The following is a 50180-nucleotide window of genomic DNA, read 5'->3' on the forward strand; positions in this document are numbered from 1 at the left end:
CGAGCGCCGTGCCCGGCACCGCGACGGCGCCGATGACGGTCGCGAACACGCCTCGCTTGCCGGGGAAGTCGAACTTGGCGAGCGCGTACCCGCCCATCACGGCGAGGAACGTGGCCCCGCCGGCGCCCACGACCACGTAGAGCAGGGTGTTGGCGAGCCAGCGGACGAAGATGCCGTCGTCGTAGGTGAGCGTCTGGACGACGTTGTCGACCAGCGCGAACTCGCTGCCGAACCACAGCCCGAAGCTGTCGAAGAGGTCGGGCTGGGTCTTCGTCGCGTTGACGACGAGCCAGACGAGCGGGACGAGCGAGTACACGAGCACGACGCCGGTCAGGACGGTGAGCAGCACGCTGCGGCGGGGCTTGTCGGCGGAGTACGCGGCACGCCGGGGCGTGCGGAGGCGGACGGGCTTCGGTCCGGGGCGGGACGCGGCGGAGGCCGTGGGGGTCGCGGTGGTCATGGTCTCAGGCCTCCTTGCGCATGCCGCGGAGCTGGACCACGTAGGCGACGATCATCGTGACGACGCCCATGATGATCGCGACCGTGGCCGAGTAGTTGTACTGCTGCCCGGAGAAGGACAGCGAGTACGCGTACAGGTTCGGGGTGAAGTACGTCGTGATCGCGTTCGGGGCGAGCGCCTGCAGGATGCTCGGCTCGTTGAAGAGCTGGAAGGAGCCGATGATCGAGAAGATCGTCGCGATGACCAGCGCGCCGCGGATCGCGGGCAGCTTGATCGCCGAGATGATGCGCCACTGGCTGGCCCCGTCGAGCTCCGCGGCCTCGTACAGCGACGTGGGGATCACCCGCAGCGCCGAGTAGAAGATGAGCATGTTGTAGCCCACGAACTCCCAGGTCACGATGTTGCCGATCGAGGCGAGCACGAGGTCGGGGGAGAGCGGGTTGGGCAGCGAGACGCCGAGCGCGTCGTTGATGTTGCCGACGAGCCCGAACCGCGTGCCGTACATGAAGCCCCACATGAGCGTCGCGACGACGGCCGGGACGGCGTACGGCAGGAAGATCGAGATGCGGAAGAACGACCTGCCGTAGAGCCGGCCGCTGTCGATCGCGAGGGCGACGAGCAGCGCGAGGCCGAGCATGATCGGCACCTGGACCACGAGGAAGAGGCTGACGCGCCCGAGCGCCTCCCAGAACTGCGGGTCCGAGAACGCCCGGGCGTAGTTGTCGAGGCCCACGAAGTGCGTGCCGCCGACCATCTGCGTGCGGAACAGGCTCAGGTACAGGGAGTACGCGATGGGTGCGAGGAACACCAGGGCGAACACGGCCATGAACGGACCCACGAAGCCCCAGCCGACCCACGAGCGCCGGTGGCGTCGGGTGCGGGGGGACGAAGGTGCGTCGACCGATGGCAGGGACGCTCCTGCCACGGGTGGGGACGTCGTCGTCATGCTGTGTCCTCGTCGTCGGGGGAAGGGGGACGCCGGTCGTCGCCCTTGTTTACGCAAACATCAGCATGCACGACATTCGATGTTTGCGCAAACATCGCTTAGGGTGGTCGACGTCGGCGCGACGGCGCCGAACCAGCGCTGGAGCTGTGCCGCCACTGACCGCGAGGACGACGGATGACCAACCGGCTCGACGACGACGCCCCCGTCACGACGACGGCGCCGCAGCGGCGGACCGCTCCGGTCGCCGAGACGGTCCCCGCCGTCGAGCCGGCCCGGGCCCGCCGGCCGCACGACGTCCGCCGCGTGTCGATGGCCGACGTCGCCCGGATGGCCGGGGTGTCCGCGCAGACCGTGTCGCGCGTCGCCAACGGGCACCCCGGGGTCGTGGAGGAGACGCGGACCCGCGTGCTCGCCGCGATGGCCGAGCTCGACTACCGGCCGAACAGCGCGGCCCGCGCGCTCAAGAGCGGCACGTTCCGGACCATCGGCGTGATCCTCTTCTCGCTCGCGACCACGGGCAACGTCCGCACGCTCGAGGCCATCGCGACGTCCGCGGCCGCCCAGGGCTACGCGATCACCGTCATCCCCGTCGCCGCGCCGACCCAGGGTGGCGTGCACGGCGCGTTCACGCGCCTCGGCGAGCTGGCCGTCGACGCGATCATCCTCCTCATGGAGGTGCACCTGCTCGACGTGGCGCGAGTCAACCTCCCGCCCGGGGTGAAGGTCGTGGTCGCCGACTCCGACGCCGGCGACGCGTACGCCGTCGTCGACACGGACCAGGCGGACGGCACCCGCCAGGCGGTGCAGCACCTGCTCGACCTCGGCCACCGCACCGTCCACCACCTCGCCGGCCCGGAGAGCTCCTTCGCGGCCGAGCGCCGGGCCGTCGCGTGGCGCGAGACGCTGGAGCGCGCCGGCCGTCCGGTGCCCGAGCCGGAGCGGGGCGACTGGTCGCCCGCGTCGGGCTACGAGGCCGGGCGGCGGCTCGCCGAGGACGACGACGTGACCGCGGTGTTCGTCGCGAACGACCAGATGGCGCTCGGGCTCGTGCGCGCCCTGCACGACGCGGGCCGGCGCGTGCCGCAGGACGTGAGCGTCGTCGGGTTTGACGACCTGCCCGAGTCGAGCGAGTTCCTGCCGCCCCTGACGACCGTCCACCAGGACTTCGCCGAGGTGGGGCGTCGGTGCGTCGAGCAGGTCCTGCGCCAGGTGCACGACGGCGTCGCCGAGACCGGGACGCGGCTCGTGCCCACCCGTCTCGTCGAGCGCGCGAGCACCGCACCCCCGCCCGCCGCGGCCACACGTCGCTGAGCGTCGCCCGCGCACCGCAGAGCCCCGCCGTCGACCCGTCGGCACCGATCCACGAGACGAGGACCATGACCCACGCACGCATCCAGATCGATCCGGACGACGCCGTGGGCGCCGTCTCTCCGCGGCTGTTCGGCGCGTTCGTCGAGCACATGGGGCGCTGCGTGTACGGGGGGATCCACGACCCCGGGCACCCCTCGGCCGACGCCGACGGCTTCCGCGGCGACGTGCTCGAGCTCGTGCGCGAGCTGGGTGCGACGGTCGTGCGCTACCCCGGCGGGAACTTCGTCTCCGGTTTCCGGTGGGAGGACTCCGTCGGCCCGCGCGAGCAGCGCCCGGTCCGGCTGGACGCCGCCTGGCACAGCATCGAGACCAACCAGGTCGGGCTGCACGAGTTCGCCGGGTGGGCCGAGCGCGCGGGGCTCGAGGTCATGATGGCGGTCAACCTCGGCACGCGCGGCGCGGCCGAGGCGGCGCAGCTCCTCGAGTACTGCAACCACCCGGGCGGTACCGCGCTGTCCGACGAGCGTCGGGCGAACGGCGCGCCGGACCCGTTCGGCTTCCGCCTGTGGTGCCTCGGCAACGAGATGGACGGCGACTGGCAGATCGGCCACAAGACGGCCCACGAGTACGGCCGGCTCGCGGCCGAGACCGCGCGGCTGATGCGCTTCGTCGACCCGACGGTCGAGCTCGTCGCGGCGGGGTCGTCGTCGGCCGACCAGCCGACGTTCGGGGACTGGGAGCGCGAGGTGGTCCGCCAGACCGCCGGGCTCGTCGACCACGTGTCGCTGCACGCCTACTACGAGGAGACCCCGGGCGACCTGCCCTCCTTCCTCGCGTCCGGCGTCGGGCTCGACCGCTACATCGCGACCGTCGCGGGGATCCTCGACGAGGAGGAGGCGGCGCTCGGCGACCGGATGCAGGGTCGGCGGCTCGGCATCAGCGTCGACGAGTGGAACGTGTGGTACCTCGACCGCTTCAACGAGCGGGACAAGGAGCCGCTGCTGACGGGCGCGTGGAACGTCGCGCCGCGGATCATCGAGGACGAGTACGCGGTGGCGGACGCCGTCGTCGTCGGGAGCCTGCTCAACTCGCTCGTCCGGCACGCGGACCGGGTCTCGATGGCGAACCAGGCGCAGCTCGTCAACGTCATCGCGCCGATCCGCACCGAGCCCGACGCCGACGCGTGGCGGCAGACCATCTTCTGGCCCTTCGCGATCACGGCCGCCCGTGCGCGGGGCGCCGCGCTGCGCGTCGCCGCGGACTGCCCGACCGTCCCGACCGCCGCGTACGGCGACGTGCCCGTCGTCGACGTCTCCGCGACGACGACCGCCGACGGTCGTGTCGAGGTGTTCTGCGTGAACCGTGACCCGGAGCACCCTGTCGAGGTCACGCTCGCCGCGGGCGGGGTGCGGGCGGTGCGCGACGCCGTCGTGCTGACGGTCCCCGAGGGGCACGACCGGTTCGTGACCAACACGCGGGACGCGCAGCCCGTCCGCCCCGTGCCGCTCGGCGCGCGCGTCGAGGACGGCGAGGTGCGGCTGACGCTCCCGGCGCTCTCGTGGGCGGCGGTCGGGCTCGACCTGGCCTGACGCGGGGCCCCTGGGCGCGCACCACCGGCGCGCGCCCGGGATCAGTCCTCGGCGACCCAGGCGCTCGGGTCCTCGACGACGCGGCGCAGCACCTCGCGCGCGCCGCCCGTGAGCGCGGCGTGGTCGCCGACCGGCGCGGGCAGCAGCACGACGTCGGTCCAGGGGGCGGCGAGGACGCGCGCCCGGAGCTCGGCCTCGGCGGCGGCGCGCAGGTAGGGCAGGAGCGCGGGGTAGATGCCGCCCAGCAGGACGGTGTCGATGTCGACGAGGTTGACGTAGTCGGCGAGGGCGCTGCCGAGCGCGGTCCCGGCGCGCTCGACCGCGGCGAGCGCGTCCGGCTCGCCGGCGTCGAGGGCGGCGACGAGCGCCCCGGTGGGCGCGTCGACGGGGAGGCCCGCGCCGCGCAGGAGCGCGTCCTTGCCCGCGTACTGCTCCAGGCAGCCCGTCGCGCCGCAGCGGCACCGGGGGCCGTGCGGGTCGACGACGACGTGCCCGACCTCGCCCGTCCAGCCGTGGCGGCCGTGGAACAGGCGGCGGTCGACGACGATCGCGGACCCGATGCCCACGTCGCCCGACACGTAGAGGTACGTCGAGGGCGCGGGCCCGGTCGCGTCGTCGGGCACGACGCCGTGGCTCGCCTGGGCGAGCGCGGCGAGCTTGGCCTCGTTCCCGATCTCGACGGCGACGTCGGGGCCGAGCCCGAGGAGGCGGACGGGGTCGAGGTGGGACCAGCCGAGGTTCGGTGCGACCTCGAGCCGGCCGGCGCGCGGGTCGACGAGGCCGGGCAGGGCGAGGCGCGCGCCCGCGACGGTCATGCCGTCGGCGCGGACCTGGGCGAGGAGGTCGTGCGCGATGCGGCCGAGGCGGAGCAGCACCTCGGTGGGGTCGCTGTCGTGGAGGTCGTCGGGGTCGACCTGCTCGGCGACGACGGCGCCGGTGAGGTCGAGCACGCGGCCGCCGAGGTAGTCGACGTTGACCTCGAGCCCGAGGCCCACGAGGGTGCGCGGCGCGGGGGCCAGCGGCACGGCGGGTCGCCCGGCGCGCTGCGGGGTGGCGGGCGGCAGCTCGGCCACGATGCCGGCGGCGACGAGGCGGTCGACGAGCGTCGAGACGGTGGCGCGCGTGAGCCCGCTCGCGCCGGCGATGTCGGCGCGCGAGCAGGGGTGCGACGCCTCGAACACGGCCCGCGCGACCAGGGCGAGGTTGTGCTCGCGCAGCGTGGCCTGGCGGGCTGCTGGGGGACCCGTCCGGGTCGCGACGCTGCGGTTCACGGTCTTGACCTTACCGACCCGGACGGATAAGTTCAGCCGTACGACATAAATAGGCCGGGGTCGACCGACGTCGCTCCGGCCCTCTCGACGAGGAGACCACCGTGGCCGACGAGACCACCCGACACGACGCAGACATCAACTTCTCCTTCGGTCTGTGGACCGTGGGCTGGACCGCGCAGGACCAGTTCGGCAGCGCGAGCCGCCCGGCGCTCGACCCGGCCGAGTCGGTGCGTCGTCTGGCCGACCTCGGCGCGTGGGGCTTCACCTTCCACGACGACGACGTCGTCCCCTTCGGCGCGGACGACGCCGAGCGCACCAAGCGCCTCGACGCGGTGCGCCAGGCCGCCGAGGACACGGGCCTCGTCATCGAGATGGTGACGACCAACCTGTTCAGCCACCCCGTCTTCAAGGACGGTGGCCTCACGTCGAACGACCGCGGCGTGCGCCGCTACGCGCTGCGCAAGGTGCTGCGCAACGTCGACCTCACCGCCGAGCTCGGCGCCAAGACGTTCGTCATGTGGGGCGGCCGCGAGGGCACCGAGTACGACGGCGCCAAGGACCTGCACTCCGCGCACGAGCGCTACGCCGAGGGCCTCGACCTCACTGCGGCGTACATCAAGGAGAAGGGCTACGACCTCAAGATCGCGCTCGAGCCCAAGCCGAACGAGCCCCGCGGCGACATCTTCCTGCCGACCATCGGCCACGCGCTCGGCCTCATCGCGAAGCTCGACAACGGCGACATCGTGGGCCTCAACCCGGAGACGGGCCACGAGCAGATGGCGGGCCTCAACTACACGCACGGCCTCGCGCAGGCGCTGTGGGCGGGCAAGCTCTTCCACATCGACCTCAACGGCCAGCGCTCGATCAAGTTCGACCAGGACCTCGTGTTCGGCCACGGCGACCTGCTCTCCGCGTTCTTCACGGTCGACCTGCTCGAGAACGGCTTCCCGAACGGCGGCCCCACGTACACGGGCCCGCGCCACTTCGACTACAAGCCGTCGCGCACCGAGAACGAGGTCGGCGTGTGGGACTCCGCGCGCGCCAACATGGAGACCTACCGCCTGCTCGCGCGCAAGGCCGTGGCGTACCGCGCCGACAGCCGCGTCCAGGAGGCGTTCGCGCACTCGGGCGTGTTCGAGCTGGGACAGTCCACGCTGGGCGAGGGCGAGTCCGTCGCCGACCTGCTCGCGGACCGCAGCGCGTACGAGGAGTTCGACGTCGACGCCGCGGCGAACCGCGACTTCGGCTTCGTGCGCCTCAACCAGCTCGCGCTCGAGCACCTCATCGGCTGAGGTGGCCACCGACGCCAGGACGTCCGACGCCGGCGGCGAGCGCGTGCTCGTCGCCGGCGTCGACACGTCCACGCAGTCCTGCAAGGTCGTCGTGCGCGACGCCGGGACGGGCGCCCTCGTGCGCACCGGCTCGGCCAAGCACCCCGACGGCACCGAGGTCCACCCCGACGCGTGGTGGGACGCGTTCCGCGAGGCCGCGTCCGCGGCGGGCGGCCTGGACGACGTCGCGGCGCTCGCCGTCGGCGGCCAGCAGCACGGTCTCGTCGCGCTCGACGCGGACGGCAACGTCGTGCGCGACGCGCTCCTGTGGAACGACACGCGCTCGGCGCCCGCGGCCCGCGACCTGATCCGGGAGCTCGGCGAGGCGCGCCTCGCCGAGGGCGTCCCCGACGCCCACGACCGGGTCGAGTCCGCGACCGAGGCGGGCGCCCAGGCGTGGGCCGACGCGATCGGGTCCGTGCCGGTCGCGTCGCTCACGGTGACGAAGCTGCGCTGGCTGCGCGACGCCGAGCCGGAGAACGCGGCGCGCGTCGCCGCCGTCGCGCTGCCGCACGACTGGCTCACGTGGCGCATCGCGGGGTACGGCCCCGCGGGCGACGAGTCCGCGCCGCTCGGGCCGGACCTCGACGCGCTCGTCACCGACGCGTCCGACGCGTCGGGCACGGGCTACTACGACGCGACGAGGGACGACGGCCCCGACGGCCGGGGCGCGTACCGCCTCGACCTGCTGGAGCTCGCGCTCGGACGGACCGACGTCGTGCTGCCGCGCGTCGTCGGGCCGTCGGCGACGGCGGGCCTCGCGCACCCCTCGGTCGCCGGGAGCGCGGTCGAGGGCGGCACGCTGCTCGGCCCCGGTGCGGGCGACAACGCCGGTGCGGCGCTCGGCCTCGGCATGGTCGCGGGCGACGTCGCGGTGTCGATCGGGACGTCGGGCGTCGTGTCCGCCGTGACCGACGACCGCACGGCGGACGGCTCCGGCCTCGTCAACGGGTTCTCCGACGCGACGGGCCGGTACCTGCTGCTCGCGGTGACGCTCAACGCGAGCCGGGTGCTCGACGCCGCACGCGCGGTCCTCGGCGTCGACCACGCGGGGCTGTCGCGGCTCGCGCTCCAGGCGGCCCCCGGCGCGGACGGGCTCGTGCTCGTGCCGTACCTGGAGGGCGAGCGCATGCCCAACCGCCCCGACGCGTCGGGCACGCTGCACGGGATCCGGCTCGGCACGTCGACGCCGGAGCACCTCGCGCGCGCGTACGTCGAGGGCATGCTGTGCGGCCTCGCGGACGGGCTCGACGCGCTGCGCGCGCTCGGCGTCCGGGTCGAGCGCGTGCAGCTCATCGGCGGCGGCGCGCAGTCCGAGGCGGTCCGGCGCATCGCGCCGCAGGTCCTCGGCCTGCCCGTCACGGTCCCCGAGCCCGGCGAGTACGTGGCCGACGGCGCCGCGCGCCAGGCGGCGTGGGTCCTCGCCGCGCACGAGGCGGGCGGCACCGGGGCCGACGTCGCCCCGCCCACCTGGGCGGCGTCGTCGGCCACGGTGGTCGAGGCCGACCCGGTCCCGGCGATCCGCGAGCAGTACGCGGCGGTCCGCGACCTGGTCTGACCGTCCCTGCTGAGTGAGACAGTCGCGTCCGAGGCTCTCGGGCGCGACTGTCTCACGTACTCACGGGTCGGCGGGGGCGGTGGGCCGGGTCGGCGCCGCGGTCACGCGCCTCCGGCGAAGCCCGTCTGGCGCCACGCCTCGTAGACGGCGATCGACGCCGCGTTGGTGAGGTTGAGCGAGCGGCGACCGGGCAGCATGGGGATCTTCAGCTGGTCCGTGATCCGGTCGTGGGCCAGCGCGGCGTCGGGCAGTCCCGTCGGCTCGGGGCCGAACAGCAGGACGTCGTCGGGCCGGTACGTCACGTCGGTGAACGACGTCGTCGCGCGGGTCGTGAACGCGAACACCCGGCCCGGGAGGGTCGCCAGCGCGGCGTCGAGGTCCGGGTGCACCTCGACGCTCGCGAGGTCGTGGTAGTCGAGCCCCGCGCGGCGCAGCTTGGGCTCGTCCAGGTCGAAGCCCAGCGGCTCGACCAGGTGCAGACGCGCCCCGGTCACCGCGGCGAGGCGGATCGCATTGCCCGTGTTCCCCGGGATGCGCGGCTCGAAGAACACCACGTGGGGCAGGGTCGACGGCGGTCGTGCAGCCGGGTCGGCGACGTGCGGCCGCCAGTCGGTGCGGGGGTCGGGGGTCTCGCTCACGCCCCCGATTCTCGCAGCGCCGCGAGGGAGGTGCGCCCCCGCGAGGTAGAGCCCTAGTTCCCCGGGGAGTGGGCTGGTCCTGCGAGGTAGAGCCCCGGTGGCGCGAGGTAGAGGTGTGGTGGCCCGCCGCGGGCGACCACGCCTCTACCTCGGCGGACCAGGGCTCTACCTCGGCGGCCGGGAGGTGTCGGGCCTCAGCGCGCGACCGGTTCAGGGGCGCCCGCGCGCGCCACCGCGCGCAGCTCGTCGAGCACCGCCCGGGCGGGCGGCGTCGAGGCGGCGGCGTCGCGCACGACGGCGTAGACCGACCGGACGGGCGTGGGCCGGACCACCGGGACCGCGACGAGGCCGGGCGGCAGGTGCGCCGCGCCGAGCCGCGGCAGCACCGTGATGCCGATGCCCGCGCCCACGAACGCGACCGCCGTGGGGTAGTCGTGGGCCTCGACGTGGAACGGCGGGCTGAACCCCGCCGCGGTGCACGCCTCGACGAGGTTGCGGCGGCACCACCCGCGCGCGAAGTCGTTGTCGACCCAGCGCTCCGTCGCGAGCGCGGCGATCTCCACCTCGGGCTGCCCGGCGAGCGGGTGGTCGGTGGGGAGGACGGCGACGTACGGGTCGTCGAGCAGGTGGTGCGCCCGGAACCCGGTGCCGGGGACGAAGGCGGGCGACGCGACGGCGACCTGCACGTCGGCGCGGGCGTCGGGGTCGTCGGGGATCGCCTCGCCGAGGGCGAGGTCGAGCCGGACCCCGGGGAACTCGGTCGTGAGCCGTCGGACGACGCGCGGCAGCCACGCGGAGCCGGCGGAGGCGAAGTACATGAGCGACAGGGTCCCGGTCCGCCCGGCGCGCAGGTCCGCGACGACGGCCTCGACCTCGCCGAGCCGGGCGAGCACGCGGTCGGCCTGCGCGGCGAGCTCGAGCCCGGCGGCCGTCGGCCGCACGCCTCGCCCGGCGCGCTCGAGGAGCGCGAGCCCGGTCTCGCGCTGGAGCGCGGCCACGTGCTGGCTCACCGCCGACGGCGTGTACCCGAGGTTGGCGGCGGCGGCCTGGACCGAGCCGCTCGCGACGACGGAGCGGAAGATCCGGAGACGATGCACGTCCAGCATCCCCTCACGCTACAGCCGTACTGCATCGAACGGTAGGAACACGTGCTGGTGCTGAACGGTGCGGCGGGGCGACGATCGACCCGTGACCGCACCCGAGACCTCGACGACGACACCCGTCGGCTCCGCCCGGCCGGGCCTGCCCTCCGCCCGCGGACCGGCCCGTCGCGCCGGGCTGCCCGTCGTCCTCGCGGTGGCCGTGACCGTCGTGCTGTGGGCGTCGGCGTTCATCGGCGTGCGCGCCGCCGGGCACGACTACGCGCCCGGGTCGCTCGCCCTGGGCCGCCAGCTCGCGGGCAGCCTCGGGCTCACCGCCGTCGTCGCCGTGCGGTGGCTGCGCAGCGGGCACCGGCCCGTGCTGCCCCGCGGCCGCGTGCTCGCGGGCGTCCTCGCGTGGGGCGTGGGCTGGTTCAGCCTCTACAACCTTGCGCTCAACGCGGCCGAGCAGCACCTCGACGCCGGCACGACGGCGCTCCTCGTCAACGTCGCGCCCGTCCTCGTCGCGGTGCTCGCCGGCGTCCTGCTCGGCGAGGGCTTCCCGCGGCGCCTGCTGGTCGGCATGGCCTCGGCGTTCGCCGGGGTCGCGATCATCGCGGCCGCGACGTCCTCGGGCGAGCGCGACGTCGTCGGCGTGGCGCTCGGGCTCACCGCCGCCGTCCTCTACGCCGCGGGTGCGACGTCGCAGAAGCGCCTCCTCGCGCACGTCGACGCCCTGACGATGACGTGGGTCGGGTGCCTCGCGGGCACGGTCGCGCTCCTGCCGTTCGCCCCGGCGCTCGCGGCCGACGCCGCCGCGGCGCCGCCGTCGTCGACGTGGGCGGTCGTGCTGCTCGGGCTCGGCCCGACGGCCGTCGCGTTCACGACGTGGGGCTACGCGCTCTCGCGGCTCAGCGCGGGCCGGGCCGCGGCGACGACGTATCTCGTCCCGCCGCTCGTGGTGGTGCTCTCCTGGCTCGTGCTCGCGGAGGTCCCGGCGCCGGTCACCTTCGCGGGCGGCGCGCTGTGCCTCGCCGGGGTCGCGGTCGCGACCCTCCCAGGGCGGCGGGTCGCCCCGGTGCCCGCGGTGCCGGCCGCGCGAGCCTGACCCGCTCCGGCCGGTACGACCCGGCCCGACGTACCCTGCCCGCCCGGTGCGACACGCTCCGACCCGGCCCCGCCGCGGGCTCAGCCCATGCGGTCGAGGTCGGCCTCACGCACCTCGTGGACGAGCGGCTCGCCCGCGCGGAAGCGCTCCAGCTCGTCGACGACGATCGCGCCCTGCGCGAGCCGGCCCTGCACCGTCGCGGCGGCGTGGTGCGGCGTGAGGAGCACGTTCCGCAGGCGGCGCAGCGGGTGGTCCTCGGGCAGCGGCTCGGCGTCGTAGACGTCGAGCGCGGCGCTGATCCGCCCGCTCGCGAGCTCCTGGACGAGCGCGTCCTCGTCCGTGAGCCACGACCGCGCGGTGTTGACGAGCCCGGCGTGGTCGGGCAGGAGCGCGAGCTCGCGCGCGCCGAGCAGGTGGTGGGTCTCGGGCAGCACGGGTGCGTGCAGCATCGTCACGCGGCTCGTCGCGAGCAGCTCGTCGAGCCCGACGAGGGTCGCGCCGAGCGCGGCGCCGTCGGCGGGGGAGAGGGTCGGGTCGGCGACCACGACCTCCGCGCCGAGCGCGCGCAGCATCGCGATCGCCGCGCGCCCGGTGCGCGACGCCCCGACGACGCCGACGCGCGTGCCCGCGATCTCGTACCGCGGGGGTGCGGCCTCCGCGTCGGCCCACGGGACGCCGTCGTGCAGGGCGTTGTGGAACGCGGGGACCTGGTGGAGCAGCGCGAGCGCGAACGTCACCGAGACCTCGGCCACCGGTCGCGCCATCGCCTGGCCCGCCTGCGTCACGCGGACCCCGCGCTCCCACAGCGCGGGCGTGACGAACGGCTTGACGGAGGCGCCCGTGTGCGCGACGAGCCGCAGGCCGGGGAGCCGGTCCAGGAGGTCCGCGTCCAGGGGCGGCGTGCCCCAGGAGACGACGAGCGCGTCGACGCGCTCGCGCGTCGCGGGGCTCAGCCGGTCGAGCGCGGCGCCGAGCGCGCGCGGGTCGTCGACGACGTCGAACGGTCCCGCGCCCGCCAGGCGCTCCCACACGTCGGGGGCGAACAGCTCGGTGCGCAGCCACGGCGCGACCGCGACGACCGCGCGGGCCGCCCCGGTACCCGGGCCGGGCCCCGCGACGGTCTCCGTGCCGGGCGCGCCGGTCACCGCAGCCAGTCCTCGAGGTGCTCCGCGACGAGCGCGTCGTCCGCGGCCGCGAGCCACGGGTACGACGCCGTGACGCGCGTCAGCTCGTCGGCCTGCCCGGGGGAGAGGGTCTCCTCCGGGTCGAGGCACCAGATGCCGTCGAGCAGGCCCTGGCGGCGCAGCACCTCGTGCACGCCCGCGATGACGCCCGCGAAGTCGTGCGCCGCGTCGAAGACGGCCGCGTTCGCGTCGGTGAGCCCGGCCGCGCGCGCGGTGAGGGTCGCGAGGGCGGCGGCGTCGGGCACGGTGGCCCCGCCGTCGGGACCGACGCCGTGCGCGGCGTGCGCGAGGGCCAGCGTCTCGACCGCGCCCCGGGTCCAGACCGCCCACTGCCCGAGCAGGCCGCCCACGAACCGCGCCGTGAAGGTCGAGGTGCGGCCCTCGGCGTCGGTCACCGGGACGTCGAGGCGCTGCGTGAGGTCGGCGACGATCGCGTCGTCGTTGCCCGTGTACAGCGCGATCTCGTCGCCGCGACCCGAGGCGGCGACGCCGCGCAGCACGTCGAGCGTCCGGTAGCGGTGGAACGGCGCGGCCTTGATCGCGACGACCGCCTCGATCGACGCGTACTCGCGCCAGAAGCCGACGGACAGGCGCGGGCCGCCGATCGCCTCCTGGAGGTAGAACCCGATGACGGGCAGCACCTCGCCGACGGCGCGGGCGCGGTCGAGCAGCACGCGCTCGACCTCCTCGCCCGAGCCGGCGAGACCGGGCACGCGCGGCGCGAGCAGCACCGCGTCGTAGCCGAGCGACGCCGCGAGCTCCGCCTCCGCGACGGCCTGCCGCACGTCGCCGGCCGCGCCCGCGACCTGGACGAGCGGGCGGGGCCCGGTGTGCAGCGAGCCCGCGGGCGCGTCGCCCGCGACCGTCGCGCGCGACACCTCGGCCGCGAGCTCGAGCACGGGCCGCAGGAGCCCGTGCTCGCGGATCTCGAACTGCGTCGTGTGGACGCCGACGGCCACGCCGCCCGCGCCCGCCGCGTGGTAGTACCGCGTGAGCGCGCGCTGGCGGCGCTCGTCCAGGCGGCGGTCCGCGTCGAGCGCGAGGGGCTGGGCCGGGATGACCGTTCCCGCGCGCAGGAGCGCGGCGACGTCGTCGGCGAGGCGCGGGGTGGCCGGCGCCGCGGCGGGGGTGGTGGGGGCCGTCATCAGAACGCCCCGTCGCGCACGGCGAACTTCGTCGGCTTGCCGCTCGTCGGCAGGCCGGCCGCGAGCCACTGCGCCTGCCAGTCCACGAGCGTGCGCAGCGGCACCTGCGGGTAGCCGAACAGCTCGTGGCAGCGCGTCGCGTCGTTGAGCAGCGCCGTCGGGGCGGGCTCGCCCGTGAACGACACCTCGCGGTCGAGGCCGCGGCCGAGGAGCTCCGCGAGGCGCCGCACCGACGCCGTCTCCGGTCCGGTGAGGTTGATCGCCGTCGCGGGCGACGACGCGAGCGCGAGCGAGCGCAGCGCGACCTCGTTCGCGTAGCCCTGCCACACGACGTTGACGTGCCCGGTGGTGAGGTCGACGGGCTCGCCCGCGAGGATCGGCGACGCGACGTCGAACAGGACGCCGTAGCGCAGGTCGACGGCGTAGTTGAGGCGGATCGTCACGACCTTCGTGCCGCGCGAGAGCGCGGCGTGCTGGAGCACGCGCTCGCGGCCGAGGCAGCTCATCGCGTACTCGCCGACCGGCCCGACGGGGTGCTCCTCGGAGCACCCGCCCGACTCGACGGGCACGAGCGGGTAGACGTTCCCGGTGGAGAACGCCGCGATGGTCGAGTCGGCGTAGCGGCGCGCGACGTCGTGCACGAGGGCCGCGTTCGCGGCCCACGCGAGCGACGGCGCGGACGACGTGCCGAACTTGGCGCCCACCATGTAGACGACGTCCGCGCCGTCGGGCAGGGCCGCGAGGTCCGCGTCGGGCGCGAGCAGGTCGGCCGCGACGACGTTCACCCCGGCGTCGCGCAGGCGGTCGGCCTGCTCGGGGTCGGACCACCGCGAGACGGCGTGCACGGCGTCGCCGGTGCGCCCGGCCGTGTCGAGCGCCCGGCGGGCGAGGACGGTGAGGCTCGGGCCCATCTTGCCGCCCGCGCCGAGGATGACGAGGTCGCCCGAGCGGGCGGCCAGGTCCTCCACGAGGGCGGGGGACGGCGTCGTGAGCAGCTCCTCGAGCTCCGCGACGGACGTCGGGGCCTTGAGGGCGGCGGTGCTGGTCTGCGTGGTCATGTGGTGAGTCATCCCTTGATGCCGGACGAGGTGACGCCCTCGACGAAGAAGCGCTGGGCCACGAGGTACGAGGCGAAGATCGGAACGAACGAGATGGTGGCGCCCGCGAGCACCATGTTGAGCGGCACGTCCTGCTGCTGGAGCGAGGCGATGCCGACGGTCAGCGTCCAGTGGTCGGTGCCCTGGCCGATGATGAGCGGCCACAGGAAGTCGTTCCAGTGCCACAGGAAGACGAACGTGCCGAGCGTCGCGAGGATCGGCTTGCACAGCGGCAGCACGATGCGCAGGAAGATGCGCCACTCCGAGGCGCCGTCGAGCTTCGCGGCCTCGAACAGCTCGTCGGGCAGGTCGAGGATGAACTGCCGCATGAGGAACACGGCCTGCGCGTTCGCGAGCGTCGGCAGGATCAGGCCCCAGTACGTGTCGAGCCCGCCTGCCTGCGCGATGAGGATGAACGTCGGGATGAGCGTCACGTGGTACGGGACCATGACCATCGCGAGGAACGACCAGAACATCGCCTCGCGCCCGGGGAACTTCTTCTTCGCGAACGCGTAGCCGGCCATCGACGCGAGCAGCAGCACCGCGACGACGGACACGACGGAGTACACGAGCGTGTTGACGAGCCAGGTGCCGATGTTGCCCGCGCCGAGCACGCGGCCGTAGGCCTCGGTCGTGAGGTTCGTCGGCAGGAGCGACGCGGGGAAGTCGATCGCGGCGGCCGGCTTCAGCGACAGCACGACCATCGCGTAGAACGGGAAGATCGTCACGACGGCGGCGAGCGAGAGCACGGCGTAGCGCAGCACCTTGCCGCGCAGCGACAGGTCGCTCGCGCCCTTGCGGCCGCGCCGGCGGCGGGTCGCGGTGGGGCGCACGGGCATCGCGGCGCCCTCGAGCACCCGCCCGGTGGTGGTGGGGTCGACGGCGGTCACTTGTCCCTCCCGATGGCGTAGCGCTGGATCAGGGCGACGACCAGCGTGACGACGAACAGCGCGACGCCGAGCGCGCTCGCGTAGCCGAGGTCGAAGTACTTGAAGCCCTGGTCGTAGATGTAGAAGACGAGGTTGTAGCTCGCCCGGGCGGGCCCGCCCGCCGTCATCACGTAGACGAGGTCGAAGATCTGGAACGACGCCGTCGTCTCGATGACGGCGAGGAAGAACAGGGTCGGCTTGAGCTGCGGCGCGATGATGTGCCAGAACCGCTTCCACGGCCCGGCGCCGTCGATCGCGGCGGCCTCCTCGAGCTCGCGCGGCAGGTCCTGCATGCGCGCGAGGAGGATGAGCATCCCGTAGCCGAAGCGCGACCAGATCGCGACCATCGCGAGCGCGGGCAGCACGAGCAGCGTGTCGCCCAGCCAGGAGTCGGTCGAGAACCCGAGCGCCCCCATGAGTTTCGACCACGGCCCGTTCGTGGAGAACACCCACGTGAACACGGTCGCGGCGAGCACGAGGCTCGTGACCACGGGCAGGAAGAACACCGAGCGGTAGAAGCCGGAGCCGCGGAACGAGCGGCGCACCATGAGCGCCATGAACGTCGAGATCGCGAGCGACACGGGGACGATGAGCACGCTCAGCACGACCGTGACGCGCAGCGCCGACCAGAAGATCGGGTCGTCGACCATGCGCCGGAAGTTCTCGACGCCCGTCCACTCGGCGCCGACGCCGATGGTGTAGTCGAAGAAGCTCAGCGCGACGCCGGCGATCGCCGGACCGAAGCGGAACAGCAGGAACAGCAGGAACGCGGGGAGGGCGAACAGCAGGCCGATCCTCGCCTCACGGCGCTCCAGGACGCGGCGGGTCGTGCCGCGCGAGGGCCTCGACGGCGTCGGGCGCCGGTCGGGCCCGTCGGCGGTCAGCCCGTCCGAGGTGGGGGCGGTCGCGGTCATGGGTTCTCCTCTCGTACCGCGAGGTACCGCGGCGCGGGCAGCAGGGGGACGGCTGCCCGCGCCGCGGCGTCGGTCAGCCGAGCAGCGGGTTCGCCGCCGCGGCCGCGTCCTTCAGGGCCTGCTCGGGCGTCTTCTCGCCGATGAGCGCGGCCTGGAGCTCCGGGGCGAGCACGCCCATGACCTCACGGGACTTCTCGTTGACCTCGCCGGCCGTCGTGTACTGGAGCGTCTCCTCGAGCGCGGACAGCACCGGGTCGTCGGCGTAGAGGCCCGACTCGCTCTCGTACGGCGAGAACCAGCCGGCGGCCTTGGCGTACTCGGCGCTCACCTCGGGCGAGGTCGCGAACGCGGCCCACTTGCCCGCGGCGTCGAGGCTGTCGGCCGTCTTGAGCACGGACAGCGAGCCGACGGTGCCGAACGCGACCGCCTCGGCCTCCTTGAGCGGCGGGAGCACGACGACGTTCTCCTCGCCCCAGAAGCCCGCGACGTCGGCCGGGCCCTGCTGCCAGGTGCACGCGATCTTGCCCTTGGCGGTGTTCGTCTGCTCGAACGCGGGGATGGTCGTCAGCAGGTCCTTCTCGATGTACCCGCCCTCGGCGAGGTCGACCGCGAACTGCAGCGCCTCGACGCCCTCGGGGGAGTCGAACGCGACCGACGAGCCGTCCTCGGAGAACACGGACCCGCCCGCCTGCCACAGCAGCGGGTAGAAGGACTCGTTGAGCGTCGCGTCGACCGAGCCCCAGTAGTTGGTGACGTCGTAGCCGGCGGCCTGGAACGTCGGCGCGAGCGCCATGAGGTCGTCCCACGTCTCGGGGTAGTTCCCCGCCTCGCCGACGGCCTCGAACGCCGCGGCGTTGCACACGAGCGGCTTGCTGTTCATGATCAGCGGCGAGCCGAGCATCGCGCCGTCGACCGTGACGGCCTTCGACGCGTTCTCGCGCAGGTCGCCCACCTGGTCCGTGACGTAGTTGTCCACGGCGGCGAGGGACTTGCCGTACTTCGGGATCTGGTCCGGGATGAGGTAGACGACGTCGGGGCCCTTGTTGCCCGCGATCGCGGTCGCGAGCGTCTCGTCGCGGCCGGCCCACGGGTAGATCTCGACCTTGACGTCGACGTCGGGGTTCTCCTCCTGGAACGCGGCGACCTGCTCGTCCCAGAAGGCCTTGTGGGCGGCCTCGTCGGCGATGACGGGGTAGGTCCACATGGTGACGGAGCCGGACGCGGCGCCGTCCTCGGGCGTAGGGGTGGAGCTGCCGGCGCCGGCACCGCCGGCGCAGGCGCTCAGCGCGCCGAGCGTGCCGACCGCGAGCGCGGCGGTCCAGAGGCGCTTCGTCGTGCGCAGGGTCATCGACGTGTCTCCTTGGTGAGGTCCCGCCCGGGTGGGCGGGTGGGGGTGGGGGTGCTGCTGGGCGGTGTGGTGCTGTGGTGGTGCGGTCGTCGGGCCCGGCGCGTCAGCGCGCCGGGACGTCGACGACGGTGCGCCGGTGGCGCGACTCCTCGGCCGCGAACACGGCGAGGTGGCTCTGCAAGGACTCGACGGCGCCCGACCGGACGTGGCTCGGGTCCCCCGTCGCGACGGCGCGCACGAACGCGTCCATCACCCCCGAGTCGCCGCCGCCGTGGTCGTCGGCGGCGTTCGTGGCGCCGTGGTGGCCGCCGTCGTGCACGGTGACGCTGCCGTCGCGGAAGTCGGTCACGCGGACCTTCTCCCCGTCGCCGTCGAGGCACCCGTGGGTGCCGAAGATCTGGGTCTTGCGGTGGTCCTGCTCGGAGAACGCGGTCATGGTGAACGTCGCCGCGCCGCCGCCCTCGAGCTCCATGGCGACGACCTGGTGGTCGACGACGTCGTTGTCCGAGGCGTAGACGCAGCGGCCGTAGTCGGTCGTGCGCAGCGCCTCGACGACGCCCGCCTCGTCGGTCGCGTCCGTGATGACGGAGACCGGCCAGATCGGGCCCTTCTCGCGCAGCGTCGACAGGTAGAGGCGCGGCGCCGAGTACGGGCACGTCGGCTCGAGCGGGCAGTCCAGGCAGCGGTCCGCCGCGCCCGCGGGCCGCTCCTCGGGCCGGAAGTGCTTCAGGGAGCCGAAGCTCGCGACCGTCGCGATCCGCTTGCCCGTGACGTAGCGGATCCAGTCGAGGTCGTGGCTCGACTTCGCGAGGAGCATCGGGCTCGACGTCTTCTCGGAGCGCCAGGGGCCGCGCACGTAGGAGTGGGCGTCGTGCCACCAGCCGACGGGCTCGAGGTGCTGGACGTTGACGATCTCGCCCAGGACGCCCGAGTCGACGACGGACTTCACGAGGTCCGTGTACGGCATGTAGCGCATGACGTGGCAGACGCCGAAGAGCACGCCCGACGCCTCGACCGCGTCGACGACGTCCCGGCACTCCTCCGGGCTCGGCGCGAGCGGCTTCTCGACGAGGATCGCGTACCCCTGCGGCGCGAGCGCGACGACGGGGTCGCGGTGCTCGCGGTCCTGCGTCGCGACGATCACCATGTCCGCGAGCCGGCCCGTGCCCCCTGCGGCCCGGTCGGCGTCGCCCGCGGCGACGAGGTCGCGCCAGGTCGCGAACTCCGCGACCTGCGGCCGCGCGGCACCCGGGTCGGCGGGGACGTCGGCCTGGGCCGCGACGGCCTGGTCGACGACGAGCCCGCGCTGGTGCGCCCGAGGGTCGGCGACGGCGACCAGACGGGCGCGCTCCGGGTGCTCGGCGATCCAGCGCGCGTACGTCTGTCCGCGGTTCCCGGCGCCGACGAGGGCGACGGTGACAGGCTGGGGGGTGGGGGTCACGTGTGCGGTCCTTGCTCCGTTGCGATGGTCCTGCGGGGCGGGGGTCTCCCGCCCCTGGCAGGCCTCATTTGCTATTTGCTATAGCAAGCCTGCCATGCCGATGTTACGCCAGATCGGCGCTCGTGTTAACTCGCGCACGACGCGATGCGGAGTTGTGACCTTTCGTGCCGGTCGTCGAGGGGTGCCCTGGTGCGCCCGTGGTGGTCGGCCTGGCACGGGGTCGGGGAGGCGGCTGCGGGTCTACCATCCGCGCTGCTCGTGCCTCGCGGCGCTCCCGCCAGGCCCGCCACGACCCGCAGCCGCCTCCCCGACCCCTTTGTCGTCTCACCTCCGCGCGGCGAGCGCCGGCCTCTCCTCCGCGCTCCTCGTCGTCCGGCGACGAGGAGCGCGGAGGAGAGGCCGGGTGCTGCCGACCCTCGGGTCAGACGACGAGGTTGCCCGTCGTGACGACGCGGTCGCCGTCGTCGGGGAACGCCGTGCGGGTGACGCCCTGCTCGACGTTGCCGCTGTGGAGGACGAACGAGTCGCCGCCCAGGGCGGACGGTGCGAGCGCCAGGGTCCCGCCCGCGAAGGTCGAGCCCGTGGCGGACCAGCTGTTGATACCGGCGTCGAGGTTCACGTGCCCAGTGTCGCCCGACGGCGCGGTGCTCCGGACGCCGTCCAGCGCCCACGTGACCGGCTTGTCCGCCTTCGCCCGGCGCAGGAAGCTCCCGCCCGCGGGCTTGCCCTCGAGCCGGGCGCCGCCGTCGAGCCGGACGGTCTGCTCGGCCGCGCCCGCCGCGACGACCGCGACGTTGCGGAGGACGCCGCCGCGCACCGTGAGGTCGCCGCTCACCGTCACCGTGCCCTCGCCCTCGGCCGCCTCGAGCGTGCACGTGTCCAGCACGACGGGGCCCTTCCCGGCAAACGACGCGTTCTTCAGCCCGTTGAGGGTCGTGCGCACGAGGTGCACCGGGTTCGTGACGTTCGCCTGGGTGATCGCGGTGTCCGGCAGGACCGCGAAGCGCGACCCCTCGATGACGTTGGGCCGCTTCGACAGCGCCGAGGCCTGGGAGATGATCAGCGTGTCGTCGGCCTGGCAGCCGCGGAGCTGCACGCCGTCGGCGTTGACCCACAGCATCCCCGAGCCCGCGAGGCCGTCCTTGCGGATGACCTGCACGTCCTCGAGCGTGAGGTCGGTGACCTTGACGCGCGCGACGAACCACGAGCACACGTGCCGCGTCACCGTGATGCGCTTGGCCGCGCCGCCCCAGGCCGCGCCCGAGTTGGCGAACGTCATGAGCCCCGAGTTCCCCACGTACGTGAGGTCGTGCTCGTACTGGCCGTGCGTGACGAACGGGCCCTGGTCGTCGCCGTCGCCGTGGCAGTTCTCCACGAGCCCGTACGACGACGCGGTCCAGTCGTTGAGGTGCCTCGCGTTGGTCGTGTGGCAGTCCACGACGTGCCCGTAGTTGCAGTAGATCTGCTGCGTCAGGTAGCCCGCGCCGCCCCACGTGACCGACGCCGGGTTGGTGAGCGAGCAGCCCGCCGTGCGGAAGAGCGTGCTCCAGCGGCGCATGACGAGCGGCCAGAACGTCGCGACGCCGTGCACGTTCTCCACGTCGCAGCGCACCGCGTACTCGTAGGCGATCGGGTGCGAGCCCGTGTACTGGTCGCCGTCGGGCCGGCCGCGGAACGCGAGGTTGCGCACGTGCACCTGCTCGACGGGCTCCACGCGCGTCCACGTGAGCGTGCGGCCCTTCGCGAGCGACCAGCCCGCCTTGTAGTTGACGCGCACGTGGGTGGCGTCGACGATCTGCGTGATCTGGACGAGGCGCTGCAGCTCGCGCTCCCACCGGCCGGCGAGCGCGTTGACCTCGACCGCGTACCACTGGCCCACCTCGAACTGCGAGGAGTCCGCGACCTCGTAGTCGTCGCGCAGCTCCGGCATCGTCGCCGTGAGGGTGTTCTTCCGGACGTCGTCCGTGACCTTCCCGCGGAAGAACAGCACGGCCGCGAAGGGGTCGTCCTGCCCGGCGTCCTCGATGCCCTCGGTCGTCATGAGGTGGTTGCCGAAGTCGAGCTCGAGGTTCGAGCGCGTGAACGTGTGGCGTCGCGTGAAGTTGAGGTCCGTGTGCGCCTCGATGCGGGTGACGCTCGGGTCGTTCACGAGGGCGTCGAGCGCGTCGTCGGCGGGGTTCTCGGGGCCGAAGAGGCCGAACCAGCGGAAGTCTCCGGTGCCGGTGTGCAGGGTGTGCCAGCGGCCCTTGCCTCCTGCGTCGGTCGGGGCGAGGACGGTGCCGCCGTTGGCGGCGGCGGTGGACCTGGCGTCGTAGCGGACGAGGCGGGCGGCGCCGTCGCCCGGGGTCGCGTGGCCGAGGAGCTGGGCGACGGTGCCGTCGTCGAGCTTCTTGGCCTTCCAGCCCGTGAGCTCGGCGACGGTGGCGGCGACGAGCACCTCGGCGTCGGGCTTGTCGTCCTTCTTCGCCGCGAGCGGCGCGCCGACGAGGGGCGCCGCGTGGGCGCTGCCGCTGCCGAGGGCGACGGCGCCCGCGGCGAGGGAGGCGATGCCGGCGACGCGCAGCAGGTGGCGCCGCGAGGGCGGCTGGGCGGCCTCGCCCGGCGCGGCCGTCGTCGGCCCGGTCGTGGTCTCGAGGGTCATGGGGGTGTCCTTTCGTCGGCCCGGCGCGACGGCGCGGGTGTCGGTGGGGAGGCGGGAACAGGGTGCCCGGGCGTCGCCCGGGCGGGTCACACGGTGAGGTTCGCGTCGACGAGCACGCCGTCGCCCGCGGTCGGCAGCCCCGCGCGGTCGACGCCGGTCTCGACGTTGCGGGCGTGGAGGACGCGCACGCCGTCGGGCAGGTCGAGGCGGCCGCCCGTGAACCGCGACCCGGTCGCGGCGTAGCGGTCGCCCGCCCGCAGCGCGACGTGCGCGGTGCCGTCGGCGGCCCGCAGGTCGGCGCCGCGGAGCGCGACGTCCACGGCCCCCGCGCCGGTACCGCGCGAGACGAGGGCTCCGGCCGTCGTCGTGCCGGCGGCCCGGACGCCGTCGAGCACGAGCCGCTGGTCGCGCGCGCCGCTGAGCCGCACGCCCACGCCCTGCCACGACCCGCCCGTGACGGTGACGTCCGCCGAGCCGAGGTCGACGGGCGCGGCCGGGGCGTCGTCCGTGCCGCCGACGAGCTCGCAGTCGGTGAACGTCACGGGGCCCGCACCGCGCAGGATCGTGCCGTCCACGCCGGTGAGGCGGGTGCGCACGAAGTGCACGGGGTTCGTCACCGGCGTCTGGTGCAGCACCGACCCCGCGGGCAGCGCGAACGCGCAGTCCTCGACGACCGTCGGGCGCCGCGACAGCGACGACCGCTGCCCGACGGCGAAGAAGCCGGCCGTGCAGCCGCGCACCTGCGCGCCGTCGGCGTTGATCGTCAGCGTGGCCTGCGGGTCGAAGGTCGAGCGCGCGACGACGTGCACGTCCTCGAGCGTGAGGTCCGTGATCTTGGTGCCCGCGACGAACCACGAGCACGTGTGGTGCTTGACCGTGATGCGCTTGGCCGCCGTGCCCCACTGGCCGCCCGAGTTGGCGATGTCCATGAGCCCGCTGTTGCCGACGAACACGAGGTCGTGCTCGTACTGGCCGTGGGTCGTGAAGGGGTTGCCGCCCTGGTCGTCACCGTCGCCGTGGCAGTTCTCCACGAGGCAGTACGCCGACGCCGTGAGGTCGTTGAGGTGCCGCGCGTTGTGGCTCGTGCAGTCGGAGACCCGCCCGTACAGGCAGTAGATCTGCTGCGTGAGGTAGCCGGCGCCGCCGTAGAACACCGTCGGCGGGTTGGCGACCGAGCACCGCTCCGTGACGAAGTGGGTGTTCCAGCGCCGCATGATCACCGGCCACCACGTGCGGTGGCCGTGCACGTCCGAGACGTCGCAGCGCACCGCGTACTCGAACGCGACGGGGTGCGAGCCGGTCATCTCGCGGTCGTCGGGCAGCTCGCCGTTCGCCGGGCCGTCGAAGGGCCCGGAGCCGTGGAACGTCATCGCGCGCACGTGCACCTGCTCGACGGGCTCGACGCGCGTCCAGGTGAGCACGCGCCCTGCGGGCAGCTCCCAGCCGTTCTTGTAGTCGACGCGCACGTGCGTCGCGTCGAGCACCTGCGTGACCTGGACGAGGCGCTGGAGCTCGCGCTCGTCCCCGCCGCCGCCCGGGCGCTCGTCCGAGCGCAGCGCCCACCACTGCCCGACGGCGAACGCGCCTGCGTCCGCGACCTCGAAGACGTCCGTGAGGTCGGGGAGCGTCGCGGCGAGCGTGCGCTGCTGCGTCTCGTCCGTCACGCGACCCTGGAAGAACAGGACCGCGCCGAACGGGTTGTCGTGGGCGTTGCGCTCGATCCCCTCCGTCGTGACCGTGCGCCCGCCGAAGTCGAGCTCGAGGCTCGAGCGGGTGTAGGTGTGGCGCCGGGTGAAGTTGAGGTCCGTGCGGGCCTCGATACGGGTGATGCTGGGGTCGTTCACGAGGGCGTCGAGGGCGTCGTCGGCGGGGTTCTCGGGGCCGAAGAGTCCGAACCAGCGGAAGTCTGCGGTGCCGGCGTGCAGGGTGTGCCAGCGGCCGGTGGCACCGGCGTCGCCGGGGGCGAGGACGGTGCCGCCGTTCGGGGTCGCGGTGGACCTCGCGTCGTAGCGGACGAGGCGGGCCGCGCCGTCGCCCGGGGTCGCGTGGCCGAGGAGCTGGGCGACGGCGCCGTCGTCGAGCTTCTTGGCCTTCCAGCCGGTGAGCTGCGCGACGGTGGCGGCGACGAGGACCTCGTCGTCGGGCTTGTCGTTCTTGCTCGCGGGGAGCGTGCCGGCGAGGGGCGCCGCGTGCGCGCTGCCGGCGCCGAGGGCGACGGCGCCCGCGGCGAGCGAGGCCATGCCGGCGACGCGCAGCAGGTGGCGGCGCGAGGGTGACACCGCCTCGGCGGTCATGGGGTCGGTCGCGCCGGAGCTGATGGGCGCGGGGCGGGTCTGGGATCGGGGAGTGGACAACGGGGGCACCCTTCGTGACGTCGGGAGGACGCCGTGCGGGCGGGCGACGCGGTGGCTCCGGCGGCCCGGGGCTGCGGGGTGTTCCGGGGGAGCGGTGCTGCGGGGGTCGTGCGGTTCCGGTGCTGGGTCGGGGGTCAGCGGGTTCGTGCGCGTCGTTGCGACGGTGAACCGGACACTCGGAGAGTAGCGGGATGCTATGGCATCGTCAAGAGCAATTGATCGAGCATCCACGCAGGTCAGATCGCTGTACCGCCTCGAAAAATGCCATAGCAACTGCCTTCCCACGGGAGCGCACGTGCCGACGACGCCGAGGTAGAGCCGTGGTCGCGCGAGGTAGAGCCGTGGTGGCGTGACCAGGGCTCTACCTCGGCGGACCGGGGCTCTACCTCGTGGGGTGGGTCAGCAGGTCAGAGGTAGTCGCCGGGCCAGTGGAAACCCACCCCGGCCGCGGCGGCGTCGCGGAGGTGCGCGACGACGTCGGCCGCCGCGCGGACGGGCCGGAGCATCCCCGTCGTGTCGGTCGCGACGACGGGCGCGTCGAGCACCGCGGCGGCGAAGCGGTCGGTCAGGGCGTGCGCGGGGAGGCGCACCTCGACGGCGGGGGCGCCGTGCAGGTGCGCGCGGTGGAGCGTGGTGCGAGCGAGGGCGTCGACGACGTCGTGCGCGCGGTCCGAGGCCGGGTCGACGCCGAGCTCGCGGACCTTCAGCACGTCCGGCTCGGGCTCGAGGACGAGGTAGCCCACGACCTCCCCGTCGGCGGCTCGTGCGGTGAGCACCTCGGCGCCGGAGTACCAGAGCGGGATGCGCTGCTCCCAGTGCTCGGCGGTGCGTCGGGTCGCGAGGGGGCGTGGCCCGTCCGCCACGGTGTCGAACGCGTCGTGCAGCACGGCGAGCTGCTCCCACCGCAGCGCGACCGACCACGCGGGCCACGGGACGCCGGGCAGGCGGTCGGTGCGGGTCCGCACGGGGGCGTCGCCCACGAGGTCCGACGGCGCGGCATCCGTCGGGAGCCCGTCGTCGTCGAGGTCGTCGTGCCCGGGGTCCGGCTCGTCGACCGGACGCGGCGCGCCGCGCCGGAGCGGCACGTCGAACGCCTCGAAGCCGCTCGACCGGTAGACGTCCGGGGTGCCGGTGAACAGCAGCGCGACGTCCGCGCCGTCCCGCTCCATCTGCTCGACGGCGCGCGCGAGCAGCGCGCGGACGAGGCCCCGGCCCCGCGCCTCGGGGGCGGTCGCGACGTTCGCGACCCCGCCCGCCCGGAGGATGCCGCCGTCGGGCCCGCCGAGCTCGCGCGGGGTCCAGTACACCGAGCCCACGACGCGGCCGTCGCCCGGGTCGACGGCGACGTGCGTGCGGCCGAGCCGGCCGTCGTCCGTCTCGTAGACCGGCACCATGAGCGGCGCGTCGAACGCGCGGCCCCACAGGGCGTAGAGCGCGGGTACGTCGTCGGGCGTGGCGGTGCGCAGGTGCATGGCAGTCCAGGGTCCGGGCCGGTGTTGACGGGATGCTATAGCAAAAGTAGGGTCGCGGGACGACCGTCGGCGTGCGACGCGGCGGACCGTGCGGGCCGGGCTGGGCGCGCACGAACGCCCCGGATGGCGGCGGTGCCGCCATCCGGGCTCCTCCTGCGAGAGCGGGGCGTCAGCCGTTCGCCGCGGCGGGCTCGGCCTCGTCGTCCGTGTGGCTCGCGAGGCGCGCGGCCGCCTCGCCGATGTGCTCGGCCATGACGCGCTGGGCCGTGCCCGGGTCGCCGCCCGCGATGGCGTCGACGATGAGGTCGTGGGTGCGCGCGTGCGCGACGCGCGCCTCGGGCTCGAGCGCGGCGTTCGCGGCGCGCAGGAAGCCGGTGATGCGGCTGCGGAGCTGCGCGTTGAGCGTCATGAGCATGCGGTGGTCGGCCATCTCCCAGAGCTGCTCGTGGAAGCGCCGGTCGAGCTCGAAGACGCGGGCGTTGCTGCCCTTCTCCGCCGCCTGGACCATCTGCTGGACCGTCTTGCGCAGCTTCGCCTCCTTCGCCGGGTCCCAGGCGTCCTGGACCCGCACGACGGCGAACTGCTCCAGCAGGGTGCGCAGGCTGGAGATCTCCTCGAGGTCGCGGCTCGTGAGCGCGGCGACGCGCGCGCCGCGGTGGGGGAGCCGCTCGACGAGGCCTTCCTGGGTCAGGCGCGTGAGCGCCTCGCGCACCGGGATGTGGCTCGTGCCGAGGCGTTCGGCGAGCTTGCGCTCGACGAGCCGCTCGCCCGGCGCGAGGTCGCCGCTGAAGATCGCCTCGCGCAGCTCGACCGTGACGCGGTCGGCGACGTTCTGGTCCGGCACGCTCTTGAGCGCCATGGTTTCTCCGTGGTGTCGTGGGGGCGGCGGGCTCGGATCGTCGAGGGTCGGGCGCCGCTGAAGGATAGCGGCCACGGTGCCGTCCCGGGGGCGTCTCGACAAGACAACATGCTATAGCATCGGCACTCCCGAGCCCAGAGGAGGTGCGATGGTCGCCCTGCACACGCGGGCCCCCGTCCCCGCGTTCGTCGGCCTGGCCGGCGTCGCCGTCCGCGACGTGACGCCCGCCCCCGGTATCCGGGCGCGCAACTGGGGCCCGGCGGACTGGGACGTCTCCGAGGGCGCCCACCGCGCGATGACGCTGACCGCCGTGGCGCTCGCGGAGGAGCGCTCCGGCCCCGGGGTCGCCGAGCCCTTCGTCCTCGTGACGATCGACGGCACGTGGTGGCGCCGGGTCGACGACGAGGCGACCCTGCGCGCGACCGTCCTCGACGCGACCGGGCTGCCCGTCGAGCGCCTGCTCGTCTCCCTCTCCCACACGCACGCCGGGCCGGTCCTGTGCTCGGGCGACGCGGACCTCGCGGGCGGTGACCGCGGCGTCGCCTACCTGCACGACCTCGCGCGCGCAGCGGCCGACGCCGCCGTGGAGGCGATCGCGGCCCTCCGGCCCGCGACCCTCGAGTGGACGACCGGCCGCTGCGGCCTCGCGTCCAACCGCGAGGCGCTGCTCGACGGCTGCGCGGCCGGGGACGCGGGCACGACCGCGGGAGCCGTTGCGGAGAGCACGCCGCCCCGGCCGCTCGTCGGCTTCAACCCCGACGCCGGCACCCCGCGCTCGCCCGGCGCCGACCCCGCGGACGACACGGTCGTCGTCGGGCGCCTCACCGCGCGCCCGGCGTCCGCCGGGGAGACGCGGCCCGACGGCGCCGCGCCCGCAGGCCAGGACGTCACCCTCGCGACGATCGTCAACTACGCGTGCCACCCCACGACGCTCGCCTGGCAGAACCGGCTCGTCTCGCCCGACTACGTGGGCGCGATGCGCGACCTCGTCGAGCGCGAGACGGGCGCTCCCGTCGCATTCCTGCAGGGTGCGTCGGGCGAGCTCGCCCCGCGCGAGCAGTACACGGGCGACACCGCCGTCGCGGACCGGCACGGCACGTCGCTCGGCCACGCCGTGCTCGCGGCGCTCGCGGAGCTCCCGCCGCCGGGCACGGAGCTGGAGCTGACCCACGTCGTCGAGTCCGGCGCGCCGCTCGCGGTCTGGGAGCCCGCGCCGTCGGCCGCGCTCGCTGGCACCGGCACCGGCACCGGTGCCGACGCCCGGCCCGACGCGCGAACCCTCGCCGCCGTGGCGGAGCCCGTCGCCCTCGACCTGCGCGACCTCCCGACGTGGGACGAGCTCGAGGCCGAGTGGGCCGACATCGACCCGCGCTCGCGCGAGGAGCGCCTGCGCCGCGCGCGGAACCTGCGCGACGGCTACGTCACCGGCCCGACCGTCCAGCACCCCACGTGGGTGTGGCGCGTCGGCGAGGCGCTGCTCGTCGCGCACCCGGGCGAGGCGTACTCGCGCCTCCAGCGCACGGTGCGCGCCCACGCCGGGACGCGGCCGGTCGTCGTCGCGAACCTCACCAACGGGCCCGGCTTCGTCTACCTGCCCACCCGCGAGGCGTACGACGTCGGCGCCTACCAGGCGTGGCAGTCGCCGCTCGCACCGGGCTCGCTCGAACGCCTGGAGCGGCACGCGTGCGCCGTCGTCGACGACGTGCTCGCCGACGCCGCCGCCTGGCCCCCCGGCGGAGCGGCACCCGCCGCACCGACGTCCGCCGCGCCCCCGACCCGTCCCGTCCCCGAGGAGGACCAGTGACCACCCCCGCCCCCGACGCCCCGCGCGTCCCGCTCGCCGTCGTCACCGGGGGAGCGGCCGGCATCGGCCGGGCCGTCGCCGAGCGCCTCGCGACCGACGGCTTCCGGGTCGTGTGCGCGGACGTCGTGCAGCACGACCTCCCCGCGCTCGACCTCGGCGCCGTCCCCGACGCGCCCGGGCTCGTGTGGGCCCCGCTCGACGTCACCGACCACGCCGCCGTGCGCGCCGCGTTCGACGACCTCGCCGCGGCGTTCGGCGGGATCGACGCGCTCGTCAACAACGCGGGCATCCAGCGCCACCGCGCGCTCGAGGACCTCACGTGGGACGAGTGGTCGGCCGTCGTGGACGTCAACCTGCACGGCGTCTTCGCGTGCCTCCAGGCCGCGGGCCGCCACATGCTCGCGGCGGGCCGGGGCGCCGTCGTCAACATCTCGTCCGTCTCGGCCCGCGGCTCCGCCGGCCGGGCCCCGTACTCCACGACCAAGGCCGCCGTCATCGGGCTCACCGCGACCGCGGGCGCCGAGTGGGCCGCCCGTGGTGTGCGGGTCAACGCCGTCGCGCCCGGGTACATCGACACGGGCGTGTTCCGCCAGGGCGTCGCGCAGGGCACGCTCTCGGAGGAGACGATCCTCGCGCGCATCCCCGCGCGCCGGCTCGCCCAGCCGGAGGAGATCGGCAACGCGGTGAGCTGGCTCGTGTCCGACCAGGCCGCGTACATGGTCGGGCAGACCGTGTACGTCGACGGCGGGTTCCTCGTCGACTACGGCGTGCCGCTCGCCAAGAAGCCGGAGTGAGCGTGGGGTCCGCCGCGCGCGTCGTCGCCGTCCGCACCGCGACGACGGTCGTCCCGCTGCCGCAGCCGCTGCGCCTCGGCGCGATGACGGTCGAGCGCCGCGAGTACGTCGGCGTGCGCGTCGTCGCCGAGACGGACGACGGCCGCACCGTCGCCGGGGAGTCGTACGCGCTCACGCGCGAGGCACCCATGGCCGAGCTCGTGGACCGGCTCGTCGCCCCGCACGTGGTGGGCCGGGAGGTCGTCGCGTCCGACGGCGTCGCAGCACGTCAGAGCGTCGGCGCCGCCTGGGACGCGACCCTGCGCGGGTCCGCGATCGTCGGCCGCGTGGGCCTCGTGCGGCGCGCGATCGGCCTGGTCGACGTCGCGCTGTGGGACCTCGCGGGCCGCCTCGCCGGTCGTCCCGTGTGGTCCCTGCTCGACGACGGCCCGCACCTCGCGGGGTCCGCGGAGCCGGGTGTCGGCGGCGACGACCGGGACGTTCCGGCACGTGCCGTCGCCGGGAGTCCCCGCGACGTCTCATCCGGGGCGGCCGTCGCAGTGCCACGCCCCGCGATCCTCGTCGCCGCCTACCCGACGCCCGGCCGCACCGCACGCGACGTCGCGGACGAGGTGCTCGCGCACGCGCGCGCCGGCTGGCCGCTCCTGAAGATCTCGCGCTCGCCCGACCGCCTGCTCATGCGCGACCTGCTCGCGATCCTGCGCGCCGAGCTGCCCCACGTCACCGGTCGCCCGACCGTCGCAGGCCGCAGCGGCGTCGTCGTCGACGTGGGCTTCGGCTGGCGCGACGCCGACGAGGCGCTCGCGGACCTCGACGCGTGGGGCGTCACGGGTGCGGCGGGGGAGAGCGCGCCCGCGCTCGCGTGGCTCGAGGACCCGCTGCTGCCCGAGGACGCGGCCGGCGCGGCGCGCGTCCGCGACGCGTCCGGGCTGCCGCTCTCCGTGGGCGACGAGGTCACCGACCCCGAGGTCTTCGCCCGGCTCGACGCGCGGGGCGCGCTCGACGTGCCGCGCGTCGACGTCGTCGCGATCGGCGGCATCACGGCCGCCGACCCGCTCGTGCGCGCGTGGGCGGCGCGGGGGAGGATCGTGTCCAGCCACGTGTACCCCGAGGTGAGCGTGCACCTGGGCGGAGCGGCGGGCATCGGCGTCGAGACGTTCGACCGCTCGCCCGCGGGCAACCCCTACGACCCCGCGCCGCTGCTCGTGCACGGCGGTCCCGTGTTCGACGGCGGCCACGCCACCCCGCCCGACGCGCCCGGCCTGGGCTTCACGCTCGACCCCGACCGCTTCGACCTGGAGGCGACCCCGTGACCGGACCCACGGACGGACCCGCGAGCGAGCGGCGCAGCGTCGTCGTCACCGGCAGCGGCAAGGGCATCGGCCGCGCCGTGGCCGCGCGCCTCACCGCCGACGGGTGGACCGTCGTCGGGCTGGAGCGCACCCCGGGCTCGGGGACGGTCGAGGAGGGGGCGTGCGCCGCCGTCGTGCTGGGGGACTCGCGCGACCGCGAGGCCCACCGCGAGGCCGCGCGGACCGCGCGCGACCTCGCGCCGCTCGCCGGATGGGTGAACAACGCGGGCATCACCGTCCGCACGCCGCTGCACGCGCTCGCCGACCCGGAGCGGGCGGCGCAGGTCGAGCAGGACGCGCGCGACGTCGTCGAGATCAACGGTCTCGGCTACCTGTGGGGCTGCGCCGCCGCCGTCGAGGCGTTCACCGACCAGGTGAGCGGCGGGTCGATCGTCAACATCGGCTCGATCCACGGCCGCGCGGCGTTCGCCGACCACGCCGCCTACGAGCTCACCAAGGGCGGCATCGACGCGCTCGCGCGCTCCGTCGCCGTGACGTACGGGCGGTACGGCATCCGCGCCAACACCGTCGCGCCGGGCGGGGTGCGCACCCCGCACCTCGACGCGCAGATCGCCCGCGCGGCCGACCCGGCCGCCGAGGAGCGCGCCCTCGCCGAGGGCCCGCCGCTCGGCCGCATCGCCGAGTCCGCCGAGATCGCCGCGCTCGTCGCGTTCCTGCTGTCCCACGAGGCCGGCTACGTGTCCGGCCAGTCGATCGCGGCCGACGGCGCCTGGACCGCGTCGTTCGGCAACCCGCCCCACGACCCCGACCTCGACGCGCGCTACGGCCTCGCCTGACCCGGGCACACGAACCCGACGAGCCCGCAGCGTTCGGCGCGAGAAGTGAGTCGTGGCCCCTGGCAGGCCGGCGACAGCGGCCATTTCTCGCTTCTCGTCCCGTCGTCGCGACGACGACCGAGCGGACTGCCCACGGCCCGCCGAGCGCTTTTCTTATGCCCGCCGAACGCTCATATAATGGTGATCGGTCAACTGGACATCTGGACACCTGTCCAGGGTGCTGTCCCGGCGTGCGGATACCGCTGGGCGACGGCGCCACGACCGCAGCCAGGGCCATCAGGGCCCGGCGTGACGACATCGCGGGGCGAGGGCGCCACAACCGGTGCCCGGTCCACCTGTGCCCGTGCCCGGCGAGGCGTCCAGCGCTGAACGCTCCCGCATGACGCACGCGACCGTCCCGCCCGGCAGGGCGCTCATGTGGGAGAGGAGCACACTGTGTCCAACATCGAGACCGCCGTCGAGACCGAGCGCCGCGATCGCAAGACCTCCCTGCGCTTCGGGCTCGCCGCAGTCGCAGTCCTGGGTATCGGGGCCGCGGCGACGAGCGCCTCGTGGACCGACCAGGCGTGGTTCACCGGCAGCGCCGGGGTCGCCCAGGTCGAGCTGCAGGCGAGCACCGACGGCACGTCGTGGGTCGACGCCGACACCGTCGGCGACGGGGTGGCCGTCGCGATCGACGAGGCGGCGTTCGCTCGCATGAACCAGGGGGAGACGCGGCAGGTGACGCTGCATCTCAAGAACTCGGGGTCGGTCGACCTCAGCCTCAGCGGGCAGGCCGAGGTCAGCGCCACCGGGTCCCTGTTCGAGGGGTCCGATCCGGCCAGCGCGACGGTCAGCGTCCCGGCCGACGTGCTGTTGTCCCCGGCGGAGACCACGACCGCGACCCTGACGATCACGACCCCGGAGGACTGGGACCCCTCGTACCAGGGTGCGACGGGTGCCCTGACGGTGTCGTTCACCGGCGTCAGCCAGGCGTAGGCGTCGGCTGCCTGCGCTCGGCGCGACGGCTGGGGAGGCTCGGGATCTGCCCAGCCGTCGCGCTCGGTCCTACGTAGTGGTGGAGGTGATGATCCTTGCGCGCGCTGAAAGCCCTCGCTGACGTCCTGGTGTGGACGCTGGCTGTGATCGGCGTGCTCTGCGGCGCCCTGTGGGCTGCCGGCCAGGCAGGCCTGGTCCAACCTCTCGTCGTGGTGTCAGGCTCGATGGAACCGGCGATCATGACCGGCGACCTGCTCCTGGACACCCCCGTGCCGGTGGAGCAGGTCGAGGTCGGCGACGTCGTATCCCTGCCGAATCCGGTCACCGGGGTGCTGGTCACCCATCGCGTGATCGACATCGCCCAGCAGGAGGACGGCACCTGGCACGTCCGGATGCAGGGCGACGCGAACGACACCGAGGACGGCGGCGCCTACGTCGTCACCGACGACACCGTCCTCAGCCCGCGGTGGCAGGTTCCCGGCGGTGGAGACTTCATCACCCGCCTGACCCGCCCGAGCACGGCCGTGCCGCTGCTCGTCGCCCTGGCCGCGCTCCTCGCGCTCAGCCGGATGCCCGCCGCGCGCACCGAACACGAACCCGCACGCGACCGGCGCCCCAGCCCCCAGCCCTCGCGGAGCGAGCCGTGAGCCGGACCCTGCGACGGCTCGCGGGCGCCGCCGCCACCCTCCTGGCGTGCCTGCTCCTCGTGCAGGTGACCGCTCCCGCCACGACGGCCGCCTGGACGGACGGCGCCACGTTCTCCGCGACGGCCACCGCACGCGACTGGTCGACCGGGAACGGCTGCGAGATCGTCAGCGACGCGTCGGGCGAGGTGGTCGGCAGCTGTGAGGTCTCGGCGGTCGACGTCGCGTACGAGTGGGGAGACCCCGGCGTGGACGGGTACGTCCGTGACGGCGGGATGGTGTTCACCGTCGAGGTCGACGGCTACCAGGGCGCGGAGGGGACCTCCGCGCGCATCACGGTCGACCTCTCGCGCGTCACCGGCACGACGCGGTCGTGGCCGTGGGCCGAGGGCACCGTGCGCATGTACGACGGCGTCGTCGACTCGTGGGACGCGCCGCTGGTCACCTTCACCACGCACGAGTGGCACCCCTCACCGTTCCAGGGGCAGTTCACCGTCGGCGCCTAGGCCGGGGCGTCAGCCCTTGACCATGCTCGCGCGGGTGATGAGGCCGTCGCGGACCTCGAACGTCGCGATGGTCTCGCCGGTGCCGTTCGACGTCGTGACGAGCTCGCGCGCGACGAGCCAGCGGTCGCCGAACGTCACGGACGCGTCGATGACGCAGTGCAGCGCGGTGTCCTCGAACCGGCTGGCGTAGAACGCGCGCAGGGCGTCGCGGCCGACGATCGGCTCGGGGGTCACGCCGCTGACGACGGCGTCGGGCGCGTAGGTCGCGCAGAAGCCGTCGAGGTCGCGGACGTTGAAGGCGTCGACCTGGGCGGTGACGACGGCGGACGGGGACGTGCTCATGGGTGCCTCCTCAGGCAGGGGTGGGCGCGGTGTGCGGCGGGCGGGGCGTCAGTCGATCCGGACGCCGCCGTTGACGTCGTACGTCGCGCCGGTGACGAACCCGGCACGTGGGGAGGCGAGGGACGCGACGACCCACGCGACGTCGTCGGGCGTGCCGAAGTCCCCGAGGGGGATGGACGCGGTGAGCCCGGCGCGGGCGTCGGGGGCGAGCTGGTCGGTGATCGCGCTCGTCACGGGGCCGGGCGTCACGGCGTTCACGCGGATGCCCTCGCTCGCGAGGATGCGCGCGAAGGAGCGCGTGATCGCGAGGATCGCGGCCTTGCTCGCGGCGTAGTGCACGCCGGTCTTGAGCGCGCCCTGCTCGCCCGCGATGGACGAGAGGTTGACGATCGCGCGGTCGCGCGCGGCCCGCTCGTCGGGCGTGACGGTCGCGCCCGCGGGCTCGGGCCGGCCCGCGCGCAGCAGCGGCAGCGCGGCCCGCGACAGCACGAACGTGCCGCGCGCGTTGGTCTCCATGACGAGGTCCCACTCGTCGAGCTCGATGTCGTCGAGCGCGCGGTAGGGGCACACGCCGCCGTTGTTGACGAGCACGTCGAGGCGTCCCCAGGCGTCCGTGACCTCGGCGACGAGCGCCTCGACGGACGCGGTGTCGCGCAGGTCGAGGCGCGAGACGCGCGTCGCGGCACCTTCCTCCTCGCACCGGGCGGCGGTGGCGCGCGCGCCGGCCTCGCCGCCGGTGTACGTGAGCCAGACGTCGTGCCCGTCGCGCGCGAGCTGGAGGGCGGTGGCGGCACCGATGCCGGAGCTGGCGCCGGTGACGAGGGCGAGGCGGCGGCGGGCGCCGTCCGGGGCAAGGGTCATGAGGCCACGCTATAGCATCCGATCGGCCCGAGGGTTGGTCGAGGGTGCTATTTGCTATAGCATCCATCGCATGACAGCCGACACCGTCGTCATCACCGACTGCGACCTGCCCGGGACCGCGTGCGAGGACACCCTGAACGCCGCCGGGCTGCGGGCCGTGCGCGCCGCCGCGCGCACCGAGGACGAGGTGATCGCCGCCGTCGAGGAGGCCGCCGCGAGCGGGTCCGCGCCCTCCGCGCTCGTCGTGCAGTGGGCCCCCATCACGGCCCGCGTGCTCGACGCCGTCGCCGGCCCGGGCGGGGTGCGCATGGTCTCGCGCATGGGCATCGGCTACGACATGGTCGACGTCGCGGCCGCCACCGAGCGCGGCGTCGCCGTCGCGAACACCCCGACCTACTGCATCGAGGAGGTCGCGAGCCACACGGTCGCGATGATCCTCACGCTCGACCGCGGCCTCGTCGCCTACGACCGCGCGCTGCGCGCGGGCACGTGGGCCCCGACGGCGCAGCACGCCGCGCGCCTGTCCAGCACCGTCGTCGCCGTCATCGGGTACGGGCGGATCGGCTCCGAGGTCGCGCGCTCCGCCCGCGCGCTCGGCTACCGCGTGCTCGTGCACGACCCGTTCGTCGACCCGCAGGCCGTGGCGTCCGACGGGCACGAGGCCGTGGGGATCGACGAGGCCGTCGCGCGCGCCGACGTCATCACGCTGCACGCGCCGCTCACCGAGTCGACGCGCCACCTGCTCGACGCCCGCACCCTCGCGGCCGCGAAGCCGGGCGTGCGGGTCGTCAACACGTGCCGCGGGCCGCTCATCGACGAGGACGCGCTCGCCGACGCGCTCGCGTCCGGCCACGTGGGCTCCGCCGCGCTCGACGTCTACGCGACCGAGCCGCTGCCCGCCGACTCGCGCCTGCGCACGCTCGACAACGTGCTGCTCACCCCGCACGCCGCGTGGTTCTCGCCCGAGGCCATGCAGGACCTCCCCGTGCACACCGCACGCAACGCCGTCGACTTCCTCGCGGGCCGCCCCGTGCCGTCGATCGTCAACCCGGACCACGCGCGCGCCCTCGCCTGAGCAACCGCGCCACCCGCCCCGACCTAGGAGACCCACCCGTGCAGCTCGTCCGACTCGGCCCCCTCGGCCAGGAGCGTCCCGCCGTCCGCGAGGACGGGGTCGTGTACTCCCTCGACCCGCTCACCCGCGACATCGACGGCGCGTTCCTCGCGGCCGACGGCGTCGGCCGGGTCCGCGCGGCGCTCGCCGCGGGCGCGTTGCCCGTGCTCGACGGCGCGGACGAGCTGCGCGTCGGCGCGCCCGTCGCCCGGCCCACCGCCGTCGTCTGCATCGGGATGAACTACGCGGAGCACGCCGCAGAGTCCGGCTCGACGCCGCCCGACGTCCCGATCGTCTTCTGGAAGCACTCGAACACGGTCGTCGGCCCGCACGACGACGTGCTCGTGCCGCCCGGCGCGACGACGGTCGACTGGGAGGTCGAGCTCGGCGTCGTGATCGGCCGCCGGGCGCGCTACCTGTCGTCCCCGGAGGAGGCGCTCGACCACGTCGCGGGCTACGTCCTGTCGCACGACGTCTCCGAGCGCGACTACCAGATGAAGGTCTCCGGCGGTCAGTGGTCGAAGGGCAAGAGCTGCGAGACGTTCAACCCGCTCGGCCCGTGGCTCGTCCCTGCCGACGAGGTGGACGTCCAGAACCTCGGGCTCCGGTCCTGGGTCAACGGCGAGCCCCGCCAGGACTCGACGACGGCCGACATGATCTTCGACGTCGCGTACCTCGTGCACCACCTGTCGCAGTACATGGTCCTCGAGCCGGGCGACCTCATCAACACCGGCACCCCGCAGGGCGTCGCCCTGTCCGGGCGCTTCCCCTACCTGCGCGCGGGCGACGTCGTCACGCTCGAGATCGACGGCCTGGGCCGCGCCGAGCAGCGCGTGCGCGACGCCGTCCGCTGACCACCCGCGGGGCCGCTCAGCCCGCGAACGGCAGGGCCGGGAGCCCCCGGACCCCCGGGTCCGCCACGAACAGCGACCCCGACGCGGCCTCGTCCGCGTCGGGGTCGTCCAGCCCTTGGCGCGAGGTCGTGACGAACAGCCGGTCGAGGTCGTCGCCGCCGAACGTGCACGCGCTCACCTGCGACACCGGGAGCGGGACGACGGCGTCGAGCGTGCCGTCGGGGGAGTAGCGCCGGACGGCCCCGCCGCCCCACAGTGCCACCCAGACGCCACCCTCGGCGTCGACCGTGAGGCCGTCCGGCATGCCGTCGTCGGGGTCGATCTCCACGAACGCGCGACGCCGCACGAGACCGCGCGAGTCCTCCGCGACGGGGACGACGTCGAGCACGTCGATCCGTCGCGTCGCCGAGTCGACGTAGTATGCCCGCGACCCGTCCGGCGAGAACCCGAGCCCGTTCGACACCTCGACGCCGTCGAGCACGACACGCGACGACCCGTCGGCCTCCACCCGGTACAGCGCGCTCGGCCGCTCGCCCTCGGCCTGGCCGCCCACGTAGAACGCGCCGTCGGGCGCCGCCGCCCCCTCGTTGAGGCGGACCGTCGGGTCGTCGACGAGCGACGCGAGCGCGCGCACCGGCGCGCCCTCGCCGTCCGCCACCGCGACCGACCGCGCGAGCCCGACGACGAACCCGCCCCCGGTCCGCGGCCGCACCACGGCCGCGTGGTCGCCCACGTGGAGGCGGTCGACGCCGCCGTCGGGCCGCAGAGTGAGGAGGTCGCCCGCGAGCATGTCCACGTACCGCAGGCCGCCCCAGCCCGGCCACCACACCGGGCCCTCCGCGTGGTAGGCGACGGGACCGGTGACGTTCTCGACGGAGATCTCAGGCATCCGACCATTCTCGCCGAGGGCCGTCGGCCCGCGCGGCGGGCGTAGGGTGGACGCATGATCACGCAGAGCTGGTGGTGGCTGCCTCCGCAGCCGTGACCAGTCCTGCCCACGTCCCGAGCTGCGCGCCGCAGCCGGGACGTCGTCATGTCCGGGCCGGTCCGGTCCTCGACCGGGCGTGGTGCGTGGCTCCCCACCGAAGGAGAGCACCATGACCACGATTCTCGACCCCGCGCCGTCGGCCCTCTCGTCCGCAGCGTCGACCGCGTCCGTCGCGGCGGCCCGCGAGCGGTCCGCGCAGATCGAGGCCCGGCTCGCGACCGACCCGTCCGGCTTCCGCGTCCTCACCGGCGACCGCCCGACGGGCGCGCTGCACCTCGGGCACTACCTCGGCACCCTCGCGAACCGCGTCCGGCTGCAGGACGACGGCGTCGAGGTCGTGCTCGTCGTCGCCGACTACCAGGTCATCACCGACCGCGACGACGCCGGGGACCTGCGCGCCACCGTGCGGGAGGTCGTCCTCGACTACCTCGCGGCCGGGATCGACCCCGCCCGCACGACGGTCTTCGCCCACTCCGCGGTCCCGGCGCTCAACCAGCTCCTGCTGCCGTTCCTCAGCCTCGTGACGACCGCCGAGATCGAGCGGAACCCGACCGTCAAGGCCGAGGCCGTCGCGGCCGCCGCACGGCAGGGCCGTCCCATGAGCGGCCTGCTGTTCACCTACCCGGTGCACCAGGCGGCCGACATCCTGTTCTGCCACGGCAACCTCGTGCCCGGCGGGCAGGACCAGCTCCCGCACGTCGAGCTCACGCGCACCGTCGCGCGACGCTTCAACCAGCGCTACGCCGCCGCGCAGCCCTACTTCCCCGAGCCCGACGTCCTGCTCGCCCCCGCGCCCACCGTGCTCGGCACCGACGGGCGCAAGATGAGCAAGTCCGCGGGCAACGCGCTCGAGCTGCGCGACGACGAGGACGCCACCGCGCGCTTCGTCCGCCGCCACCGCACCGACTCCGAGCGGCACGTCACGTACGAGCCCGAGCGCCGGCCCGAGGTCGCGAACCTCCTCACGCTGGGCGCGTTCGCCGCCGGGACGACGCCCGAGGCGCTCGCCGACGAGGTCGGTGCCGCCGGGGCGGGCCGCCTCAAGCAGGTGGTGACCGACGCGCTCGTCGAGCATCTGCGTCCCCTGCGGGCGCGCCGTCGTGCCCTCGCCGCGGGGGACGGGCCCGACCCGCTCGACGTGCTGCGCGAGGGCAACGCCCGCGCGAACGCGACCGCGGAGCGCACCCTCGCCGAGGTCCGCGAGCTCATGGGCACCGCGTACTGACGCAGGACGTCCCTCGCGCGGCGGGCCGCCGGCGGGTGTCAGCCGTACCGTGATTGCCGGTGCGGCCGCGAGCGCTGCACTGTCGGTCGCCTACTATCCCGACAACTCTCTGCTGGGTGGTCCGAGAGAGGTACGCGAAGGCCGCATTCACTGGCGCGATCTCTGGAGCCGTCAGCGAGGCAGCAGGTTGAGCGCGCGCTCGACGCATCTTCTCGGTGAAGAAGGCAGGGGAAAGGTGTGCTGAGAACGAACAGGTCCGGCGGTCGACATGTGCGCCCGTCCCGCGGCGGGACGACACGCGCAGTTCCGAGTCTCAGGCCGCTGGGGCCCGTGGACCAAGATGGCGCAGGGGCGCTGCCGTCAGCAAGTCTGTCTCGTGGTGAACGGGGAAGACCTGTGGTTGGTGAGCCTCGCGAGCAGCATGCTTCCTATCGTGCGATGCGATGGGTGTTTCTGATTGCTTGCGCGATTCCTGGAGTTGTTGGATTCGTCTTCATCGACCGCCTGCTCGCGCTCTCCCCGTGGCTCGGCATTCCGGTAGTTGCCTCTATTGTCGTCATCATTGCTGTAGGGAGGCGGATCTAGATGGTGCAGGCCAGAGGCCCTGCCTCCTCGACCGGGCCCGCGTGGCCGCACAGGCTGCTCACCGAGGACCGGGTTGCGGGTCTCGTTCGCCCTCTGATCGATGCAGCATGCAGCGTGCACAGGAAGGGAGGACTCGCGTGAAGGCGACTCGGCTGGGGGTGGCGGCGCTTGCTGTCGCGGTCACCCTGGGTGTCTCGGGGTGCGGCTTGTTCCAGAGCTGTGAGGAGCGGAACGCTGCGATCCTCGAGATCGCGGCGGGTGCCGTCGAGTCGTCCGGCGCGCCGCTCGCTCTCGTCGAGGCGCACGACGCCTGCGGGGACTCCGACCCGACCATGGTCCGCATGCGGTACGAGGTCCCGGCCGGTGCAGGGGACGCGGTGTCGGACGCGCTGGGCGCGGCGGGGTGGGGCCGCTCTTCGCAGGAGGACGGCGTCTGGATCGTCGAGGAGCACGGAGTCCGGGTCTTCGCCGAGCAGGTCTCCTCGGTCGAGGTGGTGGTCTCGGCGCATTCGCTCACGGAGAGCTGATGCCGGCGCCGTGCTCGGTGCGTCGCACCGAGCACCGGCGCGCGAGGGGAGTGCTCCGCTCGGGTGCGGCGTCAGGCCCCGAGGCGGTCCCGCAGGCGCGCGAGCTGCGCCCAGAGCTCGTCGGGCACGCGGTTGCCGAAGGTGTCGAAGAACTCGGCGGTCAGCTCGGCCTCGGCGAGCCACTGCTCGGGCGAGACGTCGAACAGGGCGTCGAGGTCGGCGTCGTCCAGGTCGAGGCCGCCGAGCTCGAGCGCGCCGGGTGCGGGGAGCAGGCCGACGGGGCTCTTCACGGCGCCGCTGTCGGTGCGGACGCCGCGCGAGCGGTCGACCTGTGCCGCGATCCACGCGACGACGCGCGCGTTCTCGCCGAACCCGGGCCAGAGGAACCGGCCGTCGGCGTCCTTGCGGAACCAGTTGACCTGGAAGATCTTGGGGCGCTTCTCGGGGTCGAGGGAAGCGCCGACGCGGAGCCAGTGCGCCCAGTGGTCGGCCATGTTGTAGCCGCAGAAGGGCAGCATCGCGAACGGGTCGCGGCGCAGCGCGCCGACGGTGCCCTCGGCGGCGGCGGTCTGCTCGGAGGAGATGGTGGCGCCCATGAAGACGCCGTGCTCCCAGCCGTAAGCCTGCGCGACGAGCGGGACGTTGGTCGCGCGGCGCCCGCCGAACACGATCGCGTCGATCGGGACGCCGTCGGGGTCCTCCCAGGAGTCGGCGATCGTCGGGCACTGCGCCGCGGAGACGGTGAACCGCGAGTTCGGGTGCGCGGCGGGGCGGCCGGCGTCGGGCGTCCAGTCCTGGCCGGTCCAGTCGATCAGGTGCGCGGGCGGCTCGGGGGTCAGGCCCTCCCACCAGACGTCGCCGTCGTCGGTGAGCGCGACGTTCGTGAAGATCGTGTCGCGCGCGAACGTCTCGACGGCGGCGGGGTTGGTCTCGACCCCGGTCCCGGGCGCGACGCCGAAGAAGCCGGCCTCGGGGTTGATCGCGCGCAGGCGGCCGTCGGTGCCGGTGCGCAGCCACGCGATGTCGTCGCCGATGGTCTCGACGGTCCAGCCGGGGATCGTCGGTCGCAGCATCGCGAGGTTGGTCTTGCCGCACGCGGACGGGAAGGCCGCGGCGAGGTGGTAGGCCCGGCCCTCGGGCGACGTCGCGCGGATGAGCAGCATGTGCTCGGCGAGCCAGCCCTCGTCGCGCGCCATCGCGGACGCGATGCGCAGTGCGAAGCACTTCTTGCCGAGGAGGGCGTTGCCGCCGTACCCGGAGCCGTACGACCAGATCTCGCGCGTCTCGGGGAAGTGGACGATGTACTTCGTGTCGTTGCACGGCCACGGCACGTCCTCGGCGACCGCCCCGGTGTCGTCGACGAGCGGCGCGCCCACCGAGTGCACGGCGGGCACGAACGCGGCACCGGCGTCGATGAGGTCCATGACGGCCGTCCCGACGCGCGTCATGATCCCCATGCTGACGACGACGTACGGCGAGTCGGTGACCTGGATGCCGACCTGGGAGATGGGGCCGCCCACCGGGCCCATCGAGAACGGCACGACGTACATCGTGCGGCCGCGCATCGAGCCCTCGAACACGCCGCGGAGCTCGGCGCGCATGGCGTCCGGCTCGCGCCAGTTGTTGGTCGGGCCGGCGTCGACCTCCTCGCGCGAGCAGATGAACGTGCGCGACTCGACGCGCGCGACGTCGCTCGGGTCGGAGCGCGCGAGGTAGCTCCCGGGGCGCAGCTCCGGGTCGAGGGGCAGGAGCGTCCCGGCGTCGACGAGGAGGTCGGTCAGGCGCTGCTTCTCCGCCGCGGAGCCGTCGCACCAGACGATCGCGTCCGGCTCGGTGAGGGTTGCGATCTCCCGCACCCAGGCGCGCGCGTCGCGCGGACGAGGGTCGGCCGTGCCGCCTCGCTGCCCCGGCGACCGGTCCGTCGTCAGCCCGGCGAGGTCGGTCTCGACGTCGTCGAGCAGCGCGGCCTGGCGGGTGCGGCGGGTCTGGCGGGGGCCTGCGGCGGTGGTCATGGGTTCTCCTCGCTCGGCGGGTGGACGGTGCTGTGCCTCCAGCCTCACGCCGAACCGGCGTGTATTTCGCCTCAGGACGCTGTGAAGATTCGGCGATCTTGACATACTGTCAAGCCATGGCCAGCACGACGTCGTCCAGCCGTCCCGGGGACCGTCCCGAGGCTCAGCCCGCGGCCCAGGCGGACCTCATCACGCTCGGTCGGCGCGTGCGGCACTTCCGCACGGCGCGCGGCCTCACCCTCGATGCGCTCGGCGAGGCCGTGGGCACCGCGCCCAGCCTGCTGTCGATGATCGAGAACGGGCGCCGCGAGCCGCGGCTGTCGCTCCTCCAGCAGCTCGCCCAGGCGCTCGACGTGCCGGTCACGGACCTGCTCACGGACGAGCCGCCGTCGCGCCGCGCCGCGCTGGAGATCGCGCTCGACCGCGCCCAGCGCGGCCCCCTGTTCGCGGGCCTCGGGCTGCCCGCCGTGAAGGCGAGCCAGAAGCTGCCCCTGCCGGTGCTCGAGAACCTCGTGGGCCTGCACGCCGAGCTCCAGCGCCGCGCGACCGAGGCCGTCGCGACCCCCGAGGAGGCGCGCCGCGCGAACACCGAGCTGCGCCTCGAGCGCCAGGCGCGCGACAACTACTACCCGGAGATCGAGGCGCTCGCCGAGGAGATGACGCGCAAGGCCGGCTACACGGTCGGCGCGCTCACCCACCGCACCGTCGCGCGCATGGCCGAGCAGCTCGGCTTCACCATCTGGCACGTCGACGACCTGCCGCACTCGACGCGCACCGTCACCGACCTGGAGAACGGGCGCATCTACCTGCCGCCCGCGTCGATCCCCGGCGGCCACGGGCTGCGCTCGCTCGCGCTCCAGGCCATAGCGCACCGCGTGCTCGGGCACGAGCGGCCGCGCTCGTACGCGGAGTTCCTGCGCCAGCGCGTCGAGATCACGTACTTCGCGGCGTGCTGCCTCATCCCGCAGAGCGCGGCCGTCGACTTCCTGGAGCGCCGCAAGCGCGAGAAGGACCTCGCCGTGGAGGACCTGCGCGACGCGTTCGGCGTGACCCACGAGGCCGCCGCGCAACGCTTCACGAACCTCGCGACCGTGCACCTCGGCATCCCGCTGCACTTCCTGCGCGTCGGCGACGACGGCGCGCTGTTCCGGGGCTACGAGAACGACGGCCTGCCCCTGCCCGCCGACGTCACGGGCTCGATCGAGGGCCAGATGGTGTGCCGCAAGTGGGCTGCCCGCGAGGCCTTCACGCGCCGCGACCGCGCGCAGGAGTCGTACCAGTACACGGACACGCCCGCGGGCACGTTCTGGTGCTCCACGCAGACCGGCACGACGACGTCCGGCCAGTTCTCCATCGCCGTCGGGGTGCCGTTCGCCTCGGCGAAGTGGTTCCGCGGCCGGGACACGACGGTGCGGCGGCAGTCGTCGTGCCCGGACGAGTCGTGCTGCCGCCGCCCGGCCGCGGACGCCGCCGCGCGCTGGGAGGACGCGTCGTGGCCCAGCGCGCGCATGCACCAGCACGTGCTCTCCGCGCTCCCGAGCGGCGCGTTCCCCGGCGTCGACGCGACGGAGGTCTACGCGTTCCTCGCCAAGCACGCCCCCCGCGACGCCTGAGCGAGCGCTCGGCGAGGCGCCTCAGGTGACCGTCCGGCCCGAGAGCGCCGCGACCTGCCGGTGCACCTGCGTCGTCTCGATCTCCGACCGCAGCGCGACGCGGTCGAGCCCGACGGCCGCCGCCTGCGCGACCGGGCCGAGCACCATGCGCAGGTCCGCGACGGCGTCGAGCGCGGCCCGCCTCGTCGTCGCCCGCTCGGCGCTCGCGGTCACGAGCGACAGCGCGAGCCCGAGGTCCTCGGCGACGAGCTCGCGCGGGGAGAGCAGCGTCGACGCGATGCGCGCGAGCGTGCCGACCTGCCGGCCGAGCTCGCGCGCGGTCGCCCGGCCGCGCCCCAGGCGGGCGGCGCGCTCGCCGAGCTCGCGCGCCACGAGCGCCGACGACGCGTCGCGCAGGTCCTCGACGTAGGTCCGGGACTCGCCCGGCCCGGCGAGGGGCCGGTGCACCCGGTCGAGCGACCACGCCGGGTCGCGCCCGTCGGCCTGCAGGTGCCGGTCGAGGTCCACCGCGTCGAGCGCGGCGTCGGCCGCGCCGGCGAGCCACGCCTCGACCCGGGCGACGTCCGCCGGGTCGTCGACGTCGAGCCCCACGGTCGACAGCACGTCGAGCCACGTCCCGGTCGTCACGTCGAACAGCGGGACGAGGTCGTGGTCCTCCGGCCCGGCGGGGCGCACGAACCGGTCGTGCGCCGGGTCGTGCAGCAGGACCCACTCCTGCCCGTCGAGCGTCACCGGGCCCGCCTCCGTGAGCTCGAGCACGACGCGCAGCGCCCACTCGTCGTACGTCTCGCCCCACGTCTCGCCCGTCACCGGGTCGCGCAGGACCCGCGGCGTGCTCAGGCGCTCGGGCAGCCACAGGAGCGGGTGCCACATCGCCTCGGGGCGCACGGTGGCCCACCGCCGCCGGCCCGCGGGCACGGTCCACGGCAGGGGGAGCGGTGACGCGGACAGGGGCGAGAGCAGCACCTCGCCGTCGGCCAGGCCGGCGAACGCCTGCCAGCGGTGCAGGCGGGCCACCGTCTCGATCGCGGACGAGGGGAGCAGGAGGCCCGCTCCCGGTCCGGCGTCGAACGTCCGGCGTCTGTGCTCCACAGGGGTCCTCTCGTCGTGGTGGTCTCCACGCCTATGCGGCGGGGGCGTGCGCCAACCTGCGCGGGCCACCTCGCGCGCCGCCCGCCATGGTGTGACGGACATCACAACGCTGCGGGGCTGCGAGCGGCCGATTTTCGCGCGGGCGCCGCACACACCCTCGCCATGCACACCTCGACCGTCGCCACCGACGTCCCCGCCCCCCGCACCCACGACCGCGCGAGCGACGAGCTCGACCGCCTCACCACCGACCTCGCGCTGCGCGTGCGCGCCGGTGCGCTCCCCGAGCGCGAGGCCCGCATGGCGGTCTTCGAGGCCGTCTTCCGGACCGGGATCATCCCGTCCGAGACGCTGCGGTACTGCCACCGGCACGACGTCGCGCGGTTCCTGCACGACGACATGGTCGAGGCGGCCGTCGACTTCTACACCCGCAAGCTCCTCGACCTCCCGAGCGCCGACGGCGCGACCGGCGACTCGACGGGGCGCAACGGCACCAAGTTCTTCGACCTCGAGGTGTTCGCCGACGGCGCGAGCGCGGCCGGCTCCATCCGCCAGGCGCTCGGCGACTACACGCTCATGCACCGCACGCTCCTGCGCACCGTGCGCAGCGCGCGCCGGGTGGGGCAGATCGTGTCGACCGACCTGCTGGAGGGCACGGTCGACGACGAGGGCCGGCTCGCGGGCCTCCTGCACGAGCTGCCGGTCGTCCCCGACCCCGCGACCGACGTCGTCGACGCGGGGCGCTCCGCGCAGCTCGAGCAGCTCTACGAGACGCACGTGAGCGCGGCCGCGCGGCAGCGCGGCGTGCTCCGCACGCAGATCGACGCGGGCGCGATCCGCGAGGCGTTCGACCTGCCCGAGCTCGACCGCCCGCTCGACCCGGACGTGCGCGCCCGGATGCTCGGGTGGGTCGAGGAGGACGAGGACCTCGCGCTGCGGTCCGTCGTCGGGCTGCTCGCCACCACCGACGAGCGCCGCGCGGTCCTGCTCGGCCGCCTCTGGGCCGCGTTCGACCGCGACCGGCTCTCGACCCTCGCCGACCACGAGTACGGCGCGCGGATCGCGGACCTGCTCGTCCGCGACGCGCTCGCCGACCGCGCGCGCCCCGGCCGGCCCGCCGTCTCCCGCACCCGCGTCGCCGTCAAGCAGGCCGTCGCGGGCTGCGGCGTGGACGCGGCCTGGGTCGCCGAGCTCACCGCCGTCTTCCTCGAGCACGAGCACGAGGCGCGCTCCGCGTGGGACCCCGACCGCGGGACCGGCGAGACGACGCGCGACGCGGCGCGCTACCTCGCCGCCCTGACGACGGCCGCGGCGCTGCCCGGCGCCCCGCTGGGCGCGACGCCGCTCGCCGTGCGCCGCGCGCTGGCGGACCTGGTGGCCGCGGCCCGCACGGGTGGCCAGAAGCGCTCGCTCGTCGCATAGGACCTCACGACCACCGACGCGCCTCGCCCGCGAGGCACCGAGAGGAGACCCCATGGCCGCCGTCCCGTCACGCCCGCGCACGACCATCGCCGAACGCTGCGCCCCGCTGAACAAGGAGCTCGCCCGGCGCCGGTCCGGCTCGCCGCTCAACCCGCGCGACGTCCACGAGCTCATCGCCTCGCTGGTCGAGGAGCTCGTCCTGCAGGGCATGACGCGCCCGGAGGCCGCGGGACTCGTGAACCGCGCCGCGCAGAAGGCCACCGCCTGACACGACCCCGGACGACCCGCACCCCACGAGGCGGCAGCGCGTACCGAGAGTACGCCGTGACCGCCCGTGCCGAACGGGTCGGCCACCCGGGCACCCGCGGGGGTACCCGGGCCGCACGCCGGACACCGGCGACGAGACAGACACACGCCAGACATGGCGGGGAGGTACGGACGTGGACGAGATGGACGAGATCGTCCACGAGTTCCTGGTCGAGTCCTACGAGAACCTCGACCAGCTCGACCAGGACCTCGTGGCGCTCGAGAGCGACCCCTCGTCGCGCGCGCTGCTGAGCAGCATCTTCCGCACCGTGCACACCATCAAGGGCACGAGCGGCTTCCTCGGGTTCGGCAACCTCGAGCGCGTGTCCCACGTGGGCGAGTCGCTCCTGTCGGAGCTGCGCGACGGCGAGCGGGCGATGGACCAGCCGACGGCGGACGTGCTGCTCGCGCTCGTCGACACGCTGCGCGCCATCCTCGCGAAGGTCGAGTCCGGTGCCGGGGACGACCTGGACGTCGACCCGATGGTCGCGCGGATCGTCGCCGTCCAGGACGGCACGGCGGCGCCGGAGCCGGACGTCGCGCCCGCCGTCGCGGACGGTGCCTCGCCCGACGCCGCGGCCGGCACCGCGCCCGAGACCGACCCCGAGACCGCTCCCGAGCCGGAGCCGGAGCCGGAGCCGGAGCCCACGCCCGCGGCGGGCACCGCTCCCGAGCCGGCTCCCGCACCCGAGCCGGCTCCCACGCCCCGGACCGCCCCGGTGCTCGCTGCCGAGCCGGCGCCCGCACCCGCCGTCGGACCGGCGCCCGCGCCCGAGCCGGCACCCGAGCCCGAGCCGCACACCCGCAACGCCGCGGACGGCTCGATCCGGGTGGACGTCGACCTCCTGGACACGCTCATGCGGCAGGTCGGCGAGCTCGTGCTGGTGCGCAACCAGATCGACCGGATCGCCGGCGCGGGCGAGGACCAGGAGACCAAGCGGTCCGCGCAGCGCCTCAGCCTCATCGCGTCCGAGCTGCAGGAGGGCGTCATGAAGACGCGCATGCAGCCGATCGAGCACGTGTGGTCCAAGATGCCGCGCGTCGTGCGCGACCTCGCGAAGATGCTGGGTCGCGACGTCCGGATCGAGATGACGGGCGGCGACACCGAGCTCGACCGCTCCCTGCTCGAGGCGGTCAAGGACCCGCTGACGCACCTGGTGCGCAACGCCGTCGACCACGGGATCGAGGCGCCCGAGGACCGGCTCCGCGCCGGCAAGCGGCCCCAGGGGCTCGTGACGCTGCGCGCGTACCACTCGAACGGCCAGGTCGTCGTGGAGATCACGGACGACGGCGCGGGCATCGACCCCGAGAAGGTCGGGCGCACCGCCGTGGCCAAGGGGCTGCGGACCGCGGGCGACGTCGCCGCGATGGCCCCGTCCGAGCTGCTCGACCTGCTGTTCCTGCCCGGCTTCTCGACGGCGGCGAAGGTCACGAACGTGTCCGGGCGCGGCGTCGGGATGGACGTCGTGCGCACGAACATCGAGGCCATCGGCGGCTCGGTCGACGTCGAGTCGACGGTCGGGACCGGGACGACGTGGCGCATGCGGATCCCGCTGACGCTCGCGATCATGCCCGCGCTCACGGTGATGTGCTGCGGCGCGGTCTACGCGATCCCGCAGGTCAGCCTCCTCGAGCTCGTCGCCCTCGGCGACCAGCACGGCGAGATCGAGCACGTCGGCACCGCCCCCGTCTTCCGGCTGCGGGGCACGCTGCTGCCGCTGCTGTCGCTCTCCGAGGTGCTCGGGCTCGACCCGGACTCCGAGGGTCGCGTCATCGCGGTCGTCGAGGCGGACGACCAGCGCTTCGGCGTGATCGTCGACCGCGTCCTCAACATGGAGGAGATCGTCGTCAAGGCGCTCGCGAACCGGCTCAAGCAGATCGGCATGTACTCCGGGGCGACGGTGCTCGGCGACGGCGGGGTGGCGCTCATCCTCGACCTCCAGGCGATCGCCCGCAAGGTGCTCACGTCCGACGCCGCGGACCTGGCCCGCGCGTACGCGCAGGACACGACGGAGAGCGCCGCGACCGTCGAGCAGATGCTCGTCGTCGGGGCGGGGGACCGCCGTGTGGCGATCCCGCTCTCCGCGGTGACGCGGCTCGAACGCATCCGCTCCGACACGATCGAGCAGGTCGGCTCGCGCGAGGTGCTCCAGTACCGCGGCGCGCTGCTGCCGCTCGTGCGGCTCGACCAGCTCCTGGGCGCCGCCGGCGGCCCGCCCGCGGACGAGCTCGACATCGTCGTGTACACCCGCGCGGGGCGCAGCATCGCGATGGCGGTCACGGAGATCTTCGACATCGTCGAGGACGACGCGCGCCGGCGCAGCGACATCGACGGCCACGGGCTCACCGGGTCGACCGTCCTCAAGGACCGCGTGACGGAGCTGCTCGACGTCCGCAGCGCCGTCCAGGCGGCGGACCCCGGCTTCTACGACGACCTCGACCCCTTCGACGACGCGACGGCCGAGAACGACCTGTCGCTGGCAGGTGCCCGATGACCACGCAGCAGCTCGTGACGTTCACGCTGGCCGACCGGCTCTGCGGGATCCCCGTCGACCGCGTCCAGGAGGTCCTGCCGGGCCGCGCCCGGACACGCGTTCCGCTCGCGCCCGACGACGTCGGGGGCCTCGTCAACCTCCGCGGGCAGGTCGTGCTCTCCGTCGACCTGCGGCGTCGCCTCGGCATGACGGCCCACGACGCGGACCAGATGATGGTCGTCGTCTTCGTCGGCGACGAGACCGTGAGCCTGCTCGTCGACACGATCGGCGACGTGCTCGAGGTCGACGCCGACCAGTTCGAGACGCCGCCCCAGACGCTCCCCGAGGAGCTGCGTGCCGTGATCCGCGGCGCGTACAAGCTCCCCGACCGGCTGCTGCTCGCGCTCGACGTCGACGCCGCGGCGTCCTGAGCCCGCCGGGCTCGCCCTTCCCTCTTCTCGACCCTCGTCCCCCCAGGAGCCACCGATGTCCACGCTCGAGACCCCCCGGCCCACGCGCCGGCGTCGCTTCGCCGACTTCTCCGTCCGCACGAAGATCCTCACCGCGCTCGGCGTGCTCGCCGTCGTGCTCGTCCTCGTCGTGGCCTTCGCGCTGCAGAGCCTGCGGTCGACGTCCGACGACACGGCGTCGGTCGCGGGCGTGGCGAGCTCGCTCCTGCGCAGCAACGCGGAGGTGGACCACGACACGCAGGAGGCGTGGCGGCTCACCTACCAGTACGACATCGTCGAGGGCGAGGCTCGCGAGCAGACCGTGGAGCAGATGGCGGCGACGGACGCCCGCGTCGAGGAGCAGATCGGCCTGATCGACGCGGTGCTCGCCGCCGACGGGGTGGAGGAGCCGAACTGGACCGCGTTCAAGGCGAGCTGGGCCGAGTGGCTCGCCTTCCGCGACGCGACGCTCATGCCGGCGGTCGAGGCGAAGGCCGTGACGCCCGAGATCCAGGCGGCCAACGACGAGATCATCGCGACGTACCGCGCCTCGCTGTCGGCGTCCGGTGACGCGGTCTACGCCTACCTCGACACGGTCGCGGACGACGCGGCGGCGAAGGCCGCGCGCGCCTTCCTCCTCATGATCGTCGTCGCGGTCGTCGGGCTCCTCCTCGCGGTCCTCGTGGGCGTGCGGGTCGCCAACCGCATCCGTCGGTCCGCGGGCACGGTCCAGCACGCGCTCGGCGCGCTCGCCTCCGGTGACCTGACG

The 50180-nt window shown here is 74.4% G+C and carries 43 protein-coding genes (1 of these 43 cut by a window edge); 22 read left to right on the forward strand and 21 right to left on the reverse strand.

The window, feature by feature from the left end:
- Together ACPCUX_RS08010 and ACPCUX_RS08015 are read right to left on the reverse strand one after the other, a co-directional pair.
- Positions 1 to 460, reverse strand: partial view of a carbohydrate ABC transporter permease gene (locus tag ACPCUX_RS08010; protein WP_043654299.1) — the 5' end (the start) only. It extends 479 nt beyond the left edge of the window; 460 of the gene's 939 nt are visible here — the first part of the coding sequence; its start codon is at positions 458 to 460; its stop codon lies beyond the left edge, outside the window.
- Between the two features lie 4 nt (positions 461 to 464).
- Positions 465 to 1406: a carbohydrate ABC transporter permease gene (locus tag ACPCUX_RS08015; RefSeq protein WP_043654297.1), complete on the reverse strand. Its 942-nt coding sequence runs from the start codon at positions 1404 to 1406 to the stop codon at positions 465 to 467.
- Between the two features lie 309 nt (positions 1407 to 1715).
- On the opposite strand from ACPCUX_RS08015, the gene ACPCUX_RS08020 reads away from it, so the two are divergent.
- Entirely contained in the window at positions 1716 to 2717 is a 1002-nt protein-coding gene (locus ACPCUX_RS08020) for a LacI family DNA-binding transcriptional regulator (RefSeq protein WP_043654319.1), read from the forward strand.
- Positions 2718 to 2782: 65 nt separating this feature from the next.
- Positions 2783 to 4306, forward strand: a complete 1524-nt coding sequence (locus ACPCUX_RS08025; protein ID WP_423388506.1) for an alpha-N-arabinofuranosidase — start codon at positions 2783 to 2785, stop codon at positions 4304 to 4306.
- 41 nt (positions 4307 to 4347) lie between these two features.
- On the opposite strand, the gene ACPCUX_RS08030 is transcribed toward ACPCUX_RS08025, so the two are convergent.
- Entirely contained in the window at positions 4348 to 5577 is a 1230-nt protein-coding gene (locus ACPCUX_RS08030; RefSeq protein WP_423388507.1) for an ROK family transcriptional regulator, read from the reverse strand.
- Positions 5578 to 5678: 101 nt separating this feature from the next.
- On the opposite strand from ACPCUX_RS08030, the gene xylA reads away from it, so the two are divergent.
- Complete coding sequence (gene xylA / locus ACPCUX_RS08035) at positions 5679 to 6869, forward strand: xylose isomerase (protein WP_423388508.1); 1191 nt, start codon at positions 5679 to 5681, stop codon at positions 6867 to 6869.
- A 1-nt stretch (position 6870) separates the two neighbouring features.
- Positions 6871 to 8466 (forward strand): xylulokinase, encoded by a 1596-nt coding sequence (locus ACPCUX_RS08040; RefSeq protein WP_423388509.1) that lies wholly within the window; start codon positions 6871 to 6873, stop codon positions 8464 to 8466.
- A 101-nt stretch (positions 8467 to 8567) separates the two neighbouring features.
- On the opposite strand, the gene ACPCUX_RS08045 is transcribed toward ACPCUX_RS08040, so the two are convergent.
- Both ACPCUX_RS08045 and ACPCUX_RS08050 read right to left on the reverse strand, forming a co-directional pair.
- Entirely contained in the window at positions 8568 to 9029 is a 462-nt protein-coding gene (locus ACPCUX_RS08045) for a tRNA (cytidine(34)-2'-O)-methyltransferase (RefSeq protein WP_423388533.1), read from the reverse strand.
- A 269-nt stretch (positions 9030 to 9298) separates the two neighbouring features.
- Complete coding sequence (locus ACPCUX_RS08050) at positions 9299 to 10210, reverse strand: LysR family transcriptional regulator (protein WP_423388510.1); 912 nt, start codon at positions 10208 to 10210, stop codon at positions 9299 to 9301.
- A gap of 82 nt (positions 10211 to 10292) precedes the next feature.
- Here ACPCUX_RS08050 and ACPCUX_RS08055 point away from each other — a divergent pair, with 82 nt between their 5' ends.
- The gene (locus ACPCUX_RS08055; RefSeq protein ID WP_137279653.1) at positions 10293 to 11291 is read left to right on the forward strand and encodes a DMT family transporter; all 999 of its coding nucleotides are present in this window, start codon (positions 10293 to 10295) and stop codon (positions 11289 to 11291) included.
- Between the two features lie 80 nt (positions 11292 to 11371).
- Here the strand turns inward: ACPCUX_RS08055 and ACPCUX_RS08060 are convergent, their stop codons facing one another.
- The 11 genes from ACPCUX_RS08060 to ACPCUX_RS08110 all read right to left on the reverse strand — a co-directional run bounded on the left by ACPCUX_RS08060 (position 11372) and on the right by ACPCUX_RS08110 (position 26675).
- On the reverse strand, positions 11372 to 12436 hold the full coding sequence (locus tag ACPCUX_RS08060; RefSeq protein ID WP_423388511.1) for a hydroxyacid dehydrogenase: 1065 nt from the start codon (positions 12434 to 12436) through the stop codon (positions 11372 to 11374).
- Positions 12433 to 13620 carry a dihydrodipicolinate synthase family protein gene (locus ACPCUX_RS08065; RefSeq protein ID WP_423388512.1) on the reverse strand — a complete coding sequence of 396 codons (1188 nt, stop codon included), beginning with the start codon at positions 13618 to 13620 and terminating at the stop codon, positions 12433 to 12435. Before ACPCUX_RS08065 ends, ACPCUX_RS08060 begins: the two co-directional genes overlap by 4 nt.
- On the reverse strand, positions 13620 to 14678 hold the full coding sequence (locus ACPCUX_RS08070; RefSeq protein WP_423388513.1) for an NAD-dependent epimerase/dehydratase family protein: 1059 nt from the start codon (positions 14676 to 14678) through the stop codon (positions 13620 to 13622). The genes ACPCUX_RS08065 and ACPCUX_RS08070 overlap by 1 nt, the downstream gene beginning before the upstream one ends.
- 8 nt (positions 14679 to 14686) lie before the next feature.
- Positions 14687 to 15607, reverse strand: a complete 921-nt coding sequence (locus ACPCUX_RS08075) for a carbohydrate ABC transporter permease (protein WP_228485232.1) — start codon at positions 15605 to 15607, stop codon at positions 14687 to 14689.
- Positions 15604 to 16560: a carbohydrate ABC transporter permease gene (locus ACPCUX_RS08080; protein ID WP_081895826.1), complete on the reverse strand. Its 957-nt coding sequence runs from the start codon at positions 16558 to 16560 to the stop codon at positions 15604 to 15606. Before ACPCUX_RS08080 ends, ACPCUX_RS08075 begins: the two co-directional genes overlap by 4 nt.
- A gap of 73 nt (positions 16561 to 16633) precedes the next feature.
- The gene (locus tag ACPCUX_RS08085) at positions 16634 to 17908 is read right to left on the reverse strand and encodes an ABC transporter substrate-binding protein (protein WP_034652420.1); all 1275 of its coding nucleotides are present in this window, start codon (positions 17906 to 17908) and stop codon (positions 16634 to 16636) included.
- A 103-nt stretch (positions 17909 to 18011) separates the two neighbouring features.
- Positions 18012 to 19349, reverse strand: coding sequence for a Gfo/Idh/MocA family protein (locus ACPCUX_RS08090; protein WP_423388514.1), 1338 nt, complete (start codon positions 19347 to 19349; stop codon positions 18012 to 18014).
- A 421-nt stretch (positions 19350 to 19770) separates the two neighbouring features.
- Entirely contained in the window at positions 19771 to 21990 is a 2220-nt protein-coding gene (locus tag ACPCUX_RS08095; RefSeq protein WP_423388515.1) for a peptidase C14, read from the reverse strand.
- Positions 21991 to 22076: 86 nt separating this feature from the next.
- Entirely contained in the window at positions 22077 to 24344 is a 2268-nt protein-coding gene (locus ACPCUX_RS08100; protein ID WP_423388516.1) for a peptidase C14, read from the reverse strand.
- A 407-nt stretch (positions 24345 to 24751) separates the two neighbouring features.
- Positions 24752 to 25816 (reverse strand): GNAT family N-acetyltransferase, encoded by a 1065-nt coding sequence (locus ACPCUX_RS08105; RefSeq protein ID WP_423388517.1) that lies wholly within the window; start codon positions 25814 to 25816, stop codon positions 24752 to 24754.
- Positions 25817 to 25985: 169 nt separating this feature from the next.
- Positions 25986 to 26675, reverse strand: a complete 690-nt coding sequence (locus ACPCUX_RS08110; protein ID WP_086149077.1) for a GntR family transcriptional regulator — start codon at positions 26673 to 26675, stop codon at positions 25986 to 25988.
- Between the two features lie 148 nt (positions 26676 to 26823).
- On the opposite strand from ACPCUX_RS08110, the gene ACPCUX_RS08115 reads away from it, so the two are divergent.
- The 7 genes from ACPCUX_RS08115 to ACPCUX_RS08145 all read left to right on the forward strand — a co-directional run bounded on the left by ACPCUX_RS08115 (position 26824) and on the right by ACPCUX_RS08145 (position 33550).
- Positions 26824 to 28479, forward strand: a complete 1656-nt coding sequence (locus tag ACPCUX_RS08115) for a hypothetical protein (protein ID WP_423388518.1) — start codon at positions 26824 to 26826, stop codon at positions 28477 to 28479.
- Positions 28476 to 29273, forward strand: a complete 798-nt coding sequence (locus ACPCUX_RS08120; protein ID WP_085388495.1) for an SDR family NAD(P)-dependent oxidoreductase — start codon at positions 28476 to 28478, stop codon at positions 29271 to 29273. Before ACPCUX_RS08115 ends, ACPCUX_RS08120 begins: the two co-directional genes overlap by 4 nt.
- The gene (locus tag ACPCUX_RS08125; protein ID WP_423388519.1) at positions 29270 to 30586 is read left to right on the forward strand and encodes an enolase C-terminal domain-like protein; all 1317 of its coding nucleotides are present in this window, start codon (positions 29270 to 29272) and stop codon (positions 30584 to 30586) included. Before ACPCUX_RS08120 ends, ACPCUX_RS08125 begins: the two co-directional genes overlap by 4 nt.
- Positions 30583 to 31422: an SDR family NAD(P)-dependent oxidoreductase gene (locus ACPCUX_RS08130; RefSeq protein WP_423388520.1), complete on the forward strand. Its 840-nt coding sequence runs from the start codon at positions 30583 to 30585 to the stop codon at positions 31420 to 31422. Before ACPCUX_RS08125 ends, ACPCUX_RS08130 begins: the two co-directional genes overlap by 4 nt.
- Before the next feature lie 435 nt (positions 31423 to 31857).
- Complete coding sequence (locus ACPCUX_RS08135) at positions 31858 to 32400, forward strand: DUF4232 domain-containing protein (RefSeq protein ID WP_423388521.1); 543 nt, start codon at positions 31858 to 31860, stop codon at positions 32398 to 32400.
- 95 nt (positions 32401 to 32495) lie between these two features.
- On the forward strand, positions 32496 to 33047 hold the full coding sequence (locus tag ACPCUX_RS08140; protein WP_423388522.1) for a signal peptidase I: 552 nt from the start codon (positions 32496 to 32498) through the stop codon (positions 33045 to 33047).
- Positions 33044 to 33550 (forward strand): hypothetical protein, encoded by a 507-nt coding sequence (locus tag ACPCUX_RS08145; protein ID WP_423388523.1) that lies wholly within the window; start codon positions 33044 to 33046, stop codon positions 33548 to 33550. Before ACPCUX_RS08140 ends, ACPCUX_RS08145 begins: the two co-directional genes overlap by 4 nt.
- 9 nt (positions 33551 to 33559) lie before the next feature.
- Here the strand turns inward: ACPCUX_RS08145 and ACPCUX_RS08150 are convergent, their stop codons facing one another.
- Positions 33560 to 33892, reverse strand: coding sequence for a nuclear transport factor 2 family protein (locus ACPCUX_RS08150; RefSeq protein ID WP_021482951.1), 333 nt, complete (start codon positions 33890 to 33892; stop codon positions 33560 to 33562).
- A 48-nt stretch (positions 33893 to 33940) separates the two neighbouring features.
- A complete protein-coding gene (locus tag ACPCUX_RS08155; protein ID WP_336727984.1) occupies positions 33941 to 34753 on the reverse strand; it encodes an SDR family NAD(P)-dependent oxidoreductase in 813 nt (270 codons plus the stop codon).
- 70 nt (positions 34754 to 34823) lie between these two features.
- On the opposite strand from ACPCUX_RS08155, the gene ACPCUX_RS08160 reads away from it, so the two are divergent.
- Together ACPCUX_RS08160 and ACPCUX_RS08165 are read left to right on the forward strand one after the other, a co-directional pair.
- Positions 34824 to 35828 carry a C-terminal binding protein gene (locus ACPCUX_RS08160; RefSeq protein ID WP_423388524.1) on the forward strand — a complete coding sequence of 335 codons (1005 nt, stop codon included), beginning with the start codon at positions 34824 to 34826 and terminating at the stop codon, positions 35826 to 35828.
- A gap of 38 nt (positions 35829 to 35866) precedes the next feature.
- Entirely contained in the window at positions 35867 to 36721 is an 855-nt protein-coding gene (locus ACPCUX_RS08165) for a fumarylacetoacetate hydrolase family protein (RefSeq protein WP_043653780.1), read from the forward strand.
- 16 nt (positions 36722 to 36737) lie between these two features.
- Here ACPCUX_RS08165 and ACPCUX_RS08170 read toward each other — a convergent pair whose 3' ends face one another.
- A complete protein-coding gene (locus tag ACPCUX_RS08170; RefSeq protein ID WP_415297927.1) occupies positions 36738 to 37610 on the reverse strand; it encodes an SMP-30/gluconolactonase/LRE family protein in 873 nt (290 codons plus the stop codon).
- Positions 37611 to 37818: 208 nt separating this feature from the next.
- Between ACPCUX_RS08170 and trpS the strand changes: the two genes are divergently transcribed.
- A complete protein-coding gene (trpS, locus tag ACPCUX_RS08175; protein ID WP_423388525.1) occupies positions 37819 to 38934 on the forward strand; it encodes a tryptophan--tRNA ligase in 1116 nt (371 codons plus the stop codon).
- Between the two features lie 692 nt (positions 38935 to 39626).
- A complete protein-coding gene (locus ACPCUX_RS08180; RefSeq protein ID WP_157446677.1) occupies positions 39627 to 40046 on the forward strand; it encodes a hypothetical protein in 420 nt (139 codons plus the stop codon).
- Between the two features lie 71 nt (positions 40047 to 40117).
- Here the strand turns inward: ACPCUX_RS08180 and ACPCUX_RS08185 are convergent, their stop codons facing one another.
- Positions 40118 to 42058, reverse strand: coding sequence for a phosphoenolpyruvate carboxykinase (GTP) (locus tag ACPCUX_RS08185; protein WP_423388526.1), 1941 nt, complete (start codon positions 42056 to 42058; stop codon positions 40118 to 40120).
- A 116-nt stretch (positions 42059 to 42174) separates the two neighbouring features.
- Here ACPCUX_RS08185 and ACPCUX_RS08190 point away from each other — a divergent pair, with 116 nt between their 5' ends.
- Positions 42175 to 43671 carry an XRE family transcriptional regulator gene (locus tag ACPCUX_RS08190; protein WP_085388488.1) on the forward strand — a complete coding sequence of 499 codons (1497 nt, stop codon included), beginning with the start codon at positions 42175 to 42177 and terminating at the stop codon, positions 43669 to 43671.
- 21 nt (positions 43672 to 43692) lie between these two features.
- On the opposite strand, the gene ACPCUX_RS08195 is transcribed toward ACPCUX_RS08190, so the two are convergent.
- The gene (locus tag ACPCUX_RS08195) at positions 43693 to 44763 is read right to left on the reverse strand and encodes a hypothetical protein (RefSeq protein WP_423388527.1); all 1071 of its coding nucleotides are present in this window, start codon (positions 44761 to 44763) and stop codon (positions 43693 to 43695) included.
- 162 nt (positions 44764 to 44925) lie between these two features.
- On the opposite strand from ACPCUX_RS08195, the gene ACPCUX_RS08200 reads away from it, so the two are divergent.
- The 5 genes from ACPCUX_RS08200 to ACPCUX_RS08220 all read left to right on the forward strand — a co-directional run.
- A complete protein-coding gene (locus tag ACPCUX_RS08200; RefSeq protein ID WP_423388528.1) occupies positions 44926 to 46182 on the forward strand; it encodes a hypothetical protein in 1257 nt (418 codons plus the stop codon).
- A 52-nt stretch (positions 46183 to 46234) separates the two neighbouring features.
- A complete protein-coding gene (locus tag ACPCUX_RS08205) occupies positions 46235 to 46450 on the forward strand; it encodes a hypothetical protein (protein ID WP_423388529.1) in 216 nt (71 codons plus the stop codon).
- Between the two features lie 181 nt (positions 46451 to 46631).
- Positions 46632 to 48983, forward strand: coding sequence for a chemotaxis protein CheA (locus ACPCUX_RS08210; protein ID WP_423388534.1), 2352 nt, complete (start codon positions 46632 to 46634; stop codon positions 48981 to 48983).
- On the forward strand, positions 48980 to 49393 hold the full coding sequence (locus ACPCUX_RS08215; protein ID WP_137279636.1) for a chemotaxis protein CheW: 414 nt from the start codon (positions 48980 to 48982) through the stop codon (positions 49391 to 49393). Before ACPCUX_RS08210 ends, ACPCUX_RS08215 begins: the two co-directional genes overlap by 4 nt.
- Positions 49394 to 49448: 55 nt before the next feature.
- A partial coding sequence (locus ACPCUX_RS08220) for a hypothetical protein (protein WP_423388530.1) occupies positions 49449 to 50180 on the forward strand: 732 nt, incomplete at its 3' end.

It is taken from the genome of Cellulosimicrobium sp. AB352 (genome assembly GCF_049538415.1).
In the GTDB taxonomy this organism is placed as follows: domain Bacteria; phylum Actinomycetota; class Actinomycetes; order Actinomycetales; family Cellulomonadaceae; genus Cellulosimicrobium; species Cellulosimicrobium funkei.

Bases quoted from the DNA above. Each gene is read 5' to 3' on its own strand.
- ACPCUX_RS08020 (WP_043654319.1), top strand. From the start codon at position 1,716: ATGGCCGACGTCGCCCGGATGGCCGGGGTGTCCGCGCAGACCGTGTCG.
- ACPCUX_RS08065 (WP_423388512.1), bottom strand. From the start codon at position 13,620: ATGACGGCCCCCACCACCCCCGCCGCGGCGCCGGCCACCCCGCGCCTC.
- ACPCUX_RS08080 (WP_081895826.1), bottom strand. From the start codon at position 16,560: ATGACCGCGACCGCCCCCACCTCGGACGGGCTGACCGCCGACGGGCCC.
- ACPCUX_RS08185 (WP_423388526.1), bottom strand. From the start codon at position 42,058: ATGACCACCGCCGCAGGCCCCCGCCAGACCCGCCGCACCCGCCAGGCC.
- ACPCUX_RS08150 (WP_021482951.1), bottom strand. From the start codon at position 33,892: ATGAGCACGTCCCCGTCCGCCGTCGTCACCGCCCAGGTCGACGCCTTC.
- ACPCUX_RS08095 (WP_423388515.1), bottom strand. From the start codon at position 21,990: ATGACCCTCGAGACCACGACCGGGCCGACGACGGCCGCGCCGGGCGAG.
- trpS (WP_423388525.1), top strand. From the start codon at position 37,819: ATGACCACGATTCTCGACCCCGCGCCGTCGGCCCTCTCGTCCGCAGCG.
- ACPCUX_RS08115 (WP_423388518.1), top strand. From the start codon at position 26,824: ATGGTCGCCCTGCACACGCGGGCCCCCGTCCCCGCGTTCGTCGGCCTG.
- ACPCUX_RS08025 (WP_423388506.1), top strand. From the start codon at position 2,783: ATGACCCACGCACGCATCCAGATCGATCCGGACGACGCCGTGGGCGCC.
- ACPCUX_RS08110 (WP_086149077.1), bottom strand. From the start codon at position 26,675: ATGGCGCTCAAGAGCGTGCCGGACCAGAACGTCGCCGACCGCGTCACG.
- ACPCUX_RS08190 (WP_085388488.1), top strand. From the start codon at position 42,175: ATGGCCAGCACGACGTCGTCCAGCCGTCCCGGGGACCGTCCCGAGGCT.
- ACPCUX_RS08200 (WP_423388528.1), top strand. From the start codon at position 44,926: ATGCACACCTCGACCGTCGCCACCGACGTCCCCGCCCCCCGCACCCAC.
- ACPCUX_RS08215 (WP_137279636.1), top strand. From the start codon at position 48,980: ATGACCACGCAGCAGCTCGTGACGTTCACGCTGGCCGACCGGCTCTGC.
- ACPCUX_RS08180 (WP_157446677.1), top strand. From the start codon at position 39,627: ATGCAGCGTGCACAGGAAGGGAGGACTCGCGTGAAGGCGACTCGGCTG.
- ACPCUX_RS08015 (WP_043654297.1), bottom strand. From the start codon at position 1,406: ATGACGACGACGTCCCCACCCGTGGCAGGAGCGTCCCTGCCATCGGTC.
- ACPCUX_RS08105 (WP_423388517.1), bottom strand. From the start codon at position 25,816: ATGCACCTGCGCACCGCCACGCCCGACGACGTACCCGCGCTCTACGCC.
- ACPCUX_RS08085 (WP_034652420.1), bottom strand. From the start codon at position 17,908: ATGACCCTGCGCACGACGAAGCGCCTCTGGACCGCCGCGCTCGCGGTC.
- ACPCUX_RS08155 (WP_336727984.1), bottom strand. From the start codon at position 34,753: ATGACCCTTGCCCCGGACGGCGCCCGCCGCCGCCTCGCCCTCGTCACC.
- ACPCUX_RS08160 (WP_423388524.1), top strand. From the start codon at position 34,824: ATGACAGCCGACACCGTCGTCATCACCGACTGCGACCTGCCCGGGACC.
- ACPCUX_RS08070 (WP_423388513.1), bottom strand. From the start codon at position 14,678: ATGACCACGCAGACCAGCACCGCCGCCCTCAAGGCCCCGACGTCCGTC.
- ACPCUX_RS08210 (WP_423388534.1), top strand. From the start codon at position 46,632: ATGGACGAGATCGTCCACGAGTTCCTGGTCGAGTCCTACGAGAACCTC.
- ACPCUX_RS08205 (WP_423388529.1), top strand. From the start codon at position 46,235: ATGGCCGCCGTCCCGTCACGCCCGCGCACGACCATCGCCGAACGCTGC.
- ACPCUX_RS08050 (WP_423388510.1), bottom strand. From the start codon at position 10,210: ATGCTGGACGTGCATCGTCTCCGGATCTTCCGCTCCGTCGTCGCGAGC.
- ACPCUX_RS08170 (WP_415297927.1), bottom strand. From the start codon at position 37,610: ATGCCTGAGATCTCCGTCGAGAACGTCACCGGTCCCGTCGCCTACCAC.